Genomic DNA, 57,064 nt, shown 5'->3' with positions numbered 1-57,064 from the left:
TGCCCAGGCCACCGACGATCAGCGGCGCGCCGCCGCCGACGTGTGGATCGACAATTCCGGCGACGTGGCGGCCACGTACGCAGTCGTCGACCGGCTGTGGGAGCGGCGGCTGCGGCCGTTCGCGGCCAACCTGCGGGCGGGGACGCGCGCACCCCGGCCGGCGCACGCGATCATCGCCGACCCCGACCCCACCTGGGCCGAGCAGGGCCGGCGGCTGGTCGAGCGGGTCCGGCGGGCGGCCGGCGACCGCGCGGTGCGGGTCGACCACACCGGCTCGACGTCGGTTCCCGGGCTGGCCGCGAAGGACGTCGTCGACCTGCAGGTCGTGGTCGAGGACCTGCCGACGGCGGCCGCCGTCGCCGACGACCTCGTCGAGGCCGGCCTCGTCCGGGCGCCGGACCGCTGGTGGGACGTCGACCGCGACGGCGTCGAGCGCGACAAGGCGATGGCCTGCAACGCCGACCCCGGCCGCGCCGTGAACTGCCATATCCGTCAGCGGTCGTCGCCGGCCTGGCGCGACGGCCTGCTGCTGCGCGACTGGCTGCGGGCCCACGCCGACGCCGTCGACGAGTACGCGGCGCTCAAGCGGGAGCTGGCGGCCCGGCCGCACGACTCCGTCGACGTCTACGCCCAGACGAAGACGCCGTGGATCAACGAGGCGCTCGCCCGGGCCGAGGAGTGGGCAGAGCGCACCGGCTGGCGGCCGTGAGCGTCCGTCAGTCGCAGTCCCGGCGGGTGATCCGACGGACCTCGGTCGAACCGGCGCTGCCGGCACCGGGATAGGCGGCGGTGTGGCCCGCGGGGCCTCCGTCGCCGGGCTGGTTGTTGCCGAGCAGGCTGCGCGTCAGCGCCTCGGAGTCGCTGAGCAGCTCGTCCAGCACCGTGGCGAGGTGTTGGTCGCTGACGGTGGAGCCCAGCTCGGCCGCGACCAGGACCGCACGGCGGATCAGCTCCTTGGCGAAGGACGCGGTGGTTCCCTCGGCGTGCTCCGCCGCGGCGTCCAGCGCTGCCGGGCTGAGCGGCAGGTCGCGCGCGTAGAGGCGATTGAGGCGGCGGCGGGCTTCGAGGTCGGGCAGCGGGATCTCGACCGCGAGGTCCACCCGACCCGGCCGCTGCGCCAGAGCAGGTTCGAGCAGGTCGGGCCGGTTGGTGGTCAGCACGAACGCCACGTCGGCGTCGGCCGCCAGCCCGTCGAGCGCGTCGAGCATCTCGAACAGCAGGGGTTGCGGACCGCGCGAGAGGCTTCGGTCCTCCGCGATGAGATCGCAGTCCTCGAGGACCACCACCGCGGGAGCCAGTGCGCGCGCCGTCTCGGCGGCCACCTGGATCAGCCGGAACGCGCGGCCGGTGAGGACGATGACGGTGGTGCCCGGGCTGGCCGACATCAGATGGTTGATGGTGTGGGTCTTGCCGGTGCCGGGCGGGCCGAACAGCAGGATGCCGCGCTTGAGGTGCTGACCGGCCGCCCGCAGGACGTCACGGTGCCGGTCCATGCCGACGAGGTGGCGCTCGATTCTGGTGAGCAGTCCGTCCGGCAGGATGACGTGGTCGGCGGGCACCTCCGGACGCGGCAGGTACGTCACCTCCTCGGAGGACGGGCCGAACTCCGACGGGTTGAGCGCGATCACCTTGCCGCGCAGGACGCTGTGCTCGGCCATCAAGCGACGGACCTCGGCCAGCAAGGCCGATACGACTGTGTCGTCGCCGGCCATGACCTCGAGCTCCGGCCGCTCGCGGCCGAACTGCCGCTGCACGGCCCGCTGCAGGATGGCCACCGGCGTGTCGCGATAGCGCAGGAGGTGAAGCCCGAAGGACACCACGTTGCGGCTGGAGCCCGGACCGGTGGGGAGCCGGATGTAGTCGACCGCGCCCAACGGGTAGCGACCGAAGGTCGCAGCACGCTCCACGATCTCTCCGAACGACGAGTGCCGACGCTGCTCGCCGCCGCCGAGACCGGCGAGGCGACGGCCGCCGTGGTGCTGCGCCAGGGTTTCCAGGGCGATGTCGGCATCGGCATAGCGGAAGACGGTGAGTGGTTCGACGACGACGGGCAACCGCCGAGGGTCGGTGCCCAGGTGGGCCTCGAGCGCTGCGAAGAGCGGCTCGCCGTCGCCGCCGTCCAGTGCGACCTGGTGCACCACCTGATCGAGGAAGGTGCGGAACGTCGTCGCGAACCGTCGGATCTCGTCGTCCATGAGGCGCTCCGAGTCTGGGGGCGGGATCACGTGCAGCGTAGCGGTGCCGTGTCGACGCCAGGAGGACGTTGTCGGTGGGAGCGCATACCGTGGGAGGCATGCGTGCGGCAGAGGAGCTGACCCGGACGGTGGCGCCGTTCAAGGTCGTGAGCGAGTGGGAGCCGTCGGGCGACCAACCGGCGGCCATCGACGAGCTGGAACGGCGCGTGCGCCAGGACGAGAAGGACGTCGTGCTGCTCGGCGCCACCGGCACCGGCAAGAGCGCCACCACGGCGTGGTTGGTCGAGCGGCTGCAGCGCCCGACGCTGGTGCTGGTCCCGAACAAGACGCTGGCCGCCCAGTTCGCCAACGAGCTGCGCGAGATGTTCCCGAACAACGCGGTCGAGTACTTCGTCTCGTACTACGACTACTACCAGCCCGAGGCGTACGTCCCGCAGAGCGACACCTACATCGAGAAGGACTCCTCGATCAACGAGGAGGTCGAGAGGCTGCGCCACTCCGCCACCTGGTCGCTGCTCACCCGCCGCGACGTCATCGTCGTCGCCACCGTGTCGTGCATCTACGGCCTGGGCTCGGCCGACGAGTACCTGCACCGCATGGTGCACCTCAAGGTCGGCGACGAGAAGAACCGCGAGGGGCTGCTGCGCGAGCTGGTCGACGTCCAGTACACCCGCAACGACCAGAACCTCACCCGCGGCACGTTCCGGGTCCGCGGCGACACGCTCGAGATCATCCCCATGTACGACGAGCTCGCCGTGCGGGTCGAGTTCTTCGGCGACGAGATCGAGCGCATCATGACCATGCATCCGCTCACCGGTGAGGTCATGCGCGAGGAGCAGGAGACCTACGTCGCGCCAGCCACCCACTACGTCGCCGGGCGCGAGCGCATGGAGCGCGCCATCCGCAGCATCGAGACCGAGCTGGACGAACGGCTGGCCGAGCTGGAGCGGCAGGGCAAGCTGCTGGAGGCGCAGCGGCTGCGCATGCGCACCACCTACGACATCGAGATGATGCGCGAGGTCGGCTTCACCTCCGGCATCGAAAACTACTCGCGGCACCTCGACGGTCGCGCTCCCGGCTCGGCGCCGAACTGTCTGCTCGACTACTTCCCGTCCGACTTCATGCTGGTCATCGACGAGTCGCACGTCACCGTGCCGCAGATCGGCGGCATGTACGAGGGCGACATGAGCCGCAAGCGCACCCTCGTCGACCACGGGTTCCGCCTGCCCAGCGCCATGGACAACCGGCCGCTGCGGTTCGAGGAGTTCCTCGAGCGCATCGGCCAGACGGTGTACCTGTCCGCCACGCCCGGCCCGTACGAGCTGGACAAGGTCGACACCGTCGTCGAGCAGATCATCCGGCCGACCGGCCTGGTCGACCCGGAGGTCGTGGTCAAGTCCACCAAGGGCCAGATCGACGACCTCATCCACGAGATCAACCTCCGGGTGGGGCGCAACGAACGCGTTCTGGTCACCACGCTGACCAAGAAGATGGCCGAGGACCTCACCGACTACCTGCTCGAACGCGGCATCCAGGTGCGCTACCTGCACAGCGAGGTCGACACCCTGCGCCGGGTCGAGCTGCTGCGCGAGCTGCGGATGGGCGAGTTCGACGTGCTGGTCGGCATCAACCTGCTCCGCGAGGGCCTCGACCTCCCGGAAGTGTCGCTGGTCAGCATCCTGGACGCCGACAAGGAGGGCTTCCTGCGCTCGGGCACGTCGCTCATCCAGACCATCGGCCGAGCCGCGCGCAACGTTTCCGGCCAGGTGCACATGTACGCCGACACCATCACGCCGTCCATGCAGAACGCCATCGACGAGACCAACCGGCGGCGCGAGAAGCAGCTGGCGTACAACCGCGAGAACGGCATCGACCCGACCCCGCTGCGCAAGCGCATCAGCGACATCACCCAGATGCTCGCCCGCGAGGACGCCGACACCGAGGCGCTCATCGGCGGTTCCGGCCGGGCTGCCAGCCGCGGCAAGTCGCCGGTGCCCGGGGTGCGGGCCAGCGTGGGCGGCGCCGGCAAGCACGCCGCCGACCTCGCCGGCATGCCCGCCGCGGACCTCGCCGACCTCATCCAGCAGCTCAGCGACCAGATGCGCGCGGCCGCGGCAGAGCTCCAGTTCGAGCTGGCGGCCCGGCTGCGCGACGAGATCTCCGAGCTCAAGCGGGAACTGCGCGGCATGCACGAGGCCGGCGTCCGGTGAGCCCGGGCGCGCTCGGCGTGGGTCCGCTTTGCTCTGGTGCGCCGGGACCGGGCGCGCTGTGCCGGGTGTGGGGACGGGCGCGCGGGGCGGCGGCGGCCGGGGCAGGGCGATGACCGACTTCCTGGCCTACAGCCTGGCCAAGCCCGGTGCCTGGCGCGACGAGCCCTGGGAGGGTGACGTCGTCGCGAAGGTGGGCGACAAGATCTTCGCCTTCTTCGGCACCAGCCAGCAGAGCATCGGCGTCAAATGCGGCCGCGACCGCGACGATGCCGACGAATGGCTGGCCCGGTATCCGGACGACGCAACCGTCATGGCCTACATCGGCCGCTCCGGGTGGAACACCCTGCGCGTCGGCGGCGCCATCCCGGACGACGAGCTCCGCCTGGCCATCGACGAGTCCTACGAGACCGTGGTCGCCAAGCTCCCCAAGCGCCACCGCCCCGCTGTGGGGCCGTCGCGCGGCACCGCACCGCCCCACGGCCGGCTGTGACCTGCGAGATTGCGTCCCCCCGGGGGGCGGTGAAATATACTGGGTCCGGCGTGGAGGGGAGTACTCCCGACGCGGTGGCATCGTCATCACGGATGCTCCCTACCCGGGGGGCTTCCCGGTGCCGCCGGCCCGGTGATCCCGGGCGGACGAGACCTCCGGTTGCGCGCAGCATCCGCTGTGCGGTCAGCTCACCGGAGAGGACTCTGTCTTCGTGTTGAACCTGCCTGTCTGGTTCGAAGTCGGAACGTTCGTCGTTCTGACCCTGCTCCTCGTCGTCGATCTGCTGATCGTCACCCGCCGGCCGCATGCTCCGTCCATGAAGGAGGCCGGGCTCTGGGTGTCGTTCTACGTCGGCCTGGCCGTCGTGTTCGGCATCGTGCTGATGTTCGTCGGTCATGGACAGGCATCGGGTGAGTTCTTCGCCGGCTGGCTCACGGAGTACAGCCTCAGCGTCGACAACCTGTTCATCTTCGTCATCATCATGGCCCAGTTCCGGGTGCCCCGGCAGTACCAGCAGTCGGTGCTGATGTTCGGCATCCTGACGGCCATCCTGATGCGTGGCGTCTTCATCCTGCTCGGCGCGGCGTTGATCAACCAGTTCGCCTGGGTGTTCTACCTGTTCGGCGCGTTCCTCATCTACACCGCGGTCAGGCTGGCCAACCAGCAGGTGCACCACGAGGAACACGACGACGAGTACGAGAACGCGGTCGTCCGGCGGGCCCAGCGGGTGTTGCCGATGACGCAGGAGTACCACGGCATCAAGATGCGCATCCAGGTCGAGGGCAAGCGCCTCTACACGCCGATGGTCATCGTCTTCCTGTCCATCGCCTCGGCCGACCTCCTGTTCGCCGTCGACTCGATCCCGGCCATCTTCGGGCTGACGCAGGAGGCGTTCATCGTCTTCACCGCGAACATCTTCGCCTTGATGGGTCTGCGCCAGCTGTACTTCCTCATCGGCGGCCTGCTGGAACGGCTGGTCTACCTGTCCGCGGGGCTGGCGGTCATCCTGGCGTTCATCGGCGTCAAGCTCGTGCTCCACGCCCTGCACGAGAACAACCTGCCGTTCATCAACGGCGGCGAGCCGATGCACGGCATCCCTGAGGTGCCGATCTGGCTGTCGCTGGCGGTCATCGTCGGAACGCTGCTCGTCACGACGGCGGCCAGCCTGCTCAAGTCGCGCAGCGACGAGCGCAAGGCCGAGGCCGTGGGCGGCGGAGCCAACGCTTCGGCCGCCACCACCGACGAGCCGGCCGCCGTCGACGGTACTCAGGACACGGGTGCCGAGTCCGACGCCGCCGGTCGCGACGGCGACACGGAGCGCGCCGGCGAGCCGGCGGAGGACCATCGCCGCTGACGCTCACCGCCGGCACCGGCTCAAGGCCGGTGCCGGTGGTGGCTCATGTCGGCTTCGGCGAGCAGCTGAGCCGCGCCGCACCAGGATTCTCCACGCTCCACCAGGCTTACAAGGGTGGTGCGACACGAGATGTCGTGGTGAACGTGATCATTTTCGGGCGCCTTACCAGCCGCGGGCGCGCCACTGCGCCAGGTGCGGCCGTTCGCGGCCGATGGTGGTGTCGTCGCCGTGGCCGGGGTACACCCAGGTTTCGTCCGGCAGCCGGTCGAACAGCTTGTGTGTGACCTCGGCGAGCAGTGACGCGAACTCCTCGGGCGAACCCGTCTTACCCACACCTCCGGGGAAGAGGGAGTCGCCGGTCCACAGGTGCGGCGGGCCGGTGGGGTCGTCGTAGAGCAGGGCGATGCCGCCTGGTGTGTGGCCGGCCAGGTGGATCACCTCGAGCTCGACGTCGCCGAACCGCAGCAGGTCGCCGTCGCGCACCTCCTGCGCCGTGGGCACGGCGATGGCGGGCGCGTCGTCACCGTGGGCCACGGTGGTGGCGCCGGTGCCGGCGGCGACGGCGGACAGCGCCCTCCAGTGGTCGGCGTGCCTGTGGGTGGTGACGATGTACCGAACGGGCCCGTCGCCGCAGGTGGCCACGATGCGTTCGGGCTCGGCGGCGGCGTCGACGACGAGCTGGTCGCCGGAGTAGCGGCAGCGCAGCAGGTAGACGTTGTTGTCCCAGGAGCCGCCGACGGACAGCTTCGTCATGATCAGGTGAGCCAGCTCGTGCACACCCGGGGTCCCGCCCGGCCGCACGTGTCCGGTGTAGGAGCCCACGGCACCTCCCGCTACAGCCAGGCCGGCAGCACCGGCAGGCCGCCGGCGGGGTCGACGCGCAGGTCGGAGCCGGGGGAGCGGCCGGTCAGCCAGGCCAGCAGCGCCGCTGGGGAGCCGCTGACGGTGACCGGTGCCTCCGCGCCGAGGTGCTCGACGCCGACGCCGTCGACGTCCAGGGTGACGGGTGGGACGTCATCGCGGCGGGTGAACGCGCGCACGGTCTCGCCCAGGGCCCGCCGCACGAACGCGTCCGGCCAGTCGGCGGGGGTGTAGCCGGCGTCGAGGTCGACGTGGTGGACCTCCAGCTCGCGCAGTCGCAGCCAGAGGACGCGCCGGCCGGGCAGAGGGTCGCCGGTGGCGCCTGGACCACGGCGGACCTGGCGCTCCCAGCCGTCGTCGGGCATCTCCATGACGGCCCGGACGAAGCGTTCGGCCGTGGTCCGCAGGTCGCCGAGGATGTCCTCGAGCGACCGGTCGGCACCGGCCTCGATGTCGGCGTCGCGGGCCTCGCGGCTGGGGTACATGGGCGACTCGCGTCCGGTGCGGGCCCAGGTGAGCAGGTTGGTCAGCGCGTCGGCGTTGCGGGCGACGTGCGTGAGGACGTGGGCGCGCGTCCATCCCGGACATAGACTTGCGGCGGTCAGGCCGGCGTCGTCCAGGGTCGCAGCGGTCGCGATGAGGCGGTCGCTCGCGGCGGTCACCGGTCCGGCGGTCGGCTCGCCGCCGGAATCATGAGACATCGGTTCGGCGTTGACGGTTGGCACGGGTTCGAACCTAGCCCGCATCGGCCGTCGCTGCGACTGTGTCGGCGTTCTCCGGCCAGCCACCGTCGTCGAGACGCCGACCTTGTCGGACCCTAGGCCTACGATGCTCGAACCGTACGTCTGTCCACCGCCACATCGCCGATACCGGAGTCCACGGGGTCTCATGACCGAACGAACCGCCGCCAGCGCCAGCGACCGCCTGGTCGTCCGAGGCGCCCGGGAGCACAACCTCAAAGACGTCTCCCTCGACCTGCCGCGTGACGCGCTGATCGTGTTCACCGGCCTGTCCGGGTCGGGGAAGTCCAGCCTGGCCTTCGACACCATCTTCGCCGAGGGCCAGCGGCGCTACGTCGAGTCGTTGTCCGCGTACGCCCGCCAGTTCCTGGGCCAAATGGACAAACCGGACGTCGACTTCATCGAAGGTCTGTCCCCGGCGGTCTCGATCGACCAGAAGTCGACGTCGCGCAACCCGCGGTCCACCGTCGGCACCATCACCGAGGTCTACGACTACCTGCGGCTGCTGTACGCACGCGCCGGTCGCCCGCACTGCCCGGAGTGCGGCCGGCCGATCGGCCGGCAGACCCCGCAGTCCATCGTCGACCAGGTGCTCGGGCTGGAGGAGGGCTCCCGGTTCCAGGTGCTCGCCCCGGTTGTGCGGGCACGCAAGGGCGAGTACGCCGACCTCTTCCGCACCCTGTCGTCGCAGGGATACTCGCGGGCTCGGGTAGACGGCGTGGTGTACCAGCTCACCGACGTGCCCAAGCTCAAGAAGCAGGAGAAGCACACCATCGAGGTGGTGGTCGACCGGCTGGCGGTCAAGGAGTCGGCCAAGCGGCGGCTCACCGACTCCGTCGAGACGGCGCTTCGGCTGTCCGGCGGGCTGGTCACGCTGGACTTCGTCGACCTGGCTGAGGACGACGAGCACCGCGAGCGGGTCTACTCCGAGCACCTGTACTGCCCGTACGACGAGCTGTCGTTCGAGGAGCTGGAGCCCCGGTCGTTCTCGTTCAACTCACCGTTCGGGGCGTGCCCGGAGTGCGCCGGTCTCGGCACCCGCATGGAGGTGGACGAGGAGCTGGTGGTGCCCGACCCGTCGGCGAGTCTCGACGCCGGCGCGCTGGCACCGTGGGCGCCGGGCAGCACGTCGGAGTACTTCGACCGGCTGATCACGGCGCTGGCCGACTCCATGGGCTTCCGTACGGACGTGCCGTTCGAGTCGCTGCCGAAGAAGGCCCGGCAGGCGCTGCTGCAGGGGTTCCCCGAGCAGGTGCACGTGCGCTACCGCAACCGCTACGGTCGCGAGCGCTCGTACTACACCAGCTACGAGGGTGTCGTGCCGTGGGTGCGCCGCCGATACGCCGAGGCGGAGTCCGACGCCAGCCGGGAGCGGTTCGAGGGCTTCATGCGCGAGGTCCCCTGCCCGGCCTGCCGCGGCACCCGCCTCAAGCCGGTGGTGCTCGCGGTCACCGTCGGCGGTCGGAGCATCGCCGATGTCGCGGCGCTGCCCATCGGTGAGTGCGCGCGGTTCCTGCGCACCCTCCGGCTGTCCGAGCGCGAGGAGCAGATCGCCGCGCGCGTGCTCAAGGAGGTCAACGAGCGGCTGCAGTTCCTCGTCGATGTCGGCCTCGACTACCTGAGCCTCGACCGTGCCTCGGCCACGCTGGCCGGCGGCGAGGCGCAGCGCATCCGGCTGGCGACGCAGATCGGTTCCGGCCTGGTCGGGGTGCTCTACGTGCTCGACGAGCCGTCCATCGGGCTGCACCAGCGCGACAACCACCGGCTGATCGAGACTCTGGTCCGGCTGCGCGACCTCGGCAACACGCTGATCGTCGTGGAGCACGACGAGGACACCATCCGGGTCGCAGACTGGGTGGTCGACATCGGCCCGGGCGCCGGCGAGCACGGCGGCCAGGTGGTGGTCAGCGGCACCGTCGACGACCTCATCGCCGAGGAGGGCTCGCTGACCGGCGCGTACCTGTCCGGGAAGCGTCGCATCGACGTCCCGGCCGTGCGCCGGCCACCTGCCAAGGACCGCACCATCACCGTCGTCGGGGCGCGCGCCAACAACCTGCGCGACCTCACGGTCAGCTTCCCGCTCGGCTGCTTCGTCGCCGTCACCGGCGTCAGCGGGTCGGGCAAGTCCACGCTGGTCAACGACATCCTCTACACGTCGCTGGCGAAGGAGATCTACAACGCGCGGGCGGTGCCCGGCCGGCACCGACGCATCGAAGGCATGGCTCTGGTCGACAAAGTCGTGCACGTCGACCAGTCGCCCATCGGCCGCACGCCGCGCAGCAACCCGGCCACGTACACCGGCGTGTTCGACAACATCCGCAAGTTGTTCGCCGACACGCAGGAGGCGAAGGTCCGCGGTTATCAGCCGGGCCGGTTCTCGTTCAACGTCAAGGGCGGCCGCTGCGAGGCGTGCAGCGGCGACGGCACCATCAAGATCGAGATGAACTTCCTGCCCGACGTGTACGTGCCGTGCGAGGTGTGTCACGGCGCCCGGTACAACCGCGAGACGCTGGAGGTCCACTACAAGGGCAAGACCATCTCCGAGGTGCTCGACATGCCCATCGAGGAGGCGGTCGAGTTCTTCGCGCCGGTGGAGCGGATCGCGCGGCACCTGCGCACCCTCACCGAGGTCGGCCTGGGCTACGTGCGGCTGGGCCAGCCGGCGCCGACGTTGTCCGGCGGCGAGGCGCAGCGGGTCAAGCTCGCCGCCGAGCTGCAGCGCCGGTCGACCGGACGGACGTTCTACGTGCTCGACGAGCCCACCACCGGCCTGCATTTCGAGGACATCCGCAAGCTCATCGGCGTCCTGCAGGGGCTGGTCGACAAGGGCAACACCGTCGTCGTCATCGAGCACAACCTCGACGTCGTCAAGACCGCCGACTGGATCGTCGACATGGGCCCGGAGGGCGGCACCGGCGGCGGCACGGTGGTGGCCACCGGTACGCCGGAGGACGTCGCCAAGGTCGAGGGCTCGCACACCGGCGCCTTCCTCCGCGACATCCTCGGAGTGTGACGTGGACGCAATCCATCCGAGCCATCGGCACGTAGAAAGAAGTCATGGAGACCCGTCTGCGCGATCACGTCCATAGCCCGGCCCCCGGCTCCGCCGCTGCCGGGGTCGACCGAGCCGCGGACCCTGCGGCAGGGCCGGGCGCCGGCCACGCGAGCTGTCACCGGTGCGTCGGCCGGCGGGCCGCCCTGATGGGCATGGGCGCGGTCGGGGTGGCCGGCCTGCTCGCGGCCTGCGGCGGCGACTCCGACTCCGACGCCAGCGGGGGCGCGCCGGCCGACTCCGCCGAGCCGAGCTCGCCCTCCACGCCGTCGGAGCCCGCGCAGACGCCGAGCACCCCGGCCGAGACCCTGAGCACGCCGCCGGCGGAGCCCCCGGCAGCGGAGGCACTGACGACGACGGCGGAGGTCCCGGTGGGCGGCGGGGTCATCCTGGACGGCGCCGGAGTGGTGGTGACACAGCCGGCGACCGGCCAGTTCGTGGCGTTCAGCAGCACGTGCACCCACCAGGGTTGCGCGGTCACCGAGGTCGCCGACGGCCTCATCACCTGCACGTGCCACGGCAGCCAGTACTCGGTGGCCGACGGGTCGGTGCAGCAGGGCCCTGCCGAGCAGCCCTTGGAGCCGGTGGCCATCGTCGTCCAGGGCGACGAGATCTTCGCCAGCTGAAACGTCATGGTCGCTCGCGGTCTCCCACCGACCGCGAGCGATCATGATCAATGACGTGGTGGCCGGTCAGCGCAGCGCGGCGGCGAGCTCCTCGAACTGCTCCTGCAGGGTGGTGAGCTCCTCGGTGACGGCCTCGCCGACCTCGTCGCCGCTGGCGAACTGGTTGTCAGCGCCGTTGTCGGCCGGGGCGGGGCCGCCACCGTAGCCGAGCGCGTTCGCGTCGCCGTCGACGGTGATGCCGCCGGACTCCAGGAAGATGATTTGGTTACCGGTGGCGCCGGCCGGGACCGCCACGCTCTGGGCTCGGCTGAACGCGACCCGGTTGTCCGTGCCGGCCACCTCGACCGTGTCGGCGGGACCGAAGCCGAGGGCGTTGGCGTTGCCGTCCACCTGGACGCTCCCGCTCCGGCCGGTCAGCACCTCGGTGTCGTCCGCGGCGACGACGAGGTCGGCCGGCACCTCGGAGTCGAGGAACACCCGGGCGCCGGAGGCGGTGATCGTCACCTCCGGACAGTCGCCGACCAGGATGGCCGGGTCCACCGCCGCCGAGACGGTCACCGGCTGGCCGCCGCAGTCGAAGGCCCCGACGGCCTGGATCTCGCCGCTGTCGGGCAGTGCCTTGATCGTGAGGCCGTCGAGGACCGGGTCCGGGTCGAAGGCGGACACGTCCCCCGTGCTGTCGCTGTCCTCGGACGGCTGGTCGGACGCCTCGGACTCGTCTGCCGGCTCGTCGGCCGGCTCGTCCGACGGCTGGTCGGTGGCGGCGTCGTCCGGGCCGGTGCTGTCGGTGCCGGCGTCCTCCTGGGTGGCGACGGTGTCCGCGTCGTCGCGCAGCTCGGCGGAGCAGGCACCGAGCGCGAGGAAGCCGGCCAGCGCGACGGCGACGGCGGTGCGGCGGGTCGTGGAGCTCGTCATGGTCTTCACCTTTCGGGTGGTCGGCGCGCCGGTGCGACCTCGTCGGGGCGCCGAGCGCTTGATCGTGCTCCCGACGCTAGGGAGGCGCCGCGTCGCAGCGGTCCCGGCGATGTCGCAGGTTCGCGACACCGCGCACCGGTCCGGTGACACCCGGGACGACCACGGTCACCGGGCGGGGCCGATCGCCGGGATGAGCACCCGCACCGACGTGCCCTCGCGTGGCCGGCTGCGCAGCTCCACCCGGCCGTCGTGGCGCAGCGCGATCGCCTTCACCAGGGCGAGCCCCATGCCGCTGCCGGGGATGGACCGCACGTCGCTGCCCCGCGACAGCTCGTCCCACACCACCCGCTGGTCGTCCTCGGCGATGCCGCGGCCGGTGTCGGCGACCTCGATCGCCACCCAGGCGCCGGCCTCCTCGCTGGCGCGCACCTCGATGGTGTCGCCGTCGGCGGAGTACTTGACGGCGTTGGTCACCAGGTTGAGCAGCGCCGTGTGCAGGAGGTCCTCGTCGCCGCGGACCTGGGGAAGTGGCCACGGCGCGCGCGGCACCGAGGTCGTGAACATCCGGTCCTCGGCGCCGGGCGCGGTGCGGGCGTCGTCGACCACCAGCTCCAGCAGCGCGGCTAGGTCGACCGGGCGCCGGTCGATCTCCCGGGTCTCCACGTCGGCGAGCTTGCGCAGGTCGGCGAGGAGCCGGGCGATGCGGCGCGAGGAGCCGCCGATCGTGGCGACCGCCTGCTCGACCTCGGCGGACCGCTCCTCACCGGCCAGGAGCTGCTGGGCGGACGCGGCTGCCGTCCGCAGCGCCGTCAGCGGGTTCTTGAGCTCGTGGTCGAGACGGATCAGCAGCCGCGCCCGGGACGCGGCGGCGGCCTCGGCCGCCTCAGCCCGCGCGGCTGCCCGCGCGTGCTCGAGCGCACGGCGGTGCGCCCGCGTGGTGAGCACGACGACGCCGGCGATCAGCGCCGCGGTGAGTGCGGCCAGGCCGATCGCCCCGGCGAGTGACGTGGTGACGACGAGTGTCTGGTCCATGTCACCCCGTCCTCGGCGGCGTCGACACCTCAGCGCCGAACCGGTATCCGGAGCCGGGCACGGTGTCGATCCACGTCGGGTCGGCCGCGTCGTCGCCCAGTGCCCGGCGCAGCTCGGCGATCCGGTTGTCCACGGCGCGGGTCCCGACCGCGTCGTCGAAGCCCCAGAGCACCTCGAGCAGCCGCTGCCGCGACAGCGCCTCGTCCGGATGCGTCATGAGGTACTCCAGCAGCGTGAGCGCCTTCGGCGTGAGCGTCAGCTCACGGGTGCCGAGCCAGGCCCGTCGCGCCACCCGGTCCAGCCGGAGGGTTCCGCTGCTCAGCTCCGCCGCCGTGGCCAGCGGCTGCCGCCCGCCGCCGGTGCGGCGCAGCACCGCGCGGATCCGGGCGACCAGCTCATGCGGGTCGAAGGGCTTGTTGAGGTAGTCGTCGGCACCTTCCTCCAGCGCCATCGCCCGTTCCACCGCCTCGCCGACCTGGGTGAGCAGCAGGACGGGGACCCAGTCGTCGCGCTGGCGCAGCCGGCGCAGCACCTCGCGGCCGTCGGCGCCGGGCATGAGCACGTCCAGCACGCACAGGTCGGGCTCGTGCCGGTCGACCTCGTCGAGCGCCAGCAGGCCGTCCGCGGCGGTGATGACGTCGAAGCCGCTGCGGGTCAGGAACGGCCCGACGGCGCCGAGCACGTCGGGCTCGTCGTCTGCGAGCAGCACCAACGGGCGCTGCCGGGCCTGGGAGTGATGCGCCACGGTCCGGCAGCGTACCGGGCGCGGGCCGGCCGCTCGGCGAATCCGCGAGGGTGGACCGTCACCCGGCCGGTCGGCGAACGGGGTGAACCGGTGGCCGGCCGGGTGACGGGGCCGTGGGGCGGCGTCTCATCCGCTGCGACTGGTGGCAGCGGCGTGCGGTGGGGGTCAGAGCCCAGGCCGCGGGTCGGCCGGCGGCTCCGTGGGTGGGACGTCACCGGGGTCCGACGACGGCGACGGGTAACCGCTGGACGTCGCGGCTGCCGCGCTGGAACCCATGGGCGGACGGTCAGTGGGGCGCGGCGCGACCTTCCGCCACCACTCCTGCGCGGTCTTGATGCCGCCCACGCCGAACGCGATGGTGCCGGCGGCCAGGATCGACAGCGGCAGGTACTGCAGCAGCGTGTTCTCCACCTTCGACGTGACCGACGGTGCGAAGTTGAGGGTGTCGAACGCGGCCAGGACACCGACCACCAGGACGCCGACCCGTACCGTCGTGCTGACCCAGCCCATGTTCCGGCTCTCGGCGAACGGCCGGACGACACCGGCGGCCCAATTCGCGATCGCGGCGGCCACGAACAACACCAACAATGCAACCGCGACGAGCGGCAGATAAGCGATGAGCAGATTCAGCATGGATGTCAGCTCATCGATCTCCAGCACTTCCGCGGCGATCTGCACGAAAATGATGAAGATGAGGAAATAGACGACCTGGCCGATCAACGCCACGCCGGACGTCCCGGCCTGTCGCAGCGTGTTCTCCAGCCCGGCCGCCTCGGTCAGCCGGCCGGCGCCCACCTTCTCCAGCCCGGCCGTGAGCAGCCGGCGGATGAGTTTGGCGACCCAATGCCCGACCAGCAGCAGGAGGAGCGCGACGACCAGCCGCGGCACGAACTCACCGACGTCGGTGCCGAGATCGGTGAACGAGTCACCGAGTTGGTCGATGAAGTTGTCGGTTCTGATGTTTGTCGGCATCGATGCCTCCTACCGGTATTCCGCGTGCCCCCGAAGATAGTTCCGGCCGGCGTGCCGATCAGTGGAATTCCGATTTGCCCCGCGCTTTCCTCGAATGCGGCCGGCGGAATTGTCGGCACATGGGGGCACATGGTCGGCATCCGTCGGGCGGCACGAATCGGGTGAGCCGTGCGCGGCGGGCCGTCAGGACGCCGTCGGTGGCCCGGCATAGGGTTGTCAGCGTGGCCGATCCGTCGACGTACCGCCCGGCCCCGGGGTCGATCCCGGTCGAGCCCGGGGTGTACCGCTTCAGCGACTCCAGCGGCCGCGTCATCTACGTTGGCAAGGCCAAGAGCTTGCGGGCGCGGCTGTCGTCGTACTTCCAGGATCTGTCCGCGCTGCACCCGCGGACGCTGGCCATGGTCACCACGGCGGCCAAGGTCGAGTGGACGGTCGTGCGCACCGAGGTCGAGGCGCTGCAGCTGGAGTACTCCTGGATCAAGGAGTTCGACCCGCGCTTCAACGTCCGCTACCGCGACGACAAGTCGTACCCGTACCTCGCGGTCACCCTGAACGAGGAGTACCCGCGCGCCATGGTCATGCGCGGGGCGAAGAAGCGCGGCGTGCGCTACTTCGGCCCGTACGCACACGCCTGGGCCATCCGCGAGACGCTCGACCAGCTGCTGCGAGTGTTCCCGGTCCGCAGCTGCTCCAAGGGCGTGTTCAACCGGTCGCGGCAGATCGGCCGGCCGTGCCTGCTGGGCTACATCGGCAAGTGCTCAGCGCCGTGCGTGGGCCGGGTCGACGCCGACGAACACCGCGTCATCGCCGACGACCTCGTCGCGTTCCTCGAGGGGCGTACGGCGGGGTACGTCAGGCGGCTGGAGCGGGAGATGAAGGCGGCCGCGGCCGAGCTCGACTTCGAGCGGGCGGCCCGGCTGCGCGACGACCTGGCCGCGCTCGAACGGGCCATGGAGGCCAACGCAGTCGTCCTCGGCGACGGCACCGACGCCGACGTCGTCGCCCTCGCCGACGACCCGCTCGAGGTGGCCGTCCAGGTGTTCTACGTGCGCGGCGGGCGCATCCGCGGCCAGCGCGGCTGGGTGGCCGACAAGGCCGACGACGCGCCGGCCGGCGAGCTGGTCGAGCGGTTCCTGCTGCAGCTCTACGGCGAGCTGGGCGGCGAGGCGGTGCCGCGGGAGATCCTGGTGCCGGCGCTGCCCGACGATCCCGACGAGGCGCAGGCCCTGCACGAGCTGCTCACCGAGCTCAAGGGCGGCCGGGTCGACCTGCGGGTCCCGCAGCGCGGCGACAAGCGCGCGCTCCTGCAGACCGTTGCCGCCAACGCCGCCCAAGCGCTCAACCTGCACAAGACCAAGCGGGCCAGCGACCTCACCACCCGCAGCCGGGCGCTGGGGGAGATCCAGGACGCCCTGGAGCTGGACGAGCCGCCGCTGCGCATCGAGTGCTACGACATCTCCAACCTGGCCGGCACCGAGGTCGTCGGCTCGATGGTGGTGTTCGAGGACGGGCTGCCGCGCAAGAGCGAGTACCGAAAGTTCACCATCCGCGGTGAGCAGGGCACCGACGACGTCGCGGCCATCCGCGAGGTGCTGACCCGGCGGTTCCGCCGGCTGCAGGAGGCCGACGAGGCCACCGTCGACCCGTCCCGGCCGCGCATCGATCCCGACACTGGTAGGCCGCGCAAGTTCGCCTACGCGCCCGGGCTGGTCGTCGTCGACGGCGGGCAGCCGCAGGTCAACGCCGCTCGGCAGGCCATGGACGAGGCGGGGGTGAGTGACATCCCCGTCGTCGGGCTGGCCAAGCGCCTGGAGGAGGTGTGGCCGCCCGACTCCGACCACCCGGTGATCATGCCTCGGACCAGCGAGGGCCTGTACCTGCTGCAGCGGGTCCGCGACGAGGCGCACCGCTTCGCCATCACGTTCCACCGGCAGCGCCGGTCCACCTCCATGGTCGACAGCCTGCTCGACGGCGTGCCCGGTCTGGGGCCCGCCCGGCGCAAGGCCCTGATGACCAGGTTCGGTTCGCTGAAACGGCTCCGAGCTGCGACCATGGAGCAGATCGCGGAGGTCCCCGGCTTCGGTCCTGCGACGGCGCAGGCGGTGGTGGACGCGCTGGCCGCACGGCCGGCGGCACCGGCCGTGAACACCGCCACCGGTGAGGTGCTCGAATCATGATCAGCACCGGTTGGTGCCGACTCGCAACGCACGAGGGGGATGGGTAACGATGAACGACCAGGGCCGGTCGTCCGAGGCGCAGACCACCGACAGGCTGGAGCTCCTGCTCGTCACCGGGATGTCCGGCGCCGGCAAGACGGCCGCCACCGCGGCACTCGACGACATCGGCTGGTTCGTGGTCGACAACCTCCCGCCGTCGCTGCTCATGGACCTCGTCACCACCGTCACCACGCGCACCGACCTGCGCCGGGTCGCCGTCGTCGCCGACGTCCGGGGAGGCGTGTTCTTCTCCGAGCTGCGCGGCGCGCTGGACCTCCTGGGCGAGCAGGGCATCCGCCCGACGGTGCTGTTCCTGGAGGCCAGCGACGAGGCACTGGTCCGCCGGTTCGAGTCCGCCCGCCGCCCGCACCCGCTGCAGGCCGGTGGCCGGGTCCTGGAGGCCATCGAGCGCGAGCGCGAGGAGCTGGCGTCGCTGCGGGTGGCCGCAGACGTCGTCGTCGACACCTCGCTGCTGAACGTGCACGAGCTGGGCGCCCGGGTCCGGGCCGCGTTCTCCGGGCCGGAAGTGGGGCTGCGGGCCATCGTCGTCTCGTTCGGCTTCAAGTACGGTCTCCCGGTGGACGCTGACATGGTCGCCGACATGAGGTTCCTGCCCAACCCGCACTGGGTGCCGCACCTGCGCGTGCAGAACGGCACCGACGTCGAGGTCAGCGACTACGTCCTGGCCCAGCCCGGCGCGGAGGAGTTCCTCGACCACTACAGCGAGCTGGTCGAGATGGTCTCGCAGGGGTACCTGCGAGAGGGCAAGCGGTTCGTGACGCTCGGCATCGGCTGCACCGGCGGCAAGCACCGCAGTGTCGCGATGACGGAGGCGCTGGCCCAGCGGCTGCGCAAACAGGGCATCGAGACCCTCGTCGTGCATCGGGACCTCGGCCGGGAATGACCGCGCTGCCACCGGTCCCGGCCCGGCGCGGCACGGCTCCCCGGCTGGCCGGCCCCAAGGTGGTCGCGCTCGGCGGCGGGCACGGGCTGGCGGCGTCGCTGGCGGCGCTGCGCCGCATGGCGGGGCGGCTGACGGCCGTCGTCACCGTCGCCGACGACGGCGGGTCCAGCGGGCGGCTGCGCTCCGAGCTGGGAGTGCTGCCCCCTGGCGACCTGCGGATGGCGCTGGCGGCGCTGTGCGGCGACGACGACTGGGGGCGCACCTGGGCGCGGGTGCTCCAGCACCGGTTCGCCAGCGGCGGCGAGCTGCACAACCACGCCGCCGGCAACCTGCTCATCGTGGCACTGTGGGAGCTGCTGGGCGGGCACGTCGAGGGCCTGGACTGGGTGGGCCGGCTGCTCGGCGCCCAGGGTCGGGTGCTGCCCATGTCGCTGCTGCCACTGAACATCGAGGCGCTGGTCGGCCGGCCCGGCCGTCCGGGCGCCCCGCGCGAGATCACCACCGTCTCCGGCCAGCACGCGGTGGCCACCGTCGACGGCGACATCGTCGCGGTCCGCCTGGTCCCGGAGAGCCCGCCGGCCTGCCCGGAGGCGCTGGACGCCATCGCCGACGCCGACTGGATCGTGCTCGGGCCGGGCTCGTGGTTCAGCAGCGTCGTGCCGCACCTGCTGGTACCGGAGCTGCGCGACGCGTTGGTGTCCGCGCCGGCGCGGCGGGCGGTCACGCTCAACATCTCCGAGGAGGGCGGCGAGACCACCGGCTTCACCCCTGAGATGCACCTGGAGGTGCTCGGCGTGTACGCGCCCGACCTGCGCATCGACCTCGTCATCGCCGAGCGGTCGGCGTGCCGCGACGAGAAGCTGCTGCGCCGGATCGCCGGCGAGATGGGCGCCGAGCTGGTCGTCACCGACGTCGCGGTCGGCGACGGCACCGCGCGGCACGACCCCGACCGGCTGGGCCGCGCGTTCGCCGACACCCTGGGCCGGGGCGGCATCGGCCCCTGGCGCTGACCGCGTTTTCCATGATCATCAAGGGTTGGCGACGCTGTGACGTCGCCAACCGTTGATGATCATGGGCGACGGTTGAGAGCCGGCCGCCGGCGGGTCCGTAGTGTGGCAGGATCGAGCGCATGGCGATGACAGCATCCGTGAAGGACGAGCTGGCTCGCCTCGAGGTGACCAAGACGTGCTGCCGCAAGGCCGAGGTGTCGTCGCTGTTGCGCTTCGGCGGCGGCCTGCACATCGTCAGCGGGAAGATCGTCATCGAGGCCGAGCTGGATACGGGGGTCGCGGCCCGCAGGTTGCGGCGTGACATTGCGGAGGTGTTCGGCCACGAGAGCGACGTTGCTGTCGTCTCTGCCGGGGGGTTGCGCAAGGGCAGCCGCTACGTCGTGCGGGTGGTTCGCGACGGCGAGCGGCTGGCGCGCCAGACCGGACTGATCGACGGCAGCGGCCGGCCCGTCCGCGGGCTGCCGCCGCAGGTGGTCAACGGCGCCGACCACGACGCCGAGGCCGCTTGGCGCGGCGCGTTCCTCGCGCACGGTTCGCTCACCGAGCCCGGCCGGTCGTCCGCGCTCGAGGTCACCTGCCCCGGCCCGGAGGCGGCGCTGGCGCTGGTCGGCGCGGCCCGGCGGCTGGAGATCCAGGCCAAGGCGCGCGACGTGCGCGGCACCGACCGGGTGGTCGTGCGCGACGGCGACGCCATCGGCGCACTGCTCACCCGGCTCGGCGCCCACGACAGCGTGCTGGCCTGGGAGGAGCGCCGGATGCGCCGCGAGGTGCGCGCCACGGCGAACCGGCTGGCCAACTTCGACGACGCCAACCTGCGTCGCTCCGCCCGAGCCGCCGTCGCCGCGGGTGCCCGGGTCGAGCGGGCGCTGGAGATCCTCGGCGACGACGTCCCCGACCACCTGCGCTCGGCCGGGCTGCTGCGCCTGGAGAACAAGCAGGCCAGCCTCGAGGAGCTCGGTCAGCTCTCCGATCCGCCGATGACGAAGGACGCCGTCGCCGGCCGCATCCGCCGGCTGCTCGCGATGGCCGACCGCAAGGCGGCCGATGAAGGCGTCCCCGACACCGAGGCGAGCCTCACCCCGGAGATGCTGGCGCCGTGACGCTGCCCGACCCGGGCGCCGAACCGGGTACGGCGGAGGCGGCGGACGCGGCGGACGCGGTGGGCGCGACGGCGCGTGGCGGTGCGGCCGCGGAGGAGCCGGATTCCGGCTGGGCGATGCAGATCGTCGTCCACCTGCCTCGGTCGGGGTCGCCGGAGGGCGAGCCGCCCACCCGGTCCGAGCTGTTCGAAGCCGTCGCCGCCGCCGTCGCCGGGTTGATCGACGCCGGATACGCCGACGACGCCGACCCCGCCTGGGTGGCGGCGCTGCGGCAGTACGAGGACGGCTGGATCCGCAAGGTGGTCCGGCGCGCCCGCGGCATCGGCTGGCGGCGGACGGCCGACGTGCCGGGTGTCAGCGTCGAGCACGGTGCCGCGCGGGTGCGCGCGCTGGTGCCCGGACCCGTCGACGCCCTGCCGGACGCCGTCCGCAAGCTGCAGGTCGGCGGTACCGAGGTCGCCGACGAGCCCGACGCCGTCACCGAACCCACGGCAGCCGGTCCCGCAGCCGCGGTGGTCGAGTTCGCGGCGGTGGAACCCGCGGCGCTCGTCGTCGCCGTCAACCCGACCGTCACCATGACCGCCGGGAAGGCGGCCGCTCAGGTCGGGCACGCCGCGCAGCTGGCCTGGCACGCCATGCCCGCCGGCCGGCGCCGTGCGTGGGCCGCCGGCCGGTTCGTGACCCGGCTCGCCCCGGTGCGCCCGCACGAGTGGGCGGCGGCCACGGCGCGGGCGCGCGTCGTCGTGCGCGACGGGGGACTGACCGAGGTCGAACCGGGTACGACGACGGCTTTAGCATGGTGGTGACGGGCAGGCAGATGTTTCCGGCAGCGATGCCCTAATGTTTCCGTTGGGTCACCACGACGGGGTGGGACGACCGATCGGCGGCCTCGGCCGCGACGACGCGGCCCCGGCGCCCACTGCCTCGGCCGCCACCGAGCTACACACCCTGAACCGTGAAGGAGCAACTTCCGATGACCGTTCGTGTTGGCATCAACGGCTTCGGCCGGATCGGGCGCAACTTCGCCCGCGCGGTGATCGCGCAGGGCCGTGACGACATCCAGATCGTCGGCGCCAACGACCTCACCGACACCAAGACCCTCGCGCACCTGTTCAAGTTCGACTCCATCCTCGGCACGCTCGCCGACGTCAGCTACGACAGCGACTCCATCAGCGCCGGCGGCCAGACCATCAAGGTGCTCAGCGAGCGCGATCCCGCTCAGCTGCCGTGGAAGGACCTCGGCGCCGACGTCGTGCTGGAGTCCACCGGCTTCTTCACCGACGCCACCAAGGCGAAGGCCCACGTCGACGGCGGGGCGCAGAAGGTCGTCATCTCCGCCCCGGCGAAGAACGAGGACGTCACCGTCGTGCTGGGGGTCAACGAGAACGAGTACGACCCCGCCGCACACACGATCATCTCCAACGCGTCGTGCACCACCAACTGCCTGGCGCCCATGGCCAAGGTGCTCAACGACTCGTTCGGCATCGAACGCGGCTTCATGACCACCATCCACGCCTACACCGCCGACCAGAACCTGCAGGACGGGCCGCACAAGGACCTGCGCCGGGCCCGGGCCGCCGCCGTCAACCTGGTGCCGACCAGCAGCGGTGCGGCCAAGTCCATCGGCCTGGTGCTGCCTGAGCTCAAGGGCAAGCTCGACGGGTACGCCATCCGGGTGCCCACGCCGACCGGCTCGGCCACGGACCTGACCGTCGCGGTGAGCCGCGAGGTCAGCGTCGAGGAGGTCAACGGCGCCTTCAAGGCCGCCGCTGAGGGCGCACTGGCCGGCTACCTGCGCTACACCGAGGACGAGATCGTGTCCAGCGACATCGTCACCGACCCGTCGTCGTGCATCTTCGACGCCGGCCTGACCAGGGTCATCGGCAACCAGGTGAAGGCGGTCGGCTGGTACGACAACGAGTGGGGCTACTCCAACCGGCTGGTGGACCTGGTCCGCTACGTCGGCAACTCGCTCTGAGCGCGATGAAGGGTATCGACGAGCTGGGGGACCCGCGCGGCAAGCGGGTGCTCCTGCGCTCAGACCTCAACGTGCCGTTGGAAGGCGAGGCCGGTGACTCCGTGATAACGGACGACGGCCGCATCCGCGCCTCCGTCCCGACCGTCCAGGCCCTGCGCGACGCCGGCGCGCGCGTCGTCGTCGTCGCCCACCTGGGCCGGCCGAAGGGCTCGCCGGACGCCAGGTACTCCCTCGCCCCGGTGGCCAAGCGGCTGTCCGAGCTGCTCGGCGCCGAGGTCGCCTTCGCCACCGACACCGTCGGCGAGAGCGCCCGCAAGACCGTCGCCTCGCTGAACGACGGCGACGTCGCCCTACTCGAGAACCTGCGCTTCGACGCGCGGGAGACCAGCAAGGACGACGCCGAGCGCGAGGCGTTCGCGCGTGAGCTGGCCGAACTCGCGGACGTGTTCGTGTCCGACGGGTTCGGTGTCGTGCACCGCAAGCAGGCCAGCGTGTACGACGTCGCCACGCTGCTGCCGCACGCGGCCGGTCAGCTGGTGCTGGCCGAGGTGCGGGCGTTCTCGAAGGTGCTCGACGAGCCCGAGCGGCCGTACGTCGTCGTCCTCGGCGGGTCGAAGGTCTCGGACAAGCTGGGCGTCATCGACAACCTGCTGGACAAGGTCGACCGGCTGCTCATCGGTGGCGGGATGGCGTTCACGTTCCTGGCCGCTCAGGGCTACGAGGTCGGTGGGTCGCTGCTCGAGCGCGACCAGATCGACACCGTGCGCGGCTACATCGAGCGCGCGGCGGATCGAGGTGTCGAGCTGGTGCTCCCGGTCGACGTCGTCGTAGCGGCCGAGATCAGCGCGGACGCGCAGACCTCCGTCGTGCCCGCGTCGGCCATCCCGGCCGACCAGAAGGGCCTCGACATCGGCCCGGCCACGATCGAGCTGTTCCGCGGCAACCTGGCCGACGCGAAGACGGTGGTATGGAACGGCCCGATGGGCGTGTTCGAGCTGACACCGTTCGCCGGCGGCACGCGAGAGGTCGCGGTGGCCATATCCTCTCTGGTCGACGGCACCAGTGTCGTCGGCGGCGGTGACTCCGCGGCCGCGGTGCGCCAGCTCGGGCTTGACGAGGGCGCGTTCACGCACATCTCGACCGGCGGCGGGGCGTCGCTGGAGCTGCTGGAGGGCAAGAAACTGCCCGGCCTCACGGTGCTGGAGGACTGACCCATGGCGACCACCGCGCGCCGGCCGCTGATGGCCGGCAACTGGAAGATGAACCTCACCCACCTCGAGGCCATCGCGCTGGTGCAGAAGCTCGCCTTCTCCCTCACCGACGACGACCTCGAGAAGGTCGAGGTGGTGGTGCTCCCGCCGTTCACCCACATCCGCTCGGTGCAGACCCTCGTCGACGCGGACAAGCTCAACATCGGCTACGGCGCGCAGGACCTCTCCCAGCACGTCGCCGGCGCCTACACGGGCGAGATCTCCGGTGCACAGCTGGCGAAGCTGGGCTGCACGTACGCCGTCGCCGGCCACTCCGAGCGGCGGCAGTACCACCACGAGGACGACGCGCTGGTCAACGCGAAGGTGAAGGCGGCTCTCGAGCACGAGCTGGCCCCCATCCTGTGCATCGGCGAGCCGCTGGAGGTCCGGCAGGAGGGCCGTCATGTCGAGCACACGCTGGCCCAGCTGGACGGTGGCCTGGACGGGCTGACGGCGCAGCAGGCGGCCACCGTCGTCGTCGCGTACGAGCCGGTGTGGGCCATCGGCACCGGCGAGGTGGCCACCCCGGACGACGCGCAGGAGATGGCCGCGGCCATCCGCGAGCGGCTCGGCAAGCTGTACGACGCCGAGGTCGCGAAGGCCGTCCGGGTGCTCTACGGCGGCTCGGTGAAGTCCTCGAACATCAAGCCGATCATGGAGCGGACCGACGTCGACGGCGCCCTCGTCGGCGGCGCGAGCCTGGACGCGCAGGAGTTCGCGCTGATAGCCCGGTACCACCGAAACCCGTGAGCGATCACCCGCCCCGGCGCCCGCGCCGGGGCGGGGTAACATTCGGCACGACAGGCTCGAACGCGTAGTCTTGGAGCGGCTGCCGGCACCGGCCGAGCACGCTGATCCGAAAGGACAAGGCTGACCACCGTGGAACTGGCATTCTCGATTCTGCTCGTCGTCACCAGCGGGCTGCTGATCTTGCTGGTGCTGATGCACAAGGGCAAGGGTGGCGGCCTGTCGGACATGTTCGGCGGCGGCGTCTCGTCCTCGCTGGGTGGTTCTTCGGTGGCCGAGCGCAACCTCGACCGTCTCACCGTCGCCCTCGGGCTCATCTGGGCGGCCGCCATCATCGCACTCGGGTTGCTGCGCGCCAGCTAGTTCGTCGAGGGAGGACGCACCGTGGTCGGAGGCAACGCGATCCGTGGAAGCCGGGTGGGCGCCGGACCCATGGGGGAGGCGGAACGGGGCGACGCCGCGCCTCGCCGCAAGGTGACGTACTACTGCGAGCACGGCCACGAGAGCTCGCCGAGCTTCGCCGCCGAAGCGGTCATCCCCGACTCGTGGGACTGCATCCGGTGCGGCCTTCCGGCCAGCCAGGACCGCGAGCACCCGCCGTCGGCGCCACGCATCGAGCCGTACAAGACCCACCTCGCGTACGTGAAGGAGCGGCGCAGCGACGAGGACGGCGCGGCCATCCTCGAGGAGGCGCTGCAGGCGCTGCGCAAGCGCCGCAGCCTCTGAACCCAGCCGGGTCGTCAGTCCGGGTGGTGCTCCAGGAAGCCCCGGGCGGCCCGCACCATGTCCGCGCGTAGTTCGGCAGGTTCGCTTACCACCACGTCGCCGGCCAGGCCGAGCAGGTACACCCTGGTCTCGTAGGCCGACTCGAACGTCATGGCCACGTCGTACCACCCGTCCGGCCGCTCGATCACCTCGTCGACGACGGCGTTCGGCGCCCAGCGCAGCCGCGGGGCGGCCCGGCTACGCACCCGCAGCCGTACCGGGTAGCGGCGCAACCCGGCGAAGAACCGCTCGGCGGTGCGCTCCCAGTGCGCGGCCAGGTCGAAGCCGTCCGGCCGGGTGAACGACTCGCCGGTGTCGTCGGCGTGCTGGATGCGGGCGGTCCGGTAGGTGCGGTAGCCGGTGGTGTCGTCGGCGTCGGCGGTGGCGTCGGTTTCGACGGTGAGGTCGGTGCGCCGCGCCACCAGGTACCACGACCGCTTCTTCGCCACCAGGCCCAAGGGCTCGACGACGACGGGGTCCGGCGCGCTGCCGTAGCGCAGCCGCAGCCGGTGCTCGTCCCACACCGCGCGCTGCAGCACCGGCAGCCACGGCGAGTCCTCGCGCAGCTCCTGCCAATCCGTATGGTCGACCAGGACGCGTTCACGGGCGAGGTCGGCGTCGCGGCGGGCGTGCGCCGGGACGGTGGCCAGCAGCTTCGCGGTGGCGGTCGCGGCGGCGTCGTCCAGGCCCAGGTCGGCGAGGACGTGCGTGGTGGAGGCGACGAAGAGGGCGGCGGTCTCGGCGGGGTTGAGGCCGGTGAGCCGGGTCCGGTAGTCCGCGGCCAGCGACCAGCCGCCGGATCGGCCGCGGTCGGCGTAGACGGGGAACCCGGCGCCGCTGAGCGCGTCGAGATCGCGCTGGACGGTGCGCGGGGAGACCTCGAGCCGTCGCGCCAGCTCGCCCGCGGTCAGCCGCCCGTGCGACTGCAGCAGCAGCACGATCTGGACCAGCCGTTCGGCACGCACCCTCCAAATATGACAGACGATGTCCTATTTCGCCGCTAGCGTGCGGTGGCATGACGTGGACCGAGGATCTCGCCGGACAGCTGGACTTCTACTGGACCTTCCATCTCCGGCCGCGGCTGGCCGGCCTGACCGACGACGAGTACCTGTGGGAGCCGGTCGACGGCGGGTGGAGCCTGCGTCCGCCCCGGGAGAGGGACGGTGCCTGGGTGCTGGACGGCCTGGAGCCGGAGCCGCCAATCCCGCCGGTCACCACGATCGCCTGGCGCGTGGTCCACATCGGCCGGGACGTGCTGGGCAAACGCGCGCGGGCGTTCTTCGCGCCGGACTCCGTGCCCGGCGGCGTACCGGTGCCGGACGACGTCGTCATGTACGACGACCGCTACTGGCCGGAGCCGCCGCCGACCACGGCCGCCGACGCCCTGGAGCTCCTGGAGCGCGCCTACGGGCTCTGGCGAGACGGCGTCGCCGCCCTCGACGACGAGACGTCGCGCCGGCCGCTGGGCCCGAAGGGCGGCCCGTACGCGGCGGATCCCATGGCGGCACTGGTCCTGCATGTCAACCGCGAGGTGATGGCGCACGGTGCGGAGATCTGCCTGCTGCGCGACCTGTACCGGGCCCACCGCGACCGAGAGGACCCGCTGGTGGTGGCGGTGCTGCGTGGCGACGGCGCCGAGGTGGAGCGGCTGGCGGGCGGTGGCGGGGCCGGCGCTGGTGCCACCGTGCGGCCGCTGGTCGCCGAGGCGGCGGGGCTGCGGCACTGGGACGTGGTGCGTGCCCTCGTGCGGCACGGCTTCGACGTGAACGGCGGCGTCACCGGTGCGCTGCACTACGCGGCCGCGGCCGGTGCCCTGGACGTCGTCCGGCTGCTGGTGGAGCACGGCGCCGACACGGACGCCGTCGACGACCGGTTCCAGCTGCCGCCGGCCGGCTGGGCCGACTACTACGGGCACGGCGAGGTCGCGACCTACCTGCGCTCGGTCGGCGGATGAGTGGGGCTCGGCTCAGGCGTCGGTGAGCTGGACGTGGCTCCCGGCCTGGTGGTTCAGCAGGGTCAGCTGGATGCTCAGCTCGCGCAGGGTGTCCCTCGGGCAGCCCGGCCGCGACCACGCCGCCGGTGGCCGGGGAAGGCGGCTGGTCAGGGGGAGGCGACGCGGGCGAGGTCGGCGGGCAGCTCCGCGGCCGCCGCGCGGTCGAGCAGCCACCGGGTGGCCCGCTCGCCGTTCGCGCCGGCGGCCGGGACCTGGACCGGCCCGGACCCTTCCAGCGCCATCCGGACCGCCGGGGCCTTGTCCGGACCGGCCACGACCAGCCAGACCTCGTCGGCGGAGCGGATGACCGGCATGCTGAGGCTGATCCGCAGGGGCGGCGGCTTGGGCGCGCCACGCACGCCGACGACGGGGCGGTCGTCGTGCAGGGCGGGGTGTTCGGGGAACAGCGACGCGACGTGGCCGTCCGGCCCCACGCCCAGCAGCAGCACGTCGAAGACCGGCGCGCCGGAGTGTGCCCGCTTCGCCGTCTGCGCGGCCAAGGCCTGCGCGTACTGCTCGGCACCGTCCTCCGGGGTGAGGTCGCCGACGGCGGCCGGCATCGGGAAGACCCGGGCGGGGTCGACCGGGACGTGGTCGAGCAGGGCAGACCGGGCCTGCGTCTCGTTGCGGTCGGGGTCGCCGGGCGGCAGGAAACGCTCGTCGCCCCACCAGACCGACAACGCGTCCCAGTCGACGGCGCCCCTGGCCGGCGACGCCGCCACCGCCCGGAGGGTCGCGATGCCGGCCGTGCCGCCGGTGAGCACCACGGACGCATCGCCGTGCGCGGCCTGGGCGTCCACGAGCCTGGTGACGAGCCGGGCCGCGACGGCCTGGACCAGGGTCTCGGCGTCGCGGTGGATGACGACGGTGGGAGGGGTCATCGCCGGACCTTCGCCTTCGTTCGGGTGGTCTTGCCGGTCTCGTGCTGCCGCTTCAGGCCCTCCCTGATGACCTCGCCGTAGATCTCGTCCGGGTCGAGCCGGCGCAGCTCCTCGGCCAGGCACTCGGCCGCGGTGCGGCGGGGGAGCGACACTCGCCGCTCGGCCCGCCCGGGGACGGTGAGGACGGCGTTCTCGTCGTCGGGGCGCTCGATCGTGATCGGCCCGGACTCGCGGTCCAGGCGCACGCTGAGCAGGCCGTCGACGCCGGAGGCCTTGGTGCGGGTGACCGGGACGTCCAGGCACTTCGCGAGCCACCCGGCCAGCAGGTCGGCGCTGGCGTTGTCCGGTCCGCCGACGACGCGCGCCGCGCTGACCGACTCGTACGGGGGCTGGTCCAGTGCCGCGGCCAGCAGCGCCCGCCACAGTGTCAGCCGGGTCCACGTCAGGTCGGTGTCGCCCGGCCTGTAGCCCTCGACGCGGTCGTGCAGCGCCGCGATCGGGCGCTTGCAGGCGGCCACGTCGGTGATGCGCCGCTGCGCCAGGCTGCCGATGGGGTCCTCCGACGGCGCCTCGGGCGCCTCGGCCGGCCACCACACCACCACCGGGTTGTCCGGTAGGAGCAGCGGGACGACGATGGACTCCTGGTGTCCGGTCAGCGGGCCGAACGTGCGCAGCACCACCACCTCGCTGGCACCGGCGTCGCCGCCGACCCGGATCTGGGCGTCCAGGCGCGCCGAGCCGCGGGACGTGCCGCGGATGATGGCGATGATGCGGCACGGGTGCTCGTGGCTGGCCTTGTTGGCAGACTCGATGGCATCCTCGGCGTCGGCCTCGTCGACGACGATGACCAGCGTCAGCACGCGGCCGAGGGCCACCGCGCCGTGCTTCTCGCGCAGCTCGACCAGGCGCTTGCCGACGCCGCCCGCCGTCGTCGACGGGATGTCGATGATCATGTCAGCTCCAGTCTCCGGCCGTCACGGCCGGCGCCAGCCGCGGCCGTCGCGGGCGAGCATGGCGTCGGCGGCCTCCGGTCCCCAGCCACCGGGCAGGTACTGCTCGGGCTTGGAGCCGCTCGCGGTCCAGTGCTCCTCGATCGGATCGAGGATCTTCCACGACAGCTCGACCTCCTCGTGCCGGGGGAACAGCGGCGGGTCGCCGAGCAGCACGTCGAGGATGAGCCGCTCGTAGGCCTCCGGGCTCTCCTCTGTGAAGGCGTAGCCGTAGCCGAAGTCCATCGTGACGTCGCGGACCTCCATGGCCGTGCCGGGCACCTTGGAGCCGAACCGGATGGTCACGCCCTCGTCCGGCTGGACCCGGATGACCAGCGCGTTCTCGCCCAGCTCCTCGGTAGCGGTGGACTCGAACGGCAGGTGCGGCGCCCGCTTGAACACGATGGCGACCTCGGTGACGCGACGCCCCAGCCGCTTGCCGGTGCGCAGGTAGAACGGGACGCCGGCCCAGCGGCGGGTGTCGATGTCGAGGCGGACGGCCGCGTACGTCTCCGTCGTCGACGCCGGCGGAATGCCGTCCTCCTCGAGGAAGGCCTTGACCGGGACGCCGCCGGCCCAGCCCGCGGCGTACTGGCCTCGAGAGGTGTAGGCGTCGAGGTCAAGTGGCAGCCGGACCGCGGAGAGCACCTTCTCCTTCTCCGCGCGCAGGTCGGCGGCGTCGAAGGAGACCGGCTCCTCCATCGCGACCAGCGCCAGCAGCTGCAGCAGGTGGTTCTGGATGACGTCGCGCGCCGCGCCGATGCCGTCGTAGTACCCGGCCCGCCCGCCGATGCCGATGTCCTCGGCCATCGTGATCTGCACGTGGTCGACGTAGTGAGCGTTCCAGATCGGCTCGAACAGCTGGTTGGCGAACCGCAGCGCCATGATGTTCTGGACCGTCTCCTTGCCCAGGTAGTGGTCGATGCGGAAGATCGAGTCGGGCGGGAAGATGCTCTCGACGGTGGCGTTGAGCTCACGGGCGCTGGCCAGGTCGTGGCCGAACGGCTTCTCGATGATGACCCGCCGCCACTGGTCCTCGTTCTCCGGCGTGGCCAGCCCTGAGCGGGCCAGTTGCTTGCACACCACGTCGAAGAACGACGGCGGGATGGACAGGTAGAACGCGAAGTTGCCGCCGGTGCCCTGCTGGCGGTCGAGGTCGTGGACCGTCTCGGCCAGCCGGTCGAACGCCTCGTCGTCGGAGAAGTCGCCGGGCACGAACCGGAACCCCTGGGCGAGCTGGCGCCAAGTGGACTCCCGGAACGGCGTGCGGGCGTGCTCCTTGACCGCGTCGTGCACGATCTTGCCGAAGTCCTGGGTCGCCCAGTCCCGCCGGGCGAACCCGACCAGGGAGAAGCCGGGCGGCAGCAGGCCGCGGTTGGCGAGGTCGTACACCGCGGGCATCAGCTTCTTGCGGGCCAGGTCGCCGGTGACGCCGAAGATCACCACGCCGCACGGCCCGGCGATGCGGGGCAGGCGCTTGTCGCGCTTGTCCCGCAACGGGTTCTGCACACTCACCGAAGAACGCCTCTCAGGGTCTGGACGCCGGCCGCGCGGTCGGTCAGGTGGAGCCGCAGCACCGGCCGGCCGAGGTCGGCGAGCACCTGGGCGTCACCGGCCGCCTGCGCGGCGATGAGCTGGCCGAACGTGAACGGGCGGTCCGGGATCGGCAGGTCCTCGACAGCCGTCCCGGTGATCTGCAGGAACACGCCCCGGGCCGGGCCGCCCTTGTGGTACTGGCCGGTCGAGTGCAGGAACCGCGGCCCCCAGCCGAACGTCGCCGGCCGCTCGGTCCGCTGCTCCAGCGGCACCCGCACGTCGGCCAGGACGGCGTCGGCGCCCTCGCGGTCGAGGTAGGCCATGACGGCCAGGTAGCCGTTCGGCTCCAGCCCTCCCAGCAGCGCTTCGACGGCGCCGGCCAGCGAGTCGACACCGTCGAGCAGGCCGGCCGAGCCGCGGACCTCGACCCCGCCGTCGACGAACGCCGGCGGCTGCGGCCCCGGCGTCGCGTCCAGCAGGCCGCGGGCGGCGGCCTTGGCGCTCTCGACGTCTGGCTGGTCGAACGGGTTGATGCCCAGCAGCTTCCCGGCGACCGCCGTCGCGTACTCCCAGAGCAGGAACTGCGCGCCGAGCTCACCTCGGACGACGACCCCCAAGGCCGGCGGCTGCGCGGGCGAGCCGACCAGCGCCGGGAGCACGTCGTCGGCAGGGTGGGCGACCTCGGGGTCGTCCAGGCTGCCGGCGGCGATCGGCAGGACGCCGGTGCCCTGCTTGCCGGTGGACTCGGCGATCAGTTGCTCGGCCCAGTCGGCGAACCCGGCGATGCCGGAGCCGGCGTCGGCGATGGCGACTTTGTCATAGGCAGCCGCGGCCTCGATGTGTACTTTTCCGGCGCCGAGCGCGGCGCCCAGGCGCAGCGCGGGATTGTCCGGGACGTCGCCGGAGAGGAGGGTGGCGACGGCGCTCGCCGAGTCCAGCAACGCGGCGATGTCGGCACCCGCCAGCCCGCTCGGGACCAGGCCGAACGCCGTCAGCGCCGAGTAGCGCCCGCCGACGTCGGGGTCGGCGAGGAAGACCTTGCGGTAGCCGCTCTTCTCGGCCAGGTCCGCCAGGCCCGAGCCGGGGTCGGTGACGACGACGATGCGGCTGGCCGCGTCGATGCCGGCCGCCGTGAACGCCGCCTCGAACACGCGGCGCTGGCTGTCGGTCTCGACCGTCGAGCCGGACTTGCTGGAGACGACGATCACCGTGCGGTCGAGCCTGTCGGCCAGCGCCCGCCGCACCGCGCCCGGGTCGGTGGTGTCGAGGACCGTCAGCTCGACCCCGGCGGTGCGGGTGATGACTTCCGGCGCCAGCGAGGAGCCGCCCATGCCGGCCAGGACGATGCGGTCCAGGCCTTCGTCGCGCAGCTGCGCCGACAGCGCCTCGATCTCGGCCAGCAGCGGCCGCGAGGTCTCGTGCAGGTCCGTCCAGCCCAGCCGGATGGACGCCTCGGGCTCGGCCTCCGGACCCCATAGAGAGGCGTCCTTTGCCGCGATGCGTGAGGCGACCTTCTCGCCGACGAGAGCATCGACGACGGCGTCCACGTCGACGCCGTGCGTGGTGACGGCCAGTGCGGTCACTTCGCCGCCTCCAGCTTGGCGTCGACGGACTCCAGCAGGTCGTTCCAACTCGTCTCGAACTTCTCCACGCCCTCACGCTCGAGCACGGCGCTGACATCGTCCAGGTCGACGCCGGCGGCGCTGACCGCGTCGAGCGTCGCGCGGGCGTCGTCGTAGAACGGCCGCACCGTGTCGCCGCTGATGACGCCGTGGTCGGCGACCGCCTCGATGGTGGCCTCCGGCATGGTGTTGACGGTGTCCGGCGCGACCAGCTGCGCGACGTACATGGTGTCGTCGTAGTCGGGGTTCTTCGTCGACGTCGACGCCCACAGCGGGCGCTGGCGCTGGGCACCGGCGGCTTCGAGACGCTGCCAGCGCTCGGCCGAAACGACCTCCTCGTAGGCGGCGTAGGCCAGCCGGGCGTTGGCGATCGCGGACTTCCCGCGCAGCGCCAGCGCCGCATCGGTCCCGACCGCCTCCAGCCGCTTGTCGATCTCGGTGTCGACCCGGCTGACGAAGAAGGACGCGACCGAGGCGATGCCCTCCAGCGACCCGCCGGCGGCCAACCGCTGCTCGAGGCCGGCCTGGTAGGCATCCATGACCTCACGGTAGCGGTCGATCGAGAAGATCAGCGTGACGTTCACGCTGATGCCGGCGGCGATCGTCGCGGTGATGGCCGGCAGCCCGGCCTTCGTCGCCGGGATCTTGACGAAGAGGTTGGACCGGTCGACCTCGTCCCACAGCTCGCGGGCCTGGACGATCGTCGCGTCGGCGTCGTGGGCCAACCGCGGGTCGACCTCGATGGACACCCGTCCGTCGCCCTTGGTGCTGCGCTCGGCTATCGGCGCGAACAGGTCGGCCGCCGCGCGGACGTCGTCGGTGGTGAGGTCGCGTACCGCCGCGGCGGCGTCGGACCCCTGCGCGGCGTGCCGGCGCAGGTCGTCGTCGTACAGGCTGCTCTTGGACATGGCGGCCTGGAAGATCGACGGGTTGGTGGTGACGCCGACGACGTGCTGCCCGTCGATCAGCGCCTGCAGGTTTCCGGTCGTGAGCCGGTCGCGCGAGAGGTCGTCGAGCCAGATGGCGACGCCCTCCTCGCTCAGCCGGGCGAGCGGTTCGGTTGCACTCATGGTGATCTCCCCTTAGGCGTGCGAGATGGAGTCGCGGGCAGCGGCGACCACGGCGTCAACCGTGAGGCCGAACTCGCGGTACAGGGTCTTGTAGTCCGCCGACGCCCCGAAGTGCTCCAGGCTGACCGCTCGGCCGGCGTCGCCGAGGTAGCGGTACCAGCTCATGGCCACACCCGCCTCGACGGAGACCCGAGCCTTGACGGCCGCGGGCAGGACCGACTCGCGGTACTCGGCGTCCTGCTCCTCGAACCACTCCTGCGAGGGGAAGGAGACGACGCGGGTCGGTACGCCGTCGGCCTGCAGCCGCTCCCGGGCCTCGACGGCCAGCTGCAGCTCCGAGCCGGTGGCCATCAGTATGAGCTGCGGATCGCCGCCCTCGGCCTCGGCGAAGACATAGGCACCGCGTGCGGTGCTCTCGGCCGACGCGTACGTGTCGCGGTCGAACGTGGGGACGTTCTGCCTGGTCAGCGCGATACCGGCCGGGTGGGCGCGCTCCAGGATGGTGCGCCAGGCGACGGCGGTCTCGTTGGCGTCGGCCGGCCGGACGACGTCGAAGCCGGGGATGGCGCGCAGCGCCGACAGGTGCTCGACCGGCTGGTGGGTTGGGCCGTCCTCGCCCAGGCCGATGGAGTCGTGCGTCCACACGAACGTCGCCGGCACCTGTTGCAGCGCCGCCAGCCGCACCGCGGCCCGCTGGTAGTCGCTGAACACGAGGAACGTGGCGGCGTAGGGACGGGTGAGGCCGGCCAGGGCGATGCCGTTGTTGATCAGGCCGCTGGCGAACTCGCGGACGCCGAAGTGGAGCGTGCGGCCGTACGGGTGGCCCGGGAACATCTTGCTGGAGCGCTTCTCCGGCAGGAAGCTCGGCTCGCTCTCGATGGTGGTGTTGTTCGAGCCGGCGAGGTCGGCCGAGCCGCCCCACAGCTCCGGCAGCACCGGCGCGACGGCGTTGATGACCTTGCCGGACGCGGCCCGGGTCGCCAGGCCCTTCTCCGAGGCCTCGAAGACCGGCAGCGCGTCGGTCCAGCCGTCGGGCAGCGCGCGCTTCTGCAGCCGGTCGAGTAGCGCGGCTCGTTCGGGCTCGGCCTCGCGCCAGGCGGCGAAGCGCTGGTCCCACTCGCTGCGCAGCTCCCGGCCGCGCTCGGTCATCTCGCGGGCGTGCGCGAGCACGTCGTCGGCGACGTCGAAGCTCTTCTCCGGGTCCGCGCCCATGACGCTCTTGGTGGCCGCGACCTCCTCGGGACCCATGGCCGTGCCGTGGATGCCGCCGGTGTTCTGCTTGTTCGGCGACGGCCAGCCGATGATGGTGCGCACGGCGATGAACGACGGCCGGTCGGTGACGGCCCTCGCGTTCTCCAGCGCCTCGTAGACGGCCCGCGGGTCCTCCTTGTAGTCGCCGCCGGCGGTGAAGTCGACCACCTGGGTGTGCCAGCCGTAGGCCTCGTAACGGGCCACGGTGTCCTCGGTGAAGGCGATGTTGGTGTCGTCCTCGATGGAGATGTGGTTGTCGTCCCAGATGACGACGAGGTTGCCCAGCTCCTGCGTGCCGGCGAGCGAGCTGGCCTCGCTGGTCACGCCCTCCTCGAGGTCGCCGTCGGAGGCGATGACGTAGACGTGGTGGTCGAAGACGCTCTCGCCGGGTGCGGCGTCGGGGTCGAGCAGGCCGCGGATGCGCCGGGCCGCGAAGGCCATGCCGACCGCCGTCCCGAAGCCCGAACCCAACGGGCCCGTGGTGACCTCGACGCCGTCGGTGTGGCGGTACTCCGGATGCCCCGGGGTGGCCGAACCCCACGTGCGGAACGCCTTGAGGTCGTCGAGCGTGACGTTGTACCCGGACAGGTAGAGCTGGATGTACTGGGTGAGGCTGCTGTGCCCCGCCGACAGCACGAACCTGTCGCGGCCCAGCCACAGCTGGTCCGACGGGTCGTGCCGGAGCACCCGCTGATAGAGCGTGTAGGCGACGGGGGCGAGGCTCATCGCCGTGCCGGGGTGCCCGTTGCCGGCCTTCTCGACGGCGTCCATGGCGAGCAGCCGCACGGTGTCGACCGCCCGGTCGTCCAGCTCGGTCCACTCGAACGATGTGGGGTTTGCGGGTGTCGTGTTCACCGGCGTGGCGTTCCTCTCAGGCGGTACGGATCCGGTCGGGCTCGCACTACGGTCGCCGTCGGCGGACGACTCCCGCACGTTCGAGCGTATCGACGTGCGATCGAGGCTTGCCCGGCCGATCGGTCCTTTGGGCCCACGGTTAGACTCAACAGGCCATGCATGGCGGATGTTTCCGTCCCGCCTGTCTCTTCGACCACACGAAGGTGAACGTTGACGTCCGTCGAGCCGAGCCCCGTCGATAGGCGCCGCGTACCGACGCCGTCGCGGCTGGCACGGGTCCGCGACGTGGTGGCCTCCTACGTCTCGCTCATGAAGCTGCGGGTCGTCGAGCTGCTGCTCATCACGACGCTGCCGGCCATGGTGCTGGCAGAGCGCGGGCTGCCGTCGCTGGGCCTGGTGGCGGCCACCCTGGTGGCCGGAACCCTCGCAGGTGGAAGTGCCCACGCCTTCAACCAGGTGCTCGAGCGCGACATCGACGCCGTCATGCACCGCACCCGGCGCCGCCCGGTGGCGCGGTCGGTCGTCGGGCCCTACCCCGCGTTCGCCTTCGCGTCGGTCCTGCTGGCGGCCTCGGTGGCCATCATGCTGGCGTGGGTCAACGCGCTGGCCGCCGCGCTGACCATCGCGGCCAACCTGTTCTACGTCCTCGTCTACACCATGCTGCTCAAGCGACGGACGTCGCAGAACATCGTCTGGGGCGGCGTGGCCGGCTGCGTGCCCACCCTGATCGGCTGGGCCGCCGTGACGGGGACGCTGGACTGGCCGCCGGTGCTCCTGTTCCTGGTCGTGTTCTTCTGGACGCCGCCGCACTACTGGCCGCTGGCCATGCGGTACCGCGACGACTACGCGCGCGCCGGTATCCCAATGCTGCCCGTGGTGGCGTCGTCACGCACCGTCGCGCTGCAGATCCTCCTGTACTCGTGGGCCATGGTCGCCACCACGCTCGTGCTGTGGCCGGTCGCCGACCTCGGCTGGATCTTCGGCCTGGCCGCAGTACTCACCGGCGCCTGGTTCCTCATCGAGGCGCACCGGTTGTACGGCCGGGCGCGGCGTGCCGGCGACGGCGCCGGGCTCACCGCCATGCGCCTGTTCCACGGTTCCATCACCTACCTGACCGTGGTCTTCGTCGCCGTCATGGCCGACATCCTCGTCCTCGGCTGACGACGCCTCGAAGCCGCGGCAGGTTGGGTTTGACTCTCCCGTCGCTGGAGGCTTCATCGTGGCTTCCGTGAACGACCACGGCACCCTGCTGACGATCGGCGACCTGGCCCGGCGCACCGGACTCCCGGTGAAGACGATCAGGTACTACGCCGACATCGGCCTGGTGCCGCCGACCGACCGGTCCCCGGCCGGTTACCGCCTGTACGACACCGTCGCCATGGCCAGGCTCGACCTGGTGCGGACGCTGCGTGAGCTGGACCTCGACCTGGCCACCGTCCGCCGGGTCCTGGACCGCGACCTGACGCTGGCGCAGATGGCCGCGGCGCACGCGGCCGCGTTGGACGCGCAGATCCGGCTCCTGCGGACCCGGCGGTCGGTGCTGCGGGCGGTGGCGGCCGCGGGGATCGACGACCACGAGGAGCTGGACCTGATGAATCGCCTGGCCAAGCTGTCCGCCGCCGAGCGGCAGCAGATCATCGACGACTACTGGGACGAGACCTTCGCCGGCCTCCACACCGACCCCGCTTTCGCCGATCGCATGCGCTCGGTCCGGATCGACCTTCCCGACGACCCGACACCCGAGCAGGTGGCCGCCTGGGTGGAGCTGGCCGAGTTGGTGCAGGACCCCGGCTACCGGGCACGGGTGCGGCAGATGGCGGAGGCGGGCGCCCGCGCGGGTTCGAGCGAGGCCGGACCGTCGACGGCGGAGCTGGGGCTCTACGAGCGGGTGGCGCAGTTGGTCCAGCCCCTGCGGTCGGCCGGGGTCGAGCCGGACTCCGCCGACGGCCGGTTCGTCGTCGATCAGCTCGCACCGTCGTTCGCCGCGGCCGGCGGTACCGACGACGGAGCCGGCTTCCGGCGCGAGCTGGGGGAGCGGATCGCGCTGTTCTCCGACACCCGGGTGGAGCGGTACTGGGAGCTCGTCAGCGACATCAACGGCTGGCCGACAGGCCAAGTCCGCTCCGGCGGTGTGGCGACGATGGAATGGTTCGCCGCGGCGCTGCTGGCCTCGGCCGGTGCCGGCGCGGCCGGGTGATCTGACCGCGGTGCCCGGACCGCATGAGAGGATTCGGCGGTGGTCGACCAGGACCGCGGCCCGGCGCCGCTCCCGTGGCCGTCGGCATGGAGGCGCCCGCCGCTCGGCGGCTGGCGCCTCACCGTGCTGTGCGGCGTGCTCGTCGTTCCGATGGCCCTGGCGTGCGGCGTCGCGCTCGTCGACAGCGAGCCGCGCGTTGCCGCCGGCCTGGGCGCTGTCGCCGTCGTGGTTGGGACCATCGGCGTGCTGGCTCGGCCGCGACGGCCGCGGCGCCAGGTGGTGGGGCCGGTCACCGTCGAGGTCGACGGGGTCCAGGAGCGGGCGGTGCGCTTCGCCGTCCGACCCGGGACCGTCCTGCTCGGCCTCGGCTTGGTGGCCGGTGGCGTGGCGCTGCTGGCCGCTGTCGTCGCGATGCTCGTGCTCGTGGTGACGCGCGGCGAGGCGCGGTTCCTGATCGGCGGCGTCGTCGTCGGAGTCCCCGGGCTGGTGCTGCTGCTCGGCGGCATCGCCGCGCTGTCGTCGAAGCGCACGAACAACGCCGTCGACCTCACGCCGCGGCACGTGCTCGTCGAGACCGGTCACGGACGCAGCGACATCCCGTGGGCCGAGATCGAAAGCGTCACGGCGACTTCCGCCGTGATTCCCGTCGGGGCTCGCGCGGCCGTCCAGAACCTGATCGTCATCGGCGTCAGGCAGCCGAGCGACCTGCCCGACCAAGTGCTCGTGCCGTGCGGGCGGCTGGTGAACGACCCCGTTCTCGTCTATCACGGCCTGCTGTACTACGTCGGCCGCCCGGGCGACCGCGACGAACTGGCGTCTGACGCGGCCGTACGGCGGCTGGAGGCCGGCCAGCTCGTCTGAGCCGGCCGGCCGTGCCGGTCAGAGCGGGTCGATGTCGTCGCGCCGCTCCACGTACTCGGCGCTGCGGGTGCGACCCCGGTTGCGCATCGAGGCGATCATCATCGACAGGATGATCGCCAGTGCGCCGACGCCGGTCAGCACCCAGCCGATCACGCTGAGGTCGAAGTCGGAGAGCCGGTCCCGGACCCCGAGCGCCAGGATCAGGCCCAGCGCCATCAGGAAGACCCCAAGGCCGATGCTCATATCGGACACACCTCCCACTTCGGCAGGGTTGCGTCCAGTGCGTACCCGGCGGCTGGTGCGGCAAACGTGCGGGTCAGCGTGCGGGCTGTGGAACACTCCGGTCCGACGGCAGCCAGCGCGTCGCCAGCCACCCGTCGACGGCGGCGACGACCATCAGCGCGGCGCCGAGCATGTGCAGCCCGACCAGGAGCTCGGGCAGCTCCAGCCGGTACTGCACGAAACCGACCACGCCCTGGGCCGCCTCGACGACCAGGAGGACGGCGGCCGCGCGGGCCGACCGGCCGGGCGAGCCGAGCGCGCGGGCGGTGAAGTAGAGGCCGATCGAGAGGCCGACCAGCACCAACACCGCGTCGGCATGAACCTGTGTCACGACCGCGACGTCGAGCCCGGTCCGCTTGGAGTCCGGGTCGCCGGCGTGCGGGCCGCTCCCGGTGACCACCGCCCCGAGATAGATGACGGCGGCCGTCGCGGCGAGCGTCAGCAGGCCCAGGCGTTGCAGCCACGGCTGCCCGACCCGTTCGGGAACGGCACCCATCGGCCGCTGCGCCCGGCGCACCATGACCGTCGCCACGCCGACCAGGACGGTGGACACCAGGAAGTGGAACATGACGACCCACGGGTTCAGGTCGGTCCACACCGTGATGCCGCCGATGACCGCCTGCGCCGGGATGAAGCCCAGCAGGAACGCCGCAGGCACGAGCAGGTCGCGTCGCGGCCGGTCGGAGTCGAACGTCCGGATGACCGCGACGAGCATGGCCAGCGCGACGGCGCCGAGCACGAACGTGAGCAGCCGATTGCCGAACTCGATGGCGCCGTGCAGACCCATCTCCGGGGTGGCTGTGAGCGACCCCTGCGTGCAGTGCGGCCAGTCCGGGCAGCCCAGCCCCGAGTCGGTGAGACGGACCGCGCCGCCGGTCACGATGATGCCGGCCTGGGTGACCAACGAAGCCACCGCGAGCCGCCGCAAGGTCGCCTCGGACGGCAGCGGCAGCCACCGCACCAGGCGGCCGACCCGGCTGGGTGCGGGCGCCGGGGCCGGCGTGCGGGGGGCTGTCGTCGTCACCCGCTCATGGTAGGGAGCGCCGGGTCGAGGGCCTGAGCGGGGGTATCGTCGCCAGGCGACGCCTTCCGGGCTGCCGACCGGCCCGACCTGTACGGGCGGACGAAGCGTTAGCCCGAAACGGGCTAGTTGCCCGGGCGAACGGGCAAACGCGCGGACCTGTTGCGCCGACGTCGGCGCGCATAGCGTCCGTAACATGATCGACCGACTGGACACCAGCAGGAGCTACGGCGCGGGTGGCCGCAGCGCGAGATCCGGCCGTGGTGCGCGCGCAACGTGCGTCGGCGCCTCCGGCGCTCGTCGCGGTTGGCGTTGGATCGTGCTGCGGTGCGCCGCCCTGGTGTTCGTCCTCGGTCTGCTGGCGCCGGGACCTGCTCGCGACCAGGCATCCGCCCAGGTGCGTGCGCCGGCGCAGCGCCTGCCGGCCCCAGCACCGACCGCCGGCGACGGCCGTCAACCGACGGCGGGTCAGGACAGCGGACTGATCGTCGGTGAGGGCCGCGAGTCGGCCTCCAGGCGTGATGTCGGGATGCCGTCGCGTTGCGGCTGCCGCTACACGCGACGAACCGTCGGCGACGTGGGCGACATGGCTGAGGTAGGTCGCGGGCCGCCGGGCTCTCGGATAGCGTGAGCTTGCGCCTCGCGGGGGGAGGTGCGTCGCCTGGCGGCGGCACGCCACGAACCGCGCGCCACGACCGCGCCCGGGTGCCGTGGTGGGCAGCGTCCGCACCCCGGGTACGACAGCATCGATCGGCCGAGGCGGCGACGGATGCGACCACAGCGTCCGCCAGCGGTGCGAGCAGCCGACCAGGAGGAGACCACGTGACGGAGGGCCGAACGCGGCTGCGTCCGCCTCGGCACTGGCTCGACCGGCGGGCACGGGCGTGGTGGAGGGCCCAACTGGCCGTCTCCGGCGCGGTCCCGGCCCTTCCGCTGGTGGTGCTCGGCGTGCTGATCGAGCCGGCCCGGACCTGGCTGCTCGTGCCTGCCGCCGTGGTCCTCGCCGCCACCGTGCTCGCCGTCGTCGCGTTGCCGCCGTGGTGGTACCGCCTGCACCGGTGGGAGGTCACCGACCGTGCGGTCTACGCCCGCGGCGGCGTGCTGTGGCAGACCTGGCGGGTGGCGCCGATGTCGCGCATCCAGACGGTCGACACCACGCGCGGGCCGCTGCAGCGAGCGTTCGGGCTGTCGACGGTGACGGTGACCACGGCGTCCTCGGCCGGGGCGGTCAAGATCGAGGGCCTCGACCACGAGCGGGCCGCCGACCTGTCCGAGGAGCTCACCCGGATCACCCATGAGACGCCAGGCGACGCCACGTGAGTGAGGACGACGGATCCTGGCAGTCGCTGCACCGCGACACGCTCAAGGTCACGGCCATCGTGGTGGCCGGCGTCGCCGTCGGGGCCGGGGTGCCCACCGCGGTGGGCATCGGCTCGGCGACGTCGGACGGAGTCGCGCTGGCGTGGGTGCTGCCGGGGATGCTGCTGCTGGTCGCCGGGGCCGTCCTGCTCGACTACCTGCGCTGGCGGCACACCCGCTACCGGGTCACCGACCACCTGATGGAGCTGCGCAAGGGTGTCGTGATGACGACCCGGCGGTCGCTGGCGCGCGAACGCATCCGGACCGTCGACCTCAGCGCGAATCCGGTGCTGCGGGTGTTCGGGCTGGTCAAGGTGAACATCGGCACCGGCGACGGGCGCAGCGGCGGCGGCTCCTCGCCGACCGAGCAGACCATCGTGCTCGACCCGGTCGGCCGGGCCGCGGGCGAGCGCCTACGCGCGGACCTGCTCGACCGCGCACGGCGGGCGGACGATCCCGACGGCAGCACGCTGGCCACCTGGGACCCGTTCTGGATTCGGTACGCGCCGCTGTCGTTCTGGACCTTCGCGCTGGCGGCCTTCGCGGTCGGCGCGATGTTTCAGGTGCTGGACTGGTTCGGGCGCGGCGGCCTGCCGGTCGAGGTGGTCATGGACATCGCCGAAGACATCGGCGCATGGTCGACGCTGGGGCTGGCGCTCGGCGTCTTCGTGACCGCCGGCGTCGTCGGCACGCTGGCCGTGTACGTCGAGGGGTGGTGGAATTATCGCCTCGAACGCGAGCCGGGCGGCACGCTGCGCGTCCGGCGCGGCCTGCTCACGACGCGGTCGGTGAGCCTGGAGGAACAGCGCATCCGGGGCGTCCAGATCGTCGAGCCGCTCGGCGTCCGGAGCGCGGGCGCCGCACGCGTCGACGTCGTCACCACCGGGCTCAAGAACGACCCCACCAGTGATCTCTCCACGCTGCTGCCCGCGGCGCCGCGGCCGCTGGCCGCCCGGATCACGGCGCAGGTCGCAGGCGTCGACGCCGAACCGTCACTGCGCCCGCATCCGAGGTCCGCCCGAGTCCGGCGGCTGCGGTGGGCCGTTGTCGCCGACATCGTGCTTGTCGCCATCGTGGTGCTGCTCGCGGCCGCTACGCCGCTGCCTGGGTTCTGGGTCGCCGTCTTCTCCATCGTCGCCGCGCTGACCTGCGCGGGGGCCGTCGCCGCCGCCGTCGACGCCTACCGTGCGCTCGGGCATCGCCTCGACGCGCACTACCTCGTGGCGCGGCAGGGGAGTGTCCGGCGGGCGACGGTGTTCCTCCAGCGCCAGGGCATCATCGGCTGGCGGATCAGCCAGTCGGTCTTCCAGCGGCGCGCCGGGCTGATAACCGTGACGGCGACCACAGCGGCCGGCGCGCGTCGCTACTCCATCATCGACGCCGACGAGCACGAAATCCTGGACGTCGCCGCCGAGGCAGTCCCAGACCTGCTCGACCCGTTCCTCATCCGGGACTGACGCTCGGCCCAAGCAGGCGGACGCACCCGCTGCGCCCGGACCAGCGGGACAGGGAACTGTTCGGAGTGGGGCACATGCGTGGCAGGTGTGTTGTCGTCGGTGTGACCCGTTCGGCGTGCACGGCCACCGCTAGCCGGACGTGCGGCCTCGTGAGCTCACTCCCAGCGGAACCAGCGGGCGGCGGCGGCCAGACCGGCCACGGCCCAGGCGGTCAGGACGGCCACGGCGCCGAACGGCAGGCCGTCGCCGTCGGCGAGGACCGAGCGCAGGCTCGACGCCAGCGCCCCGGTCGGGGTCAGCCCCAGGACCGACCGGAGCCCGTCCGGAAACCCGTCGAGCGGAATGACCACACCGCCGAGCACCAGGAGCAGCAGGTACAGGAGGTTGGCCGCGGCCAGCGTCGCCTCGGCGCGCAGGGTCCCGGCCATGAGCAGGCCCAGACCGGCGAACGCCAGCGTCCCGGCCAGCAGTAACGCCGCCACCGACAGCGGCGACCCCGACGGCTCCCAGCCCAGCGCCAGGCCCAGCCCGCACACCAGCGCCACCTGCACCGCCTCGACCACGAGCACGGTCAGCGCCTTCGCCAGCAGCAGCGTCCAACGCGGAATCGGCGACGCGGCCAGCCGTTTCAGCGCGCCGTACCGGCGTTCGTACCCGGTCGCGATCGCCAGTGACGTGAAGGCGGTCGACATCACGCACAGCGCCAGGATGCCGGGGACGAGGAACTCGACCCGCTCGTAGCGGCCGGTGTCGAAGACCGGCGCGGCGGTGAGCAGCCAGAGCAGGACCACCGGGATGACCGCTGTCAGCAGCAGCTGCTCGCCGTTGCGCAGCAGCAGGCGGGTCTCGAAGACGGACTGGGCGAGCAGCATGCGGCCGACCGGCGCCGCTCCGGGCGCGGGGGAGAAGGTCATGACCGCGGCCCCGTCCCGCCGGCCGCCCCGTCGGCCGGCCAGCCGTCCGCCGGTCGTTCCCCTCGACCCGGCCAGCCGTCCGCCGGCCCAGATTCCCGCGCCGGCCGCCCCGGCCCCCGCGCCGGCCCCGATCCGGAGCCCTCGACCCGGCCGGTCAGCTCGAGGAAGACGTCCTCGAGCGTCCGGTGGCCGACCTGTAGCCCTTCGGCCAGGATGTCGTTCGCGGCACACCAGGAGGTCAGCGTGGCCAGCAGCCGAGGGTCGACCACGGCCGCCACCTCATACGTGCCCGGCGCGACCTCGTGGACCTGGGCGGCGGCCGGCAGGGCCGCCCGCAGCGAGGCCAGGTCGAGCCGGGGCGGGCCGCCGAACCGGATGATGTCATCGGCGGCGCCGGCGGTGAGTTCCTGCGGGCTGCCCTCGGCCAGCAGCCGGCCGGCGTCGATGATGACGACGTGGTCCGAGAGCCGCTCGGCCTCGTCGATGAGGTGGGTGGTCAGCACGACCGTGACGCCGTCGGCGCGCAGCTCGGTCAGCAGGTCCCAAGTGTCGCGCCGGGCCTGTGGGTCCAGGCCGGCCGTCGGCTCGTCGAGGAACACCAGCTCGGGCCGGCCGACCAGGGCTGCGGCCAGCGCGACCCGTTGCCGCTCGCCGCCGGAGAGGCGACGCAGCGGGGTCGGGCCGGAGCCGGCCAGGCCGAGCCGGTCGACCAGGGGGCCGACGTCGAGCGGGTGCGCGTGCAGGCGGGCCAGGTGCGTGAGCAGCTCGGCGGCCCGGGCTCCCGGGTAGAAACCGGTGCCCTCCTGCAGCATCACGCCGACGCGGGGCCGCAGCCGGGCGCCGTCGCGCAGCGGGTCCAGGCCGAGGACGCGGACGGTGCCGGCGTCGGGTCGCCGGAAGCCCTCGCAGGTCTCGATGGTGGTGGTCTTGCCGGCGCCGTTGCGGCCCAGGACCGAGGTGATGGTGCCGGCCGCGACGGTGAACGTGAGCCCGTCGACGGCGGTGGCGGGGCCGTAGCGCTTCACCAGTGCGGAGATCTCGACGGCTGGCGGGGCGCTCACTCAGGCGAGTCTGCCACGCGGTCCGACGTCGCCCGCGCTCAGACCTCGTCGACGTCGTCCGGCTCGTCGACGACGTCGGGTTCGTGCGCCGTCCGGGCCGGTCCGACCAGGAACGACAGGGTAAAGACGAGCAGGCCCACTCCGGTCAGGATCCAGCCGATCATGCTCAGGTCGAACGTGCCCACCCGGTCCCGCACCGCGAGCGCCAGGATGAGCCCGATCGTCATGAGGAAGATGCCGCGACCCAGCGTCATGCCGGGTCCGTACCCGGGGCGGATATTCACCAAACAGGCTCACGACGCGGTATGGCGCCAGGCCTCGGCGGGGACACGGTCGAGCAGTTCGGCCATCGCGGTGAGGCGGGCGGTCAGCCGGTCCGGTTCGAGCCGGCCCTTGTCCCAGGCGAGCATCGTGGCCCCGTCGAACCGCCAGTTCCACCGCGGCTGCCGTTTGAGGTGATCGACGACGAGCGGCTGTAGGACCGTCGTCGCGAACAGCGGGTCCGTGCTGGTGACCGCGGACCGCGCGCTGAACTCGTCGTCGCCGACGTCGAGCATCGGCACGTCCAGCGCCCGCGTGAGCACGGACTCGACCGGGTCGCGGCGGATGACCGACAGCTCCGGCACCGCGGCCGGCAGTGTCATCGTGACCACCATGAACCGGTGCGGGATCGCGGTCTTGGCGTGGGGCGTGGGCTTGGCCTCGTCGACGTACTCGAAGGCGACGAACTCCCGGCCGCGATGCTCCCCGCTGACGACGGTGCGTGCGGCACCGCTGCCGGGGCGGAACGGCGGACCGCTCCAGCGCAGTGTCCGGCTGCCGCCGTCGGCGGTGACTCGCCAGCCGTGGGCGCGGGCGGCCTCGTGCAACGCTGCGCCGCGCCCCCGCGCGGTGTACTGGGAGATGCGCACTCCGACGACGACGGCGCCGGCCAGCGCCGCGAACAGGAGGACCACGAGCGCTTCCATCGGCGCACCACCTTCCGTCTTCACGACTACCCAGTGGGGGCTCGGCTACCCGCTGTCGGGCCCGCCGCCTGCGCCCTTCCGGTGAGGTAAGCCTGTCCTGCGTGACGCATCGCACGGACAGGAGGTTGAGTCGAGCCCGGAAAAAGAGCACGATGGTGTTGTGAAAAAGGTGCGTGACGCGGCAGCAACCACGGGGCCCTTCCCCGGTGGTCAGGACGCACACGCCCGCGTTCACGACGCGCACGCCCGCACCCGCGAGCGGGTGGCCCGGTCCATCCTCGAGAACGGCCCGTCGACGGCGGCCGCCCTCGGTGAGCGCCTCGGGCTGACCCCGGCGGCGGTGCGGCGGCACCTGGACACGCTGCTGGCCGAGGGCATGCTGGAGGCCCGCGAGGAGCGAGTCTACGGCCAGCGCGGTCGCGGCCGCCCGGCCAAGGTGTTCGTCCTGACCGCGGCCGGTAGGGACGCGTTCGAGCAGGCCTACGACGACCTCGCCGTCGGCGCGCTGCGGTTCCTGGCCGAGACTGGAGGCGAGGACCTCGTCGCCGAGTTCGCTCGTCGGCGGATCGCCGACCTCGAGGAGCGCTACCGGCCTATCATCGAAGCGGCGAAGCCGGAGGACAGGGCCACTGCCCTGGCCGACGCGCTGAGCGCCGACGGTTACGCCGCCTCGGCCGTGGCCTCGCCGGTCACCGGTGAGCAGCTGTGCCAGCACCACTGCCCGGTCGCGCACGTTGCCGAGCAGTTCCCGCAGCTGTGCGAGGCCGAGACCGAGGCCTTCGCCCGGTTGCTCGACACCCACGTCCAGCGCATCGCCACGATCGCGCACGGCGAGGGCGTCTGCACCACCCACATACCGTGGGGCGGTCCCGCGGGCGACGCCGTCCACCCGGCACCGCAAGCTCACCAGCCACCGCAAGCGCACCAGGCACGACCCGACGCATCCGCGGAGAGGATCTCTTAGATATGACCACCACCGCTCACCCCGAGCTCGAGGGCCTTGGCCGGTACGAGTACGGCTGGGCCGACGCCGACACCGCCGGCGCCGCGGCCAAGCGCGGCCTCAACGAGGATGTCGTGCGCGAGATCTCCGCGCTCAAGGGGGAGCCGGAGTGGATGCTCCAGACGCGGCTCAAGGCCCTGCGGCTGTTCGAGAAGAAGCCGATCCCCACGTGGGGCGCCGACCTCTCGACCATCGACTTCGACAACATCAAGTACTTCGTGCGCTCGACGGAGAAGCAGGCCGCGTCCTGGGAGGAGCTGCCTGAGGACATCAAGAACACCTACGACAAGCTCGGCATCCCGGAGGCGGAGAAGCAGCGCCTCGTAGCCGGCGTCGCCGCGCAGTACGAGTCCGAGGTCGTCTACCACAAGATCCGTGATGACCTCGAGGAGCAGGGTGTCATCTTCCTCGACACCGACACCGGCCTCAGGGAGCATCCGGAGCTGTTCAAGGAGTACTTCGCCTCGGTCATCCCGGCTGGCGACAACAAGTTCTCCGCGCTGAACACGGCCGTGTGGTCCGGTGGCAGCTTCATCTACGTGCCGAAGGGCGTGCACGTCGAGATCCCGCTGCAGGCCTACTTCCGCATCAACACCGAGAACATGGGCCAGTTCGAGCGGACGCTGATCATCGTCGACGAGGACGCCTACGTCCACTACGTCGAGGGCTGCACCGCGCCGATCTACTCGACCGACTCGCTGCACAGCGCCGTCGTCGAGATCGTCGTGAAGAAGGGCGCCCGCGCCCGGTACACGACCATCCAGAACTGGTCGAACAACGTGTACAACCTGGTCACCAAGCGGGCGACGGCCGCCGAGGGCGCCACCATGGAGTGGATCGACGGCAACATCGGCTCCAAGATCACCATGAAGTACCCGGCCATCTACCTGATGGGCGAGCACGCCAAGGGCGAGACGCTGTCGCTGGCGTTCGCCGGTGAGGGCCAGCACCAGGACTCCGGGTCCAAGATGGTCCACCTGGCGCCGAACACGTCCAGCTCCATCGTCTCCAAGTCGGTCGCGCGCGGCGGCGGTCGCACGTCGTACCGGGGCCTGGTGCAGGTCATGCCACGTGCCAGCCACAGCGCCAGCACGGTGCGCTGCGATGCGCTGCTGGTCGACACCATCTCGCGGTCGGACACCTACCCGTACGTCGACATCCGCAACGACGACGTCTCGATGGGCCACGAGGCCACGGTCTCCAAGGTCAGTGAGGACCAGCTTTTCTACCTGATGAGCCGAGGGCTGACCGAGGAGGAGGCCATGGCCATGATCGTGCGTGGCTTCATCGAGCCGATCGCACGCGAGCTGCCCATGGAGTACGCGCTGGAGCTCAACCGGCTGATCGAGCTGCAGATGGAAGGCGCCGTCGGCTGACGCCGTGTCGAACCCGAACGACCATCACGAGAGAGAGCAGATGACTAGCGACACGGTCCAGCACGGTCTGACCGAGCACTCGCACGGCGCTGGTGCCGAGGCCAAGGGCCACGGCGGCAGCGCGTTCAACACCGTCGCGTCGTTCGACGTCGACGCGCACCCGGTACCGCGCGGGCGCGACGAGGCGTGGCGCTTCACGCCGATGGCGCGGCTGCGCGACCTGCACGTGGACACCCCGCTGGACGGCAACGACTACGAGGTCGGCGTCGACGCCGACCCGCGCGTCGTCGTCGAGACCATCGAGGTCACCGACGCCCGCTCCGCCGCGGTCCGCGGATCGTCCGGGTACGTCCCGGTCGACCGCCCCAGCGCGCGGGCATGGGCCGAAGCCGACACGACGCTGGCCATCACCATCCCGGCCGAGGTCCAGACGGAGCGACCCACCATCGTGCGGCTGCGCGGCCTCGGCGCCGAGAAGGCCGCCGCCGGGCACGTCGTCATCACCGCCGAGCGGTTCAGCCAGTCCGTCGTCGTCCTCGAGCACGAGGGCTCGGCGCTGTTCGTCGACAACATCGAGGTCGTCACGCACGACGGCGCCCGGCTCACCGTCGTCAGCCTGCAGGACTGGGCCGACGACGCCGTACACCTGTCGCACCACCACGTGCGGGTGGGGCGCGACGCCGTCGTCAAGCACGCCGTCGTCAGCTTCGGCGGCGACCTCGTGCGCACGTCGGTGACGCTGGACTACGCCGCGCCCGGGGGCGACGCCGAGCTGCTCGGCCTCTACTTCGCCGACAGCGGCCAGCACCTGGAGAAGCGCCTGTTCGTCGACCACAACCGGCCCAACTGCCGCAGCAACGTGCTGTACAAGGGCGCGCTGCAGGGTGCGAAGGCGCACACGGTGTGGATCGGCAACGTGCTCATCCGGCCCGAGGCCGAGGGCATCAACACCTACGAGCTCAACCGCAACCTGATCCTGACCGACGGCGCCCGCGCCGACTCGGTGCCGAACCTGGAGATCGAGACCGGCGAGATCGAGGGCGCCGGCCACGCCAGCGCGACCGGCCGGTTCGACGACGAACAGCTGTTCTACCTGATGGCCAGGGGCATCTCGGCCGATGAGGCCCGCCGGCTGGTCGTGCGCGGCTTCTTCACCGAGCTGATCAACAAGATCGGCGTTCCGGAGATCGCCGATCGGCTGTCCGCCACCGTCGAGCGCGAGCTGGCCATCGGCGAGGGCCTGCCGGCCGCGTCGTCGAGCGCGGCCGTGACCGCACCGTCGAGAACTGACCACGAGACCACCGAAGCGAAGAACTGAGGCAACCGAGATGAGTACCCTGGAGATCCGCGGCCTGCACGTCTCCGTCGAGACCGAGTCCGGCCCGAAGGAGATTCTGCGCGGCGTGGACCTCACGGTCCGCAGTGGCGAGACGCACGCGGTCATGGGCCCGAACGGCTCGGGCAAGTCCACGCTGGCCTACTCGCTGGCCGGGCACCCGAAGTACACCGTCACCAGCGGCGAAGTGCTGCTGGACGGCGAGGACGTGCTGGCCATGACCGTCGACGAACGCGCCCGGGCCGGCCTGTTCCTGGCCATGCAGTACCCCGTCGAGGTGCCGGGCGTGTCGGTGTCGAACTTCCTGCGCACCGCCAAGACCGCAGTCGACGGCGAGGCGCCCAAGCTGCGCACGTGGGTCAAGGATGTCAAGGGGGCGATGGACCGGCTGTCCATCGACGACGCCTTCGCCGAGCGTGACCTCAACACCGGTTTCTCCGGCGGTGAGAAGAAACGCCACGAGATCTTGCAGCTGGAGCTGCTGAACCCGAAGTTCGCGGTGCTGGACGAGACCGACTCCGGCCTGGACATCGACGCGCTGCGCGTCGTGGCCGACGGCGTCAACCGGTTCACCTCCAGCGGCGACAAGGGCGTGCTGCTGATCACGCACTACACGCGCATCCTGCGCTACATCAAGCCGGACTACGTGCACGTGTTCGTCGGCGGCCGGGTCGCCGAGGAGGGCGGGCCGGAGCTGGCCGACAAGCTGGAGGAGAAGGGCTACGTCGACTACGCCGGCGCCAGCGCCTGATCCCCTGACCGTACCGAGACCCCGAAATGATCACGTTCAGCACGAAATCTCGTGTCGCACCATGCTCGCAAGCATGGTGAGGCTCGGGTGATCCTGCTGAACGTGATCATTTGAGGGACACCGATGAGTGAGGAGCCCGCCGTGAGCGTCGGAGCGAACAGCCCGCTGGACGTGGAGCGGGTCCGCAAGGACTTCCCGATCCTCGATCGGCGGCTGGCCGGTGACCGACCGCTGGTGTACCTGGACTCGGCCAACACGTCGCAGAAGCCGACCGCGGTCCTCGACGCGCTGGCCGACCACTACACCCGGCACAACGCCAACGTCGCACGGGCGGTGCACCAGCTCGGCGAGGAGGCCACCGCGGCCTACGAGGGCGCCCGCGACAAGATCGCCGCGTTCATCGGCGCGCCCAGCCGGGACGAGATCATCTTCACCAAGAATGCCTCCGAGGCGCTCAACCTGGTGGCGAACACGCTGGCCAGCGGCCTGGCGGAGAACCCGCGGTACCGGCTCGGACCCGGCGACGAGATCGTCGTCACCGAGATGGAGCACCACTCGAACATCGTTCCGTGGCAGCTGGCCGCCCGGCGCACCGGCGCCCGGTTCCGCTGGATCGGGCTGACCGACGAAGGCCGTCTGGACCTGTCCACGCTCGGCGAGCTGATCAACCCGCGGACGAAGATCGTCTCGCTGGTGCATCAGTCGAACATCCTCGGCACCGTCAACGACGTCGAGACCATCCTCGCGCGGGCCAGCGAGGTCGGAGCGCTGGTGCTGCTGGACGGGTCGCAGTCGGTGCCGCACCTGCCGGTCGACGTCACCGCGCTGGGTGTGGACCTGATGGCCTTCACCGGGCACAAGATGGTCGGCCCGACGGGGATCGGCGTGCTGTGGGGTCGCCGGGAGGTGCTCGACGGGCTGCCGCCGTTCCTCGGCGGCGGCGAGATGATCGAGACCGTGGCCATGGAGGGCTCCACGTTCGCGCCGGTGCCGCACAAGTTCGAGGCCGGGACGCCGCCGATCGCGCAGGCCGTCGGGCTGGGCGCGGCGGTCGACTACCTCTGCGCGGTGGGCATGGAGCGCATCCACGACCACGAGCACGCCATCACCGCGTACGCGCTGGAGAAGCTGCACGCCATCGACGGTGTGAAGATCATCGGCCCGGACACCCCGGAGCTGCGCGGCGGCACCATCTCGTTCACCGTCGACGGCATCCACCCGCACGACGTCGGCCAGGTGCTGGACGAGCAGGGCGTCGCGGTGCGGGTCGGGCACCATTGCGCCCGGCCGGTCTGCGTCCGGTACGGAATACCGGCGACCACGCGAGCGTCGTTCTACCTGTACACCAGTACCGACGAGATCGACGCGCTCGCCGCCGGCGTCCAGCATGTGAAGAGGTTCTTCGGGTGAACGACAGCCTGTACCAGGAGATCATCCTGGATCACTACAAGCACCCGCACGGGCGCGGGCTGCGCGAGCCGTTCGACGCCGAGGCCCACCACGTCAACCCCACCTGCGGCGACGAGATCACCGTCCGGGTCGCCCTGGACGGCGAGAAGGTCGTCGACGTCTCGTACGAGGGCCAGGGCTGCTCCATCAGCCAGGCCTCGGCGAGCGTGCTGCACGAGCTGCTGACCGGCTCCACTATCACCGACGCCATGGCGGTGGAGCAGTCGTTCGTCGAGCTGATGCAGGGCAAGGGTCAGATCGAGCCGGACGAGGACGTGCTGGGCGACGGCATCGCGTTCGCCGGCGTCGCCAAGTACCCGGCCCGGGTCAAGTGCGCGCTGCTGTCCTGGATGGCGTTCAAGGACGCCACCGCGCGGGCCGTCGGATCGCCAGTTGTTGCTGCTGAGGAGGAGAGGCGATGACCGCCACCGACATCGAGGACCTCAAGGAGGCGCTGCGCGACGTCGTCGACCCCGAGCTGGGCATCAACGTCGTCGACCTCGGCCTCATCTACGGCGTCACCGTCGACGAGGAGAACGTCGCCACCGTCGACATGACGCTGACCAGCGCGGCCTGCCCGCTGACCGACCTCATCGAGGAGCAGGCGGCGGCCGCCACCGACGGCCTGGTGAACGAGCTGCGCATCAACTGGGTGTGGATGCCGCCGTGGGGGCCGGACAAGATCACCGACGAGGGGCGGGAGCAGCTGCGCGCGCTCGGCTTCAACGTATGAAAGCCGTCGTGTTCGATCTCGGCGGCGTTCTCGTCGACTGGGATCCGCGCTACCTCTACCGCACTCTGCTCTCCGACGACGACGCGGTCGAGCGCTTCCTGGCCGAGGTCACGACGTCGGAGTGGAACGCCCAGCAGGATGCGGGCCGCACCTGGGCCGACGCGGTCGCCACGCTCACCGACCGGTTCCCCGAGCACTCCGAGCTGATCGCCGCATACGACACTCGCTGGATCGAGACCATCGGCGGGCAGATCGAGGGCACCGTCGACATCCTGCGCGAGCTGCGGGCGGACGGCGTGGGCCTGTACGCGCTGACCAACTGGTCGGCGGAGAAGTTCCCGCTTGCCGTCGAACGGTTCGAGTGGCTGTCGTGGTTCGCCGGCATCGTCGTCTCCGGCACCGAGAGGATGGTCAAGCCGGACCCGCGCATCTACCAGGTGCTGCTGGACCGCTACGGCCTAGACGCGGCGTCCACCGTGTACATCGACGACAACCCGCCGAACGTCACCGCCGCCGCGCAGCTCGGCATGACCGCGCTGCACTTCACCGGCCCGGACCGGCTCCGAGCCGACCTGCGCCGGCTGGGCCTGCTGTCCGGCTAACCTGAAGGTGGCGCCGTCGTGGCGCGGCCGGAACGATCACAGAGGGGGAGTACCTTGGCCGTCCGTCAGATCCGGCTGTTCGGCGACCCGGTGCTGCGCACCACGGCAGAGCCGGTGGTCGACTTCGACCGCGAGCTGCGCGCCCTGGTCAACGATCTCACCGACACCATGCTGGACGCACCCGGCGCCGGTCTCGCCGCGCCCCAGATCGGTGTCTCCCTGCGCGTGTTCACCTATGACGTCGACGACGTCGTCGGGCACCTGATCAACCCAGTCCTCGAACTGTCCGAGGAGGAGCAGTTCGGCCCGGAGGGCTGCCTCTCGCTGCCCGGCCTCGAGTACGACTGCCGCCGGGCGCTGCGCGTCGTGGCGCACGGCTTCAACATGTACGGCGACCCGGTCGCCATCGAGGGTAGTGAGCGGCTGGCCCGCGCCATCCAGCACGAGACCGACCACCTCGACGGCATCCTCTTCATCGACAAGCTCGACCGCGACGCCCGCAAGGCCGCGATGAAGGCCATCCGCGAGGCCGCCTGGGCCGGTGAGGACGCCCCGGCGATCCGCGAGTCGCCGCACGCCACCTTCGGCCGCGCCACCTGACCCAGCCGTAGCCCGCCAACCCCGCGCGGGTCAGGTGGGCTGATGCTCGCTTCGCTTGCGGACGCTCGGATTTCTGGCGCACGGGGTCGATATCGGCGTCATATGAGCCAGAAGCCGGGGCATGCGCAAGAAATTCGAGTGTGGGCCGGCACGGAGCGGTGGCGCGGATAGAGCTCGGCGCCGCGGTTCACGGCCCCGGCGTCGACGGTGTCATTCGTGGCGTGGGCGGGCCGGATCGTCGGAGGTCACCCGGCGCTCACGCGTGCGGCGCACGCACGGTCGTCGGCCCCAGCGTCCCGTGACGGAGAGGTGTCACCACGGGCACCGCGCGCCGGCGGCGCCGTCACCGCGATCAGCGGCCCCGGAAACCCGCCTCCGGACGTCCCTCGACGATCCGGCCCGTGCTTCTTGGACGCCCGCCGTCGCTCTTCGGTTCAGCCCTCTTGACAACCCATGCGGATGGCCCGTAGTTTCCAAGAAGGTTAATTAACCGTTAGGGAAAGTGATGAGCCGAGTCGATCACCTCAGCACGACGTTCGCGGCGCTGGCCGATCCCACGCGCCGGGCGATCCTCGCTCGGCTGGCTGACGGCGAGGCGACGGTGGGCGAGCTGGCCCAGCCGTTCGACGTGAGCCTGCCGGCCATCTCCAAGCACGTGAAGGTGCTGCAGAACGCCGGGCTCGTCGAACAGGGTCGACAGGCCCAGTGGCGCCCGTGCCGGCTGCGGCCGGAGCCGCTGCGAGAGGTGGTGGCGTGGATGACCCGGTACCGGGAGTTCCTCGGTGTGAGCTTCGACCGGCTCGACGGCTACCTCGCCGAGCTGCAAGGCGCCGGGCCCCAACACAACGACGTGCCCGAGCGACCCGCAGCGGCCGACCATCGCGACGTCCCCGAGAAGACCGAACCGAACGGAGAGACACCATGACGAAGCAGGACCTGGGCAACGAGGCGACGAAGGTCGTCGCCGAGAACGACGAGCTGCTCATCGAGCGGACCTTCGCCGCACCGCGCGACCTGGTGTGGGCGGCCATGACCTCGGCGGAGCACCTCGCGCGGTGGATCGGCCCACACGGCACCACCACCGAGGTCGTCGAGATGGACGTCCGTCCCGGCGGCGGCTGGAAGTGGATCAACAAGTACGACGGCGGCAGCGTCACGTTCGCGGGGGAGTACCTCGAGGTCGAGCCGCCGACCCGGCTGGTGCGGACGACGGCGCCCGAAGACGGACCGGCCGGGCCGCCCGCCGTCGAGACCATCACGTTCGAGGAGGTCGAGGGCGGCACCCGGGTGCACTGGGTGACCCGCTTCCCGTCGGCGGAAGTGCTGGAGTTCGCCATCTCCGCCGGCATGGCCAAGGGCATCATCGAGCAGTTCGAGCGGCTCGCCGACCTGCTGGCACAGTGACCTCAGGGCTGACCGTCGCCGCCGCGGCGCATCGCCCGGGGCAGCGCCACGGCGACGACGACGGTGGCCACCGTGCCGCCCGCGCCGGCGATGGCGAACGTCGCCGGCGCGGACGTCGCGTCCAGCAGCAGCCCACCGGCCAGGTACGACACCCCGGCGGCGAGACCGATGGCGCCGTAGAGGTTGCCGAAGACGCGGCCCAGCATCGTCGCGGGCACCAGCCGGGGCAGCAGGGTGTTGGTGGCGACGTCCATGGCGGCGATGCCGAGGCCGCGCACCGTCTGTAGCGTGAACGCCGCCGCGACTGCCCAGGCCAGTCCGGTCAGCAGGTTGCCGACGCTGCTGACGGCGAACCCGGTCACCAGCAGCGTCACCATCGACCACCGGTGCGCGGAGCGGGCCAGAAGCGCGTAGCCGGCGAACAACCCGATCCCGACCGCGGCCAGCAGCACGCCGACGGCGGAGTCGCCGGCGTCGAAGGTGTCGCTCGCCAGCACCACCAGCGCGACGTCGTCGATGCCGTTGAACGCCACGACCGCGCAGAACCCGAGCGCCACGATCCGCAGTGCCGGGGTGCGCCAGATCAGCGCCAGGCCGGCCTTCGCGTCGCCGGTCAGCGTCGCGTCGCCGGCGACCGTCGCGCCGCCGGTCCCGGGGGTCGACGACGGCGGGAGCCGAGGCAGCGTGGCCAGCAGCGCCGCCGACAGCAGGAAGGTCGCCGCGTCCACGAGCAGCACACCGGCGACCCCGACCAGGGGGAACAGCGCCGCGGCGACGAGCGGTCCGGCCGCCTCGCCGCCGTTCGTCGCCAGGCCCAGGACGGAGTTCGCCGTCGCCTGGTCCCGCGCCGGCACGAGCGTGGCCACCGCGGCCCGCGACGCCGGCAGGAAGACCTGACCGGCCACCGCCCGCACGCCGACCAGCACCAGCAGCAGCGGCAAGGGCGGCAACGACAGCGCGATCGCCGCGAGCAGCGCGCCCTGGAGCACCTCGCAGGCGATCATGACCCGCTTCCGGTCGAACCGGTCGCTCAACGCCCCGGTGAACGGGCTCAGCAGCGCCGGCGCGAGATCGCCGACCAACAGCAGCAAGGAGACCGCGATCGCCTGCCCGGCGGTCTGCGCCACGTGCAGCATCAGCGCGACCAGGCTCAGCGAGTCGCCCAGGAACGACACGGTCCGAGCCACGAACAACGACCGGAACGCCGAGTCCTCGCGCAGCAGCCGAGCGGCGCCGCGCTGTTCCCCGTCGTCGCTCGTGTCCGCGCCACGACGGTCGTTGTCGGCGGCGACCCGTTCCCCGTCGTCGCTGGGCACGAGGACGAGGATGGGTCATCGCCGCTGCGTGCACAAGCCGGCGCGGCGTAGCGTTGGGCCATGGTTGACACCGACGGCGTCTCCTCGCCCGACGACCTGGCCGTGCGTCTGGACGCGGCCGGCTACCTGGCCGACGAGGGCCTGGCGACGGCGGCTTTCCTCGCGCTGCGGATGGGCCGGCCGCTGTTCGTGGAGGGCGAGGCCGGGGTCGGCAAGACGTCGTTGGCGCAGGCTCTGGCGACGGTGCTGGACGCGCCGCTGATCCGGCTGCAATGCTACGAGGGCGTGGACGCCGCGCAGGCGCTCTACGACTGGGACTTCCCGCGCCAGCTGCTGCACCTGCGTGCCGCCGAGGCTGCCGGCGTCACCGACGTCGACCGGCTGGAGCACGAGCTGTACGACCGTCGGTTCCTGCTCGCGCGGCCGCTGTTGCGCGCGCTGGAGACGTCGCCGTCGGTGCTGCTGGTCGACGAGGTCGACCGTGCCGACGACGAGTTCGAGGCGTTCCTGCTGGAGGTGCTGTCGGACTTCACCATCTCGATCCCGGAGATCGGCACCATCCGCGCGCCGACGCCGCCGGTCGTCGTCGTCACCAGCAACCGCACCCGCGAGGTCCACGACGCGCTCAAGCGGCGCTGCCTCTACCACTGGCTGGCGCACCCGACGTTCGAGCGTGAAGTGGCCGTCATCCGGCGCCGGCTGCCGGGTGTGGGGGAGCGGTTGGCCGGCGACGTCGCTCGCGCGGTGCAGCGGCTGCGCGGCGCCGACCTGCTCAAGCCGCCGGGACTGGCCGAGTCGATCGACTGGGTGGCCGCGCTGGCGGAGCTGGGCGCCACCGAGCTCGACCCCGAGCTGGCGTCCCGGACGCTCGGCGCGGTCCTCAAGTACCAGGAGGACACCGAGCGGGTCCTGGGCGAGGTGATCGAGCTGGTCGGCCGGCCGTGAGCGTGGACATCACCCACCACCTCGTCGGGTTCGCCCGACGGCTGGCCGCGGCCGGCACGCCCGTCCCGCC

55 protein-coding genes (1 of these 55 cut by a window edge) are annotated in these 57,064 nt (G+C 71.8%); 34 read left to right on the top strand and 21 right to left on the bottom strand.

Translation table 11 applies throughout. The features are described 5' to 3' along the window. Window positions 1-709 carry the 3' portion of a dephospho-CoA kinase gene (coaE, locus tag E1269_RS20190; protein ID WP_131897844.1) on the top strand. Its footprint begins 470 nt before the window's first position, so 709 of the gene's 1,179 nt are visible here — the last part of the coding sequence; the start codon falls outside the window, past its left edge; its stop codon occupies window positions 707-709. 7 nt (window positions 710-716) lie between these two features. Here coaE and E1269_RS20185 read toward each other — a convergent pair whose 3' ends face one another. After that, window positions 717-2,195, bottom strand: a complete 1,479-nt coding sequence (locus E1269_RS20185) for an AAA family ATPase (RefSeq protein ID WP_131897842.1) — start codon at window positions 2,193-2,195, stop codon at window positions 717-719. 98 nt (window positions 2,196-2,293) lie between these two features. On the opposite strand from E1269_RS20185, the gene uvrB reads away from it, so the two are divergent. The 3 genes from uvrB to E1269_RS20170 all read left to right on the top strand — a co-directional run bounded on the left by uvrB (window position 2,294) and on the right by E1269_RS20170 (window position 6,249). Beyond that, window positions 2,294-4,405, top strand: a complete 2,112-nt coding sequence (uvrB, locus tag E1269_RS20180; RefSeq protein ID WP_131897840.1) for an excinuclease ABC subunit UvrB — start codon at window positions 2,294-2,296, stop codon at window positions 4,403-4,405. 109 nt (window positions 4,406-4,514) lie between these two features. Further along, window positions 4,515-4,895 carry an MmcQ/YjbR family DNA-binding protein gene (locus E1269_RS20175; RefSeq protein ID WP_131897838.1) on the top strand — a complete coding sequence of 127 codons (381 nt, stop codon included), beginning with the start codon at window positions 4,515-4,517 and terminating at the stop codon, window positions 4,893-4,895. Between the two features lie 214 nt (window positions 4,896-5,109). After that, window positions 5,110-6,249 carry a TerC family protein gene (locus E1269_RS20170; protein WP_131897877.1) on the top strand — a complete coding sequence of 380 codons (1,140 nt, stop codon included), beginning with the start codon at window positions 5,110-5,112 and terminating at the stop codon, window positions 6,247-6,249. Between the two features lie 162 nt (window positions 6,250-6,411). Here E1269_RS20170 and E1269_RS20165 read toward each other — a convergent pair whose 3' ends face one another. Beyond that, on the bottom strand, window positions 6,412-7,071 hold the full coding sequence (locus E1269_RS20165; RefSeq protein ID WP_239000972.1) for an MBL fold metallo-hydrolase: 660 nt from the start codon (window positions 7,069-7,071) through the stop codon (window positions 6,412-6,414). An 11-nt stretch (window positions 7,072-7,082) separates the two neighbouring features. Further along, window positions 7,083-7,811, bottom strand: coding sequence for a maleylpyruvate isomerase family mycothiol-dependent enzyme (locus E1269_RS20160; protein ID WP_131897873.1), 729 nt, complete (start codon window positions 7,809-7,811; stop codon window positions 7,083-7,085). Window positions 7,812-7,998: 187 nt separating this feature from the next. On the opposite strand from E1269_RS20160, the gene uvrA reads away from it, so the two are divergent. Both uvrA and E1269_RS20150 read left to right on the top strand, forming a co-directional pair. Next, window positions 7,999-10,863, top strand: a complete 2,865-nt coding sequence (gene uvrA / locus E1269_RS20155; protein ID WP_131897836.1) for an excinuclease ABC subunit UvrA — start codon at window positions 7,999-8,001, stop codon at window positions 10,861-10,863. A gap of 44 nt (window positions 10,864-10,907) precedes the next feature. Further along, window positions 10,908-11,528 carry a Rieske (2Fe-2S) protein gene (locus E1269_RS20150; protein ID WP_203433918.1) on the top strand — a complete coding sequence of 207 codons (621 nt, stop codon included), beginning with the start codon at window positions 10,908-10,910 and terminating at the stop codon, window positions 11,526-11,528. Between the two features lie 66 nt (window positions 11,529-11,594). Here the strand turns inward: E1269_RS20150 and E1269_RS20145 are convergent, their stop codons facing one another. From E1269_RS20145 to E1269_RS20130, 4 genes are all read right to left on the bottom strand, one after another. After that, window positions 11,595-12,443 (bottom strand): DUF3060 domain-containing protein, encoded by an 849-nt coding sequence (locus E1269_RS20145; RefSeq protein WP_131897834.1) that lies wholly within the window; start codon window positions 12,441-12,443, stop codon window positions 11,595-11,597. Between the two features lie 165 nt (window positions 12,444-12,608). Further along, window positions 12,609-13,475: a sensor histidine kinase gene (locus tag E1269_RS20140; protein ID WP_131897832.1), complete on the bottom strand. Its 867-nt coding sequence runs from the start codon at window positions 13,473-13,475 to the stop codon at window positions 12,609-12,611. A 1-nt stretch (window position 13,476) separates the two neighbouring features. Further along, the gene (locus tag E1269_RS20135) at window positions 13,477-14,220 is read right to left on the bottom strand and encodes a response regulator transcription factor (RefSeq protein ID WP_131897830.1); all 744 of its coding nucleotides are present in this window, start codon (window positions 14,218-14,220) and stop codon (window positions 13,477-13,479) included. A 165-nt stretch (window positions 14,221-14,385) separates the two neighbouring features. Beyond that, window positions 14,386-15,192: a mechanosensitive ion channel family protein gene (locus E1269_RS20130; RefSeq protein WP_131897828.1), complete on the bottom strand. Its 807-nt coding sequence runs from the start codon at window positions 15,190-15,192 to the stop codon at window positions 14,386-14,388. A 221-nt stretch (window positions 15,193-15,413) separates the two neighbouring features. Between E1269_RS20130 and uvrC the strand changes: the two genes are divergently transcribed. The 10 genes from uvrC (at window position 15,414) to E1269_RS20080 (ending at window position 25,123) form a co-directional block, all read left to right on the top strand. Continuing rightward, the gene (gene uvrC, locus E1269_RS20125) at window positions 15,414-17,369 is read left to right on the top strand and encodes an excinuclease ABC subunit UvrC (RefSeq protein WP_131897826.1); all 1,956 of its coding nucleotides are present in this window, start codon (window positions 15,414-15,416) and stop codon (window positions 17,367-17,369) included. 49 nt (window positions 17,370-17,418) lie between these two features. Further along, window positions 17,419-18,312 (top strand): RNase adapter RapZ, encoded by an 894-nt coding sequence (rapZ, locus tag E1269_RS20120; protein WP_131897824.1) that lies wholly within the window; start codon window positions 17,419-17,421, stop codon window positions 18,310-18,312. After that, window positions 18,309-19,322 carry a gluconeogenesis factor YvcK family protein gene (locus tag E1269_RS20115; protein ID WP_131897822.1) on the top strand — a complete coding sequence of 338 codons (1,014 nt, stop codon included), beginning with the start codon at window positions 18,309-18,311 and terminating at the stop codon, window positions 19,320-19,322. Before rapZ ends, E1269_RS20115 begins: the two co-directional genes overlap by 4 nt. 119 nt (window positions 19,323-19,441) lie before the next feature. Beyond that, window positions 19,442-20,422: a DNA-binding protein WhiA gene (whiA, locus tag E1269_RS20110; protein ID WP_131897820.1), complete on the top strand. Its 981-nt coding sequence runs from the start codon at window positions 19,442-19,444 to the stop codon at window positions 20,420-20,422. Next, window positions 20,419-21,228, top strand: coding sequence for an aminoacyl-tRNA hydrolase (locus tag E1269_RS20105; RefSeq protein WP_131897818.1), 810 nt, complete (start codon window positions 20,419-20,421; stop codon window positions 21,226-21,228). The genes whiA and E1269_RS20105 overlap by 4 nt, the downstream gene beginning before the upstream one ends. A 167-nt stretch (window positions 21,229-21,395) precedes the next feature. Then, on the top strand, window positions 21,396-22,400 hold the full coding sequence (gap, locus tag E1269_RS20100) for a type I glyceraldehyde-3-phosphate dehydrogenase (protein WP_131897816.1): 1,005 nt from the start codon (window positions 21,396-21,398) through the stop codon (window positions 22,398-22,400). A 5-nt stretch (window positions 22,401-22,405) separates the two neighbouring features. Further along, the gene (locus E1269_RS20095; protein WP_131897814.1) at window positions 22,406-23,611 is read left to right on the top strand and encodes a phosphoglycerate kinase; all 1,206 of its coding nucleotides are present in this window, start codon (window positions 22,406-22,408) and stop codon (window positions 23,609-23,611) included. 3 nt (window positions 23,612-23,614) lie between these two features. After that, a complete protein-coding gene (tpiA, locus tag E1269_RS20090) occupies window positions 23,615-24,400 on the top strand; it encodes a triose-phosphate isomerase (RefSeq protein ID WP_131897812.1) in 786 nt (261 codons plus the stop codon). Window positions 24,401-24,529: 129 nt separating this feature from the next. After that, entirely contained in the window at window positions 24,530-24,760 is a 231-nt protein-coding gene (secG, locus tag E1269_RS20085) for a preprotein translocase subunit SecG (RefSeq protein WP_203433917.1), read from the top strand. A 21-nt stretch (window positions 24,761-24,781) separates the two neighbouring features. Next, window positions 24,782-25,123: an RNA polymerase-binding protein RbpA gene (locus E1269_RS20080; RefSeq protein WP_131897810.1), complete on the top strand. Its 342-nt coding sequence runs from the start codon at window positions 24,782-24,784 to the stop codon at window positions 25,121-25,123. A 14-nt stretch (window positions 25,124-25,137) separates the two neighbouring features. Here E1269_RS20080 and E1269_RS20075 read toward each other — a convergent pair whose 3' ends face one another. Beyond that, window positions 25,138-26,127, bottom strand: a complete 990-nt coding sequence (locus tag E1269_RS20075; RefSeq protein ID WP_131897808.1) for a helix-turn-helix transcriptional regulator — start codon at window positions 26,125-26,127, stop codon at window positions 25,138-25,140. Window positions 26,128-26,177: 50 nt separating this feature from the next. Between E1269_RS20075 and E1269_RS20070 the strand changes: the two genes are divergently transcribed. Then, a complete protein-coding gene (locus tag E1269_RS20070; RefSeq protein WP_131897806.1) occupies window positions 26,178-27,116 on the top strand; it encodes a DinB family protein in 939 nt (312 codons plus the stop codon). A gap of 146 nt (window positions 27,117-27,262) precedes the next feature. Here E1269_RS20070 and pgl read toward each other — a convergent pair whose 3' ends face one another. Genes pgl through tkt form a run of 6 tightly spaced genes read right to left on the bottom strand, consistent with a single transcriptional unit; the run spans window position 27,263 to window position 35,359 of the window. After that, a complete protein-coding gene (gene pgl / locus E1269_RS20065) occupies window positions 27,263-28,036 on the bottom strand; it encodes a 6-phosphogluconolactonase (RefSeq protein ID WP_131897804.1) in 774 nt (257 codons plus the stop codon). After that, complete coding sequence (opcA, locus tag E1269_RS20060; RefSeq protein WP_131897802.1) at window positions 28,033-28,989, bottom strand: glucose-6-phosphate dehydrogenase assembly protein OpcA; 957 nt, start codon at window positions 28,987-28,989, stop codon at window positions 28,033-28,035. Before opcA ends, pgl begins: the two co-directional genes overlap by 4 nt. A 21-nt stretch (window positions 28,990-29,010) precedes the next feature. After that, window positions 29,011-30,540, bottom strand: a complete 1,530-nt coding sequence (gene zwf, locus E1269_RS20055; RefSeq protein ID WP_131897800.1) for a glucose-6-phosphate dehydrogenase — start codon at window positions 30,538-30,540, stop codon at window positions 29,011-29,013. Beyond that, a complete protein-coding gene (locus E1269_RS20050; RefSeq protein ID WP_131897798.1) occupies window positions 30,537-32,144 on the bottom strand; it encodes a glucose-6-phosphate isomerase in 1,608 nt (535 codons plus the stop codon). Before E1269_RS20050 ends, zwf begins: the two co-directional genes overlap by 4 nt. Continuing rightward, complete coding sequence (gene tal, locus E1269_RS20045; RefSeq protein ID WP_131897796.1) at window positions 32,141-33,253, bottom strand: transaldolase; 1,113 nt, start codon at window positions 33,251-33,253, stop codon at window positions 32,141-32,143. Before tal ends, E1269_RS20050 begins: the two co-directional genes overlap by 4 nt. 12 nt (window positions 33,254-33,265) lie before the next feature. After that, the gene (gene tkt, locus E1269_RS20040) at window positions 33,266-35,359 is read right to left on the bottom strand and encodes a transketolase (protein WP_131897794.1); all 2,094 of its coding nucleotides are present in this window, start codon (window positions 35,357-35,359) and stop codon (window positions 33,266-33,268) included. A gap of 210 nt (window positions 35,360-35,569) precedes the next feature. Between tkt and E1269_RS20035 the strand changes: the two genes are divergently transcribed. The 3 genes from E1269_RS20035 to E1269_RS20025 all read left to right on the top strand — a co-directional run bounded on the left by E1269_RS20035 (window position 35,570) and on the right by E1269_RS20025 (window position 38,417). After that, window positions 35,570-36,520: a heme o synthase gene (locus tag E1269_RS20035; protein ID WP_131897792.1), complete on the top strand. Its 951-nt coding sequence runs from the start codon at window positions 35,570-35,572 to the stop codon at window positions 36,518-36,520. Window positions 36,521-36,587: 67 nt separating this feature from the next. Further along, complete coding sequence (locus E1269_RS20030) at window positions 36,588-37,556, top strand: MerR family transcriptional regulator (RefSeq protein WP_203433916.1); 969 nt, start codon at window positions 36,588-36,590, stop codon at window positions 37,554-37,556. Window positions 37,557-37,595: 39 nt separating this feature from the next. Further along, on the top strand, window positions 37,596-38,417 hold the full coding sequence (locus E1269_RS20025) for a hypothetical protein (RefSeq protein WP_131897788.1): 822 nt from the start codon (window positions 37,596-37,598) through the stop codon (window positions 38,415-38,417). A gap of 18 nt (window positions 38,418-38,435) precedes the next feature. On the opposite strand, the gene E1269_RS20020 is transcribed toward E1269_RS20025, so the two are convergent. Further along, window positions 38,436-38,660 carry a DUF6458 family protein gene (locus tag E1269_RS20020; RefSeq protein ID WP_131897786.1) on the bottom strand — a complete coding sequence of 75 codons (225 nt, stop codon included), beginning with the start codon at window positions 38,658-38,660 and terminating at the stop codon, window positions 38,436-38,438. A 73-nt stretch (window positions 38,661-38,733) separates the two neighbouring features. Next, window positions 38,734-39,723 (bottom strand): COX15/CtaA family protein, encoded by a 990-nt coding sequence (locus E1269_RS20015; RefSeq protein WP_203433915.1) that lies wholly within the window; start codon window positions 39,721-39,723, stop codon window positions 38,734-38,736. A gap of 819 nt (window positions 39,724-40,542) precedes the next feature. On the opposite strand from E1269_RS20015, the gene E1269_RS20010 reads away from it, so the two are divergent. Then, window positions 40,543-41,040, top strand: coding sequence for a PH domain-containing protein (locus E1269_RS20010; protein WP_131897782.1), 498 nt, complete (start codon window positions 40,543-40,545; stop codon window positions 41,038-41,040). Beyond that, a complete protein-coding gene (locus E1269_RS20005; RefSeq protein WP_131897780.1) occupies window positions 41,037-42,536 on the top strand; it encodes a PH domain-containing protein in 1,500 nt (499 codons plus the stop codon). Before E1269_RS20010 ends, E1269_RS20005 begins: the two co-directional genes overlap by 4 nt. Window positions 42,537-42,691: 155 nt before the next feature. Here the strand turns inward: E1269_RS20005 and E1269_RS20000 are convergent, their stop codons facing one another. Genes E1269_RS20000 through E1269_RS19985 form a run of 4 tightly spaced genes read right to left on the bottom strand, consistent with a single transcriptional unit; the run spans window position 42,692 to window position 45,479 of the window. Beyond that, window positions 42,692-43,450: an ABC transporter permease gene (locus E1269_RS20000; RefSeq protein WP_131897778.1), complete on the bottom strand. Its 759-nt coding sequence runs from the start codon at window positions 43,448-43,450 to the stop codon at window positions 42,692-42,694. Beyond that, complete coding sequence (locus E1269_RS19995) at window positions 43,447-44,511, bottom strand: ABC transporter ATP-binding protein (protein WP_131897776.1); 1,065 nt, start codon at window positions 44,509-44,511, stop codon at window positions 43,447-43,449. Before E1269_RS19995 ends, E1269_RS20000 begins: the two co-directional genes overlap by 4 nt. A 38-nt stretch (window positions 44,512-44,549) precedes the next feature. After that, a complete protein-coding gene (locus E1269_RS19990) occupies window positions 44,550-44,765 on the bottom strand; it encodes a DUF6458 family protein (RefSeq protein ID WP_131897774.1) in 216 nt (71 codons plus the stop codon). A 39-nt stretch (window positions 44,766-44,804) separates the two neighbouring features. Continuing rightward, on the bottom strand, window positions 44,805-45,479 hold the full coding sequence (locus tag E1269_RS19985; RefSeq protein ID WP_131897772.1) for a hypothetical protein: 675 nt from the start codon (window positions 45,477-45,479) through the stop codon (window positions 44,805-44,807). A gap of 262 nt (window positions 45,480-45,741) precedes the next feature. Here E1269_RS19985 and E1269_RS19980 point away from each other — a divergent pair, with 262 nt between their 5' ends. The 11 genes from E1269_RS19980 (at window position 45,742) to E1269_RS19930 (ending at window position 54,733) form a co-directional block, all read left to right on the top strand. After that, window positions 45,742-46,443 carry a helix-turn-helix transcriptional regulator gene (locus tag E1269_RS19980; RefSeq protein WP_420810654.1) on the top strand — a complete coding sequence of 234 codons (702 nt, stop codon included), beginning with the start codon at window positions 45,742-45,744 and terminating at the stop codon, window positions 46,441-46,443. A 2-nt stretch (window positions 46,444-46,445) separates the two neighbouring features. Further along, a complete protein-coding gene (gene sufB / locus E1269_RS19975) occupies window positions 46,446-47,858 on the top strand; it encodes a Fe-S cluster assembly protein SufB (RefSeq protein WP_131897770.1) in 1,413 nt (470 codons plus the stop codon). 40 nt (window positions 47,859-47,898) lie between these two features. Next, entirely contained in the window at window positions 47,899-49,176 is a 1,278-nt protein-coding gene (gene sufD / locus E1269_RS19970) for a Fe-S cluster assembly protein SufD (protein WP_131897768.1), read from the top strand. Window positions 49,177-49,186: 10 nt separating this feature from the next. Then, window positions 49,187-49,945, top strand: coding sequence for a Fe-S cluster assembly ATPase SufC (gene sufC, locus E1269_RS19965; RefSeq protein WP_131897766.1), 759 nt, complete (start codon window positions 49,187-49,189; stop codon window positions 49,943-49,945). Between the two features lie 123 nt (window positions 49,946-50,068). Next, window positions 50,069-51,355: a cysteine desulfurase gene (locus E1269_RS19960; RefSeq protein ID WP_131897764.1), complete on the top strand. Its 1,287-nt coding sequence runs from the start codon at window positions 50,069-50,071 to the stop codon at window positions 51,353-51,355. Continuing rightward, window positions 51,352-51,816 (top strand): Fe-S cluster assembly sulfur transfer protein SufU, encoded by a 465-nt coding sequence (gene sufU / locus E1269_RS19955; RefSeq protein ID WP_131897762.1) that lies wholly within the window; start codon window positions 51,352-51,354, stop codon window positions 51,814-51,816. The genes E1269_RS19960 and sufU overlap by 4 nt, the downstream gene beginning before the upstream one ends. Further along, a complete protein-coding gene (locus E1269_RS19950; RefSeq protein ID WP_131897760.1) occupies window positions 51,813-52,127 on the top strand; it encodes a metal-sulfur cluster assembly factor in 315 nt (104 codons plus the stop codon). The genes sufU and E1269_RS19950 overlap by 4 nt, the downstream gene beginning before the upstream one ends. Beyond that, a complete protein-coding gene (locus E1269_RS19945; protein ID WP_131897758.1) occupies window positions 52,124-52,729 on the top strand; it encodes an HAD family hydrolase in 606 nt (201 codons plus the stop codon). The genes E1269_RS19950 and E1269_RS19945 overlap by 4 nt, the downstream gene beginning before the upstream one ends. A 54-nt stretch (window positions 52,730-52,783) precedes the next feature. Then, the gene (gene def / locus E1269_RS19940; protein ID WP_131897756.1) at window positions 52,784-53,329 is read left to right on the top strand and encodes a peptide deformylase; all 546 of its coding nucleotides are present in this window, start codon (window positions 52,784-52,786) and stop codon (window positions 53,327-53,329) included. Window positions 53,330-53,834: 505 nt separating this feature from the next. Beyond that, entirely contained in the window at window positions 53,835-54,254 is a 420-nt protein-coding gene (locus tag E1269_RS19935) for an ArsR/SmtB family transcription factor (protein ID WP_131897754.1), read from the top strand. Continuing rightward, a complete protein-coding gene (locus E1269_RS19930; protein ID WP_131897752.1) occupies window positions 54,251-54,733 on the top strand; it encodes an SRPBCC domain-containing protein in 483 nt (160 codons plus the stop codon). The genes E1269_RS19935 and E1269_RS19930 overlap by 4 nt, the downstream gene beginning before the upstream one ends. 2 nt (window positions 54,734-54,735) lie before the next feature. Here the strand turns inward: E1269_RS19930 and E1269_RS19925 are convergent, their stop codons facing one another. Beyond that, the gene (locus E1269_RS19925) at window positions 54,736-56,049 is read right to left on the bottom strand and encodes an MFS transporter (protein WP_203433914.1); all 1,314 of its coding nucleotides are present in this window, start codon (window positions 56,047-56,049) and stop codon (window positions 54,736-54,738) included. Between the two features lie 60 nt (window positions 56,050-56,109). On the opposite strand from E1269_RS19925, the gene E1269_RS19920 reads away from it, so the two are divergent. Further along, complete coding sequence (locus E1269_RS19920; protein ID WP_131897750.1) at window positions 56,110-56,994, top strand: AAA family ATPase; 885 nt, start codon at window positions 56,110-56,112, stop codon at window positions 56,992-56,994. The last annotated feature ends 70 nt before the right edge of the window (window positions 56,995-57,064 follow it).

Origin of the sequence: Jiangella asiatica (assembly GCF_004349065.1) — a bacterium.
Classification (GTDB): Bacteria; Actinomycetota; Actinomycetes; order Jiangellales; family Jiangellaceae; genus Jiangella; species Jiangella asiatica.
The sequence above is the reverse complement of the archived record's forward strand: the minus strand, read 5'-3'. Positions and strand labels throughout refer to the sequence as shown.

Coding starts and splice junctions, on each gene's coding strand:
- E1269_RS20185 (WP_131897842.1), bottom strand. CDS start 2,195: ATGGACGACGAGATCCGACGGTTCGCGACGACGTTCCGCACCTTCCTC.
- uvrB (WP_131897840.1), top strand. CDS start 2,294: ATGCGTGCGGCAGAGGAGCTGACCCGGACGGTGGCGCCGTTCAAGGTC.
- E1269_RS20175 (WP_131897838.1), top strand. CDS start 4,515: ATGACCGACTTCCTGGCCTACAGCCTGGCCAAGCCCGGTGCCTGGCGC.
- E1269_RS20160 (WP_131897873.1), bottom strand. CDS start 7,811: ATGTCTCATGATTCCGGCGGCGAGCCGACCGCCGGACCGGTGACCGCC.
- uvrA (WP_131897836.1), top strand. CDS start 7,999: ATGACCGAACGAACCGCCGCCAGCGCCAGCGACCGCCTGGTCGTCCGA.
- E1269_RS20150 (WP_203433918.1), top strand. CDS start 10,908: ATGGAGACCCGTCTGCGCGATCACGTCCATAGCCCGGCCCCCGGCTCC.
- E1269_RS20145 (WP_131897834.1), bottom strand. CDS start 12,443: ATGACGAGCTCCACGACCCGCCGCACCGCCGTCGCCGTCGCGCTGGCC.
- E1269_RS20140 (WP_131897832.1), bottom strand. CDS start 13,475: ATGGACCAGACACTCGTCGTCACCACGTCACTCGCCGGGGCGATCGGC.
- E1269_RS20130 (WP_131897828.1), bottom strand. CDS start 15,192: ATGCCGACAAACATCAGAACCGACAACTTCATCGACCAACTCGGTGAC.
- rapZ (WP_131897824.1), top strand. CDS start 17,419: ATGAACGACCAGGGCCGGTCGTCCGAGGCGCAGACCACCGACAGGCTG.
- E1269_RS20115 (WP_131897822.1), top strand. CDS start 18,309: ATGACCGCGCTGCCACCGGTCCCGGCCCGGCGCGGCACGGCTCCCCGG.
- whiA (WP_131897820.1), top strand. CDS start 19,442: ATGGCGATGACAGCATCCGTGAAGGACGAGCTGGCTCGCCTCGAGGTG.
- gap (WP_131897816.1), top strand. CDS start 21,396: ATGACCGTTCGTGTTGGCATCAACGGCTTCGGCCGGATCGGGCGCAAC.
- E1269_RS20095 (WP_131897814.1), top strand. CDS start 22,406: ATGAAGGGTATCGACGAGCTGGGGGACCCGCGCGGCAAGCGGGTGCTC.
- tpiA (WP_131897812.1), top strand. CDS start 23,615: ATGGCGACCACCGCGCGCCGGCCGCTGATGGCCGGCAACTGGAAGATG.
- E1269_RS20070 (WP_131897806.1), top strand. CDS start 26,178: ATGACGTGGACCGAGGATCTCGCCGGACAGCTGGACTTCTACTGGACC.
- pgl (WP_131897804.1), bottom strand. CDS start 28,036: ATGACCCCTCCCACCGTCGTCATCCACCGCGACGCCGAGACCCTGGTC.
- opcA (WP_131897802.1), bottom strand. CDS start 28,989: ATGATCATCGACATCCCGTCGACGACGGCGGGCGGCGTCGGCAAGCGC.
- tal (WP_131897796.1), bottom strand. CDS start 33,253: ATGAGTGCAACCGAACCGCTCGCCCGGCTGAGCGAGGAGGGCGTCGCC.
- E1269_RS20020 (WP_131897786.1), bottom strand. CDS start 38,660: ATGAGCATCGGCCTTGGGGTCTTCCTGATGGCGCTGGGCCTGATCCTG.
- E1269_RS20000 (WP_131897778.1), bottom strand. CDS start 43,450: ATGACCTTCTCCCCCGCGCCCGGAGCGGCGCCGGTCGGCCGCATGCTG.
- E1269_RS19990 (WP_131897774.1), bottom strand. CDS start 44,765: ATGACGCTGGGTCGCGGCATCTTCCTCATGACGATCGGGCTCATCCTG.
- E1269_RS19985 (WP_131897772.1), bottom strand. CDS start 45,479: ATGGAAGCGCTCGTGGTCCTCCTGTTCGCGGCGCTGGCCGGCGCCGTC.
- sufB (WP_131897770.1), top strand. CDS start 46,446: ATGACCACCACCGCTCACCCCGAGCTCGAGGGCCTTGGCCGGTACGAG.
- sufD (WP_131897768.1), top strand. CDS start 47,899: ATGACTAGCGACACGGTCCAGCACGGTCTGACCGAGCACTCGCACGGC.
- sufC (WP_131897766.1), top strand. CDS start 49,187: ATGAGTACCCTGGAGATCCGCGGCCTGCACGTCTCCGTCGAGACCGAG.
- E1269_RS19960 (WP_131897764.1), top strand. CDS start 50,069: ATGAGTGAGGAGCCCGCCGTGAGCGTCGGAGCGAACAGCCCGCTGGAC.
- E1269_RS19950 (WP_131897760.1), top strand. CDS start 51,813: ATGACCGCCACCGACATCGAGGACCTCAAGGAGGCGCTGCGCGACGTC.
- E1269_RS19945 (WP_131897758.1), top strand. CDS start 52,124: ATGAAAGCCGTCGTGTTCGATCTCGGCGGCGTTCTCGTCGACTGGGAT.
- E1269_RS19935 (WP_131897754.1), top strand. CDS start 53,835: ATGAGCCGAGTCGATCACCTCAGCACGACGTTCGCGGCGCTGGCCGAT.
- E1269_RS19930 (WP_131897752.1), top strand. CDS start 54,251: ATGACGAAGCAGGACCTGGGCAACGAGGCGACGAAGGTCGTCGCCGAG.
- E1269_RS19920 (WP_131897750.1), top strand. CDS start 56,110: ATGGTTGACACCGACGGCGTCTCCTCGCCCGACGACCTGGCCGTGCGT.